We start from the raw sequence: 57,671 nt of genomic DNA, 5'->3' as shown, positions 1-57,671 counted from the left end.
CGGCCCCGAGTGTTGCCCGAGGTTCCGGGCCGCGGGGTCGGGCTCCACATGCGCGGGCCGGAGGTCTCTACATAGCCAGTTCTTCGGGATGGGAACTGAACAGGAACTGAAACTCTCGATGCGAGGGCATTTTGGGGCACACCGGGTCGGACGGGCGACGGACGCCAAGCAGCCGGATAGTGCCCCGTGACCTGGCAAGATGCGAGCGGACGACGGGAATCGAACCCGCACCGCCAGTTTGGAAGACTGGGGCTCTACCATTGAGCTACGTCCGCACAGGTCCGGCTGCTGCATGCACAGCCTGGACCGCGGCACCCAGGGTACCGGGTGCGTGAGGGCGCAACGCGCACCTGTCTCGGCCCCCGGGCCTGGTGGGGTGCGCCGGGATGTGGCGCAGGTTGGTAGCGCGTCCGCTTTGGGAGCGGAAGGTCGTGGGTTCGAATCCCGCCATCCCGACAGAGTTCGACGACCGCGGAGCGGCTCCCACCGCGGCCCGCCTGACGGCGACACACTGACCCCGTGCTGCACCTGCGTATCTCGGTCCCGGCGGACCTCACGAGCGGCGTCGTCGACGTGCTCGAACGAGCACCCGCGGTGAGCAGCCTGGCGGTCTTCGACGGTGCGTCGCGGCGGCCCGTGGGCGACGTCGTGCTGGCCGACATCGCGCGGGAGGCCGCCAACGACGTCCTCGACGAGCTGCTGGAGCTCGGCGTGCAGCGCGAGGGCACGCTGAAGATCGAGCCGGTGGACACGTGGGTGTCGCGGCCGGGGTTCGACGCCGAGCAGCTCGCGCCGGGCAGCAGCGCCGACGCCGTCGTCTGGATCGACGTCACGAGGCGGGCGTACGCCGAGTCGGAGCTGAACTGGACCTACCTGAGCTTCATGTGCTTCGCGACGCTGATCGCCGCGATCGCCATCGTGCTCGACTCGCAGATCCTGGTCATCGGCGCGATGGTCCTCGGGCCGGAGTTCGTGCCGATCGCCGCCCTCGGCATCGCGCTGGTCCGTCGCCGGTTCCACCTGTTCCGGATCGCGCTCTGGACGCTCGTGGTCGGGTTCGTCATCGCGATCCTCTTCACGTGCGTGGCCGCGCTCGCGGCCAAGCAGCTGGAGTGGGTGACGGTCGAGCAGGTCACCGCACCCCGTCCCGACACGGCGTTCATCTACACCCCGGACAAGTGGTCGTTCATCGTGGCGGTCATCGCGGGCGCGGCGGGGGTCCTGTCGCTCACCTCCGCGCGGGTCGGAGGGCTTGCGGGGGTCTTCATCTCGGTGACGACGGTGCCCGCGGCGGGCAACGTCGCGCTCGGCCTGGCGTTCGGCCAGCTGGACGAGGTCCGCGGCAGCGTGCTGCAGCTGGGGCTCAACATCGTGGGCATGGCCATCGCGGGCTGGCTGACGCTGGTGTTCCAGAAGACGGTGTGGAACCGGTTCGCGGAACGGCGCGAGCGCCTGCGGGAGAAGATCCTGCGCAGGAGCTGACGCGGGGGTATGTATCAGGGCGAATCGCCCAGGGTCTTCGTCGGGGAATGCCCCCGTCACCTCTCGGAGAACCCCATGAGCAGGATCCTGTTCGCCCTCACGCCCGTCACCGGCCACGTGCGGCCCGCGCTCCCGCTGGCCCGCGCCCTCGTCGATGAGGGCCACGACGTCGTCGTCTACACGGGTCACAAGTTCGCGCACGCCATCACCGCGACCGGCGCCAAGCACGCACCGATCGTGCAGGGCCGCGACCTGGACGACGCCGACCTCGACGCCTGGTCGCTGGAGCACGGCGCGCCCGCCCCGGGCATCAAGCGGGTGCAGTGGGACGTGCTCCACCACTTCGTCGCCACCGTCCCCGGGTTCCTGGCCGACATCGACAGCCTCGTCGCCGCCGAGCGTCCCGACGTGATCGTCATGGACAACGGGTTCATGGCCGGGGCGATCGCCGCGCGCCGGCACGACCTGCCGTCGGTGCTGTTCTCGGTCTCGCCGCTGGCCATCTCGAGCAAGGACACGGCCCCGTTCGGCATGGGCCTGCAGCCGCCGCGGACCGGTCTCGACGGCCTGCGGTACTCCGTCCTCGACTGGTTCACCCGGAAGGTCGTGTTCCGGGACGTGCAGAAGGCCGCCGAGCGGATCGTCGCCGACGCGGGCCAGCCTGTCCCGGACGGCTTCTTCCTCGACTGGGCCCAGACCGAGGTCACCCGCGTGCTGCACACGTCGGTCCCGTCGTTCGAGTACCCGCGCAGCGACCTGCCTGAGCACGTCGAGCTCGTCGGCCCGTACCTGCCGGCCGGCATCGACCGCTTCGAGCCGCCGGCCTGGTGGGACGACGTCCTGGAGGCGCGGGCGACGGGTGTGCCCGTCGTCGTGGTGACGCAGGGCACCGTCGCGACCGACCCCGAGCGGCTGCTCTGGCCGGCGATCGAGGGTCTCGCCGACGAGGACGTCCTGGTCGTCGCGACCACCGACGCGCTCGACTCGTACCCCGCGAACGTGCGCGCAGCACCGTTCGTGCCGTTCGACCGCCTCCTGCCGCTCGTCGACGTCCTGGTCACCAACGGCGGCTTCGGTGGGGTGCAGCAGGCGCTCGCCGCGGGCGTGCCCGTCGTCGTCGCCGGTCGGACCGAGGACAAGGCCGAGGTCGGTGCACGCGTGGTCTGGTCCGGCGTCGGGCTGGCGCTGCCCACCGACAAGGTCACGGACGGCACGACGTCGCAGGCCGTCCGCGACGGTGTCAGCCGGGTGCTGGACAACCCGTCGTTCGCCCGCCGGGCCGCGGTGCTGGCCCAGGAGTACGCGGAGTACGACGGCATCGCGCGGACCGTCTCGGTCGTCACGGAGGTCGCGGGCAGCGGCCGGTGACGGTGCCCGAGAGGACGTCGTCGGTCCCACAGCCTGCTGGCTTGGGACCGCCGCTTCCCGTGGCGTAAGGTCGAGGGTCGCCAGCGTGCGGTCGTCGGTCCCCTCACCGGGATGCGGGCGACGGCGTGCGGCCCTGAACCAACGGAGATCGCCGGAGTCGCCGGCGCCCGCCCCGATCAGTTGGAGACCATCGAAGTGAAGAGCGCCGTCGAGACCCTGGAGCCCACCAAGGTCAAGCTGACCGTCGAGGTGACGTACGACGAGCTCAAGCCGAGCATCGATCACGCGTACGAGCACATCGCCCAGGACGTCGTCGTCCCCGGCTTCCGCAAGGGCAAGGTGCCGCCGCGCATCATCGACCAGCGCGTCGGTCGCCCCGCCGTCCTCGAGCACGCGATCAACGAGGGCCTGTCCGGCTTCTACGCCGAGGCCGTCCGCGAGAACAAGCTGCGCCCCCTGGGTCAGCCCGAGGTCGAGGTCACCAAGGTCCCCGGCCTCACCGCTGCTCCCGCTGGCGAGGAGGGTGAGCTGCACTTCACCGCCGAGGTCGAGGTCCGCCCCGAGATCACCGTGCCGGCGCTCGACGGCATCGCCGTCACGGTCGACGACGTCGAGGTGTCCGACGAGGACGTCGCCGCCCGTCTCGACGCCCTGCGCGAGCGCTTCGGCACGCTGGTCGGCGTCGACCGCCCGGCCGCCGAGGGCGACTTCGTCGTCATCGACCTGACCGCCACCATCGGCGACGAGCAGGTCGACAACGTCTCCGGCGTCAGCTACCAGATCGGCTCCGGCAACATGCTCGAGGGTCTCGACGAGGCGCTCACGGGCCTCTCGGCGGGCGAGTCGACGACGTTCGAGACGGCACTCGCGGGCGGCGACCACGCCGGTGAGACGGCCCAGGTCAACGTGACCGCCACGACCGTCAAGGAGCGCCAGCTCCCCGACGCCGACGACGACTTCGCGCAGCTGGCCAGCGAGTTCGACACGCTCGAGGAGCTGACGGCGGACCTGCGCACGCAGGCCTCCAGCATCAAGGCGTCGAACCAGGCCGTGCAGGCCCGCGACCTGCTGCTCGAGCAGCTGCTCGCCGCGACCGAGATTCCCGTCCCGGCGGGCGTCGTCGAGACCGAGGTGCACCGTCACCTCGAGGGCGAGGGCCGGCTCGAGGACGACGAGCACCGTGCCGAGGTCGGGGAGCAGGCCACCACGGCGCTGCGCAACCAGATCCTCCTCGACACGCTCGCCGAGCAGCTCGAGATCAAGGTCAGCCAGAACGAGCTGCTCGACTACCTGGTGAACGCGTCGCGCCAGTACGGCATGGACCCGAACACGTTCATCCAGACCATCGACCAGCAGGGCCAGATCCCGACGATGGTCGCCGAGGTCGCGCGCTCCAAGGCGCTCGCCGTCGCGCTGCGTCGCGTCGCCGTCACCGACGGCTCCGGCCAGGCCGTGGACCTGTCCGAGTTCATCGGCTCCGACGCCGAGGACGCCGAGGAGGCAGCCGCCACCTCCGCCACCGCGACGGACGCGGCGACCGACATCGCCGCGTTCGACGTGTACGACGACGAGGTCGAGACGGCCGAGGACACCAAGGCCTGAGCAGTCCGGCAGGGCCCCGCACCGAGACGACCGGTGCGGGGCCCTCCTGCGTCCGCCGTCCCACGACACCCTGAGGAGAGCGATGGCATCGCCGATGCAGCGGCGCGCGCGCGTCCTGCGGAACGTGCGGGGCCTCGCGGTCGGGGTCGTGGCGGCGGGCGTGTTCCTGGCCGTGGGTCTGTTCGCCGCGGTGCCGGGGGAGGTGGCGGACCAGCAGCTCGCCGTGCGGCTCGTCGCGGACGGCCAGCGCCAGGTCGTCGACCGGGCCGAGCTCATCCGCCGCCCGTCCGCGGGGCGTTCGGACTTCGATCCGCGCATCGACGTCGAGGTCGGGTTCGTCGCGGACGGCGCCGAGGTGACGACGCTCCTGATCGGACCGGACCCGCAGCACGTCCCGGACGACGCGGGCCGCTACCCGGCGACCGCGGAGTCCGGTTACGGGGAGCCCCTGGAGATCGCCTACCTGCCGCAGGACCCACGACGGGCGATCGCGGTCCGCGACCTGCAGGTCGTCGCCGATGCGGGCCAGGTCATGGGCACCCGGGTCCTCGCGGTCCTGGGACTCGTCCCCCTGGTCGCCGCCGTCGCGACGTGGTTGCTGCGTGGCCGACCCCCGTGGTGGAACTACTTCCGGAGCGTGGGGTGCGCGCTGTGCCCGCACCTGCGCGACGACCACGACGCCGTGGGGTCCCGTGCGTGCCGGCGTGTGCCGTGCGGGTGCCCCGGGCTCGTGCGCTGACGGGGACGACACCGGCCGACCGCCCTGCTCTGCCGTCAGCGAAAACGCTCGGTGGCGGGACATGGGCGGGTGGGGGTCCGCGTTAGGGTCACTGCATCGCACGGGTCCTCGCACAGGGGACGACCGCGCGGTGCAGGACAGACGTCACCGTCAGACGAGGGAGCCTTCGTGAACGAGCTAGCGCCGATGATGGCCAGGGCCGACAGCCCGGCCTTCGGCCTCAATGACTCCATCTACAACCGGCTGCTGCGTGAGCGCATCATCTGGCTCGGCTCCGAGGTGCGCGACGAGAACGCCAACGCGATCTGCGCGCAGATGATGCTGCTGGCCGCCGAGGACCCGGACAAGGACATCTGGCTGTACATCAACTCGCCCGGTGGTTCGATCACCGCGGGCATGGCGATCTACGACACCATGCAGTACATCCAGCCGGACGTCGCCACGATCGCGATGGGCATGGCCGCGTCGATGGGCCAGTTCCTGCTCTCGTCGGGGGCGAAGGGCAAGCGCTACGCCCTGCCGCACGCCCGCGTCATGATGCACCAGCCCTCGGGCGGCATCGGCGGCACCGCGACGGACGTGCGGATCAATGCCCAGCTGATCCTCCACATGAAGACCGTGCTGGCCGAGCTCACCGCCGCCCAGACCGGCAAGTCCGTCGACCAGATCAACTCGGACGCCGACCGTGACCGCTGGTTCACCGCCCCCGAGGCGCTCGAGTACGGCTTCGTGGACAAGGTCGTGACGAAGGCCGACTCGGTCGCCGGCGGCGGCGGCACGGCCTGACGGCCCCCACTTTTACCTTCTTGAGGAGAAGCTCATGAGCATGGAGTCCCAGTTCATGGCGCGCGCCGGGATGCTGGCGGGGCCGGGTGGCCTCGCGCCGTCCTCGCCCGCCGCCCGGTACGTGCTGCCGCAGTTCGAGGAGCGCACGGCCTACGGCTTCAAGCGCCAGGACCCGTACACCAAGCTGTTCGAGGACCGCATCATCTTCCTCGGCGTGCAGGTGGACGACGCCTCGGCCGACGACGTCATGGCCCAGCTGCTGGTGCTCGAGAGCACCGACCCGGACCGCGACATCGTGCTGTACATCAACTCGCCCGGTGGCTCGTTCACCGCGCTCACGGCGATCTACGACACGATGCAGTACATCAAGCCGCAGATCACGACCGTCTGCCTCGGGCAGGCGGCGTCGGCGGCCGCGGTGCTGCTCGCGGCGGGCTCGCCCGGCAAGCGTCTGGCGCTGCCCAACGCGCGCGTGCTCATCCACCAGCCCGCGATGGAGGGCGGCGGCTACGCGCAGGCGTCCGACATCGAGATCCACGCCAACGAGCTCATCCGCATGCGCGAGTGGCTCGAGCTGACGATCGCCCACCACACCGGGCGAGACATCGAGCTGGTCCGCAAGGACATCGAGCGCGACAAGATCCTCACCGCCCAGCAGGCGCTGGAGTACGGGATCGTCGACCAGGTGCTCGCCAGCCGCAAGGGCGTCGTCGCGACGACCGTGCAGCCGAAGTAGCACTTTCCTCGAGCCGGACCCGTCGCCGCGGGTCCGGCTCGAGCGCGTCCGGCGCGACAAGGCGCGACACGCCCGGTGCAATCGAGAACACGCCGAGACTCGCCGAGCCGTGTGTTCGGCTGACATCCCGGCCCGGGTGGTGTGCAATGGGGGAGGACGCGCACCTTGCGGGGTGACGCACTGACGACGCACCGCCCGTCGGGCGGAGGGCGACACGAGGAAGGGGATCGACGTGGCTCGTATCGGGGACGGGGCCGATCTCCTGAAGTGTTCCTTCTGCGGCAAGTCGCAGAAGCAGGTCAAGAAGCTGATCGCCGGGCCTGGGGTCTACATCTGCGACGAGTGCATCGAACTCTGCAACGAGATCATCGAGGAAGAGCTGGCGGAGGCCACCGAGGTCGGACTGGTCGAGCTGCCGAAGCCGAAGGAGATCTTCGAGTTCCTCGAGCAGTACATCATCGGCCAGGAGTCGGCCAAGCGGGCCCTCGCGGTGGCGGTCTACAACCACTACAAGCGGGTCCAGGCCGGTGAGGCGCGTACCTCCACGACGGACGACCACATCGAGATCGCGAAGTCGAACATCCTGCTGGTCGGCCCCACGGGCACCGGCAAGACGTACCTCGCACAGACGCTCGCCCGCATGCTGAACGTCCCGTTCGCGATCGCCGACGCCACGGCCCTGACCGAGGCCGGCTACGTCGGTGAGGACGTCGAGAACATCCTCCTCAAGCTCATCCAGGCCGCCGACTACGACGTCAAGAAGGCCGAGTCGGGGATCATCTACATCGACGAGATCGACAAGATCGCCCGCAAGAGCGAGAACCCGTCGATCACGCGCGACGTCTCCGGCGAGGGTGTCCAGCAGGCGCTGCTGAAGATCATCGAGGGCACCACCGCCTCGGTCCCGCCGCAGGGCGGCCGCAAGCACCCGCACCAGGAGTTCATCCAGATCGACACGACGAACGTGCTGTTCATCGTGGCCGGTGCGTTCTCCGGGCTGGACGACATCATCGCGGCCCGTGCCCGCAAGCGCGTCGTCGGCTTCGGCGCCCCGTTGCTGGACTCGGTCGACGAGGGCGACCTGTTCGCGGAGGTCCGTCCCGAGGACCTGCAGAAGTACGGCCTGATTCCCGAGTTCATCGGCCGTCTGCCCGTCGTCGCCGCCGTGTCCCGGCTCGACCAGGACGCGCTGGTCCGCATCCTCACCGAGCCCAAGAACGCGCTGGTCAAGCAGTACCAGCGGATGTTCCAGATCGACGGCGTCGAGCTCGAGTTCGACGAGGAGGCCGTGGCCTCCATCGCGGACCAGGCGCTGCTGCGCGGCACCGGTGCCCGTGGGCTGCGCGCCATCATGGAGGAGGTCCTCCAGCAGGTGATGTTCGAGGTGCCCAGCCGCGACGACGTGGGCCGGGTCGTCATCACCCGGGACGTGGTGCTCGAGAACGTCAACCCGACGCTGATCCCGCGGGACAGCGGCGAGGAGAAGCGCACCCCTCGCGAGAAGAGCGCCTGACCGTCGCACGATCACGCCTAGGATCGCGTCCGTGAGCGATCTGCCGACCCCGATCCCCGCCGAGCTTGCCCGCCTGCGCGGGAGCATCGACAACATCGACGCCGCCCTGGTGTACCTGCTGGCGGAGCGGTTCAAGGCCACCCAGCAGGTGGGCGTGCTGAAGGCCACCAGGGGGCTGCCGCCGTCGGACCCGGCCCGCGAGGAGCAGCAGGTTGCCCGGCTGCGCGAGCTCGCGCGCACCGCGGAGCTCGACCCCGTGTTCGCGGAGAAGTTCCTCGCGTTCATCGTCGAAGAGGTCATCCAGCACCACGAGGCCATCGCCCAGGGGCACGCGCAGCGCGACTGAGACGTCCGACCACAAGATGGGGTGGCGCCGCGTGCCGCAGGAGCGGAAGGTAGGTGGGGTCAGCTCCGGCCGGCCGCGGGGGTGAGTGTGCGGCTGCCGGGGATCTCGATCCCGGAGGGATGCCCATGGACCTGCACTGGCTCAAGCCGCTGCTCGGACGGCCGTCGCCGTTCACGACCGTCTACCTGGACGCGACCAGGACCGGCGCCAACGCTGACGCCGAGGCAGCGGACCGCTGGAGGGCCGTCCGGCGCTCTCTGGAGCGTGACGGCGCGTCCGCGGGTGTGCTCGACGACATCGCCGAGCTCGTGTCCGTGCCGACGGGCGTGCGAGGCCCGCACGGCCGGGTCGTCGTGGCGGACGCGCAGGGCGTCGTCGTCGACCGGGTGCTCTCCGAGCCTCCGGCCCAGTCGCACGCGGTGTTCGGACCCGCACCGGCACTCCTCCCGGCGGTGCGTGCAGCCGACGAGACCGTGACGTACCTCCTGGTGGCGGTGGACCGCAACGGCGCGGACCTCACCTGGGCGGCAGGCGGAACCGTGCGGACCGAGGGGGGCCCGGAGACGGAGACCGTCGACGGCGGGCACGACGACGTGCACAAGACGCGCGAGGGTGGCCTGGACCGGCGCAGCCAGACGCGCGCGGAGGACTCCTGGGGCCGCAATGCCGAGGCGGTCGCCGCGGTGCTCGACAAGCGTGTCGCCGAGCGTGGCCCGGACCTGGTGCTGATCACGGGAGACGTGCGCGCAGTCGCGCTCGTGCGGGAGGCCGTCGGGCAGCCCACGCGGGAGCTTCTCGTCGACGTGCCAGGCGGCGGCCGGGGCGAGGGGCTGAAGAAGGGGTCGTTCGAGGGGCACGTGGCCGAGACGCTGGCCGCGTTCCGGAAGCGCCGCAGCGACGCGGTGCTCGACCGGTTCCGGGAGGCGCAGGGACGCGGGGGCGGGGCCGTCACGGCGCTGGAGGACGTGATCGAGGTGCTCCGGCGCGGGCAGGTCGCCGAGCTCGTGCTGCACGTCGACTCCCTGACGTCCGGTCTGGCCGACCGCACGCTGTGGGTCGGTCCGGAGCCGCTCCAGGTGGCGACGAGCGCGGGTGATCTCGCCTCGATCGGCGTGACCGGGGGAGCCGAGGAGATGGATGCCAACGTGGCGCTCGTGCGGGCGGCGCTGGGTCAGGACGCCGGGCTGACGTTCGCCGAGGACGGCACCGTGGACCTCGTCGACGGCATCGGCGCGGTGCTGCGCTGGTCCGACGACTCGACGCCGAGCGAGGCGGTCCCGACCCAGTCGGCGGACCAGGCACGCCTCCGCTCGGTGGTGTAGCAGCCGCTGAAGCCCTGACGTCCGCACTCGAGCGGGTCTGAGCCCTCTTGAGTGCGGACGTTGTGTGTGACGGGGTGGCTGCGTCCACACTCGTGCAGGGTCGGACCCGCCGGAGTGCGGACGTTGCGGGTGGGGTCAGTCGCCTCGGGTGTCCGTGTAGAGCGTGTCGATGTCCGCTGCGAAGTCCTTCAGGACCAGGGCGCGCTTCACCTTCAGGGACGGCGTGAGGTAGCCGTTCGCCTCCGTGAAGTCGGTGGTGAGCACGCGGAGCTTGCGGATCGACTCGGCGCGGGAGACGGCCTCGTTGGCGCGGTCGGCGGCGCGGTCCAGTGCTTCGAGGACCTTCGGGTCGGTCGCGGCCTCGTCGACCGTCATCGACGGTAGACCGTGGTTGGACAGCCAGCCCGGGAGCATCTCCGCATCCAGCGTGACGAGGGCGCCGATGAACGGGCGCTGGTCGCCCACCACGACGACCTGGCTCACCAGTGGGTGTCCCCGCAGGCGGTCCTCGAGCACGGCGGGGGCGACGTTCTTGCCGCCCGCGGTGACGATGATCTCCTTCGTCCGGCCGGTGATCCGCAGGCACCCGTCCTCGTCGATCGTCCCGAGGTCGCCGGTGCGGAACCACCCGTCCACGAGCGCCTCTGCGGTGGCCTCGGGATCGTGCCGGTACCCGCGGAACACGTGTGGGCCGGAGACGAAGATCTGCCCCTCGTCGTCGACCCGGACGGCCGTGCCGGGGTACGCGGGCCCGACGGTGCCGATCGTGGTGGCTCCGGGACGGCTGACGCTCGTGGCCGCGGTGGTCTCGGTGAGGCCGTAGCCCTCGAGCACCTCGACGCCGATGCCGCGGTAGAAGTGCCCGAGCCGCTCACCCAGCGGGGCGCCGCCGGAGATCGCGAACTCGGCCCGCCCGCCCAGCGCCGCCCGGAGCTTGGCATGCACCAGCCTGCCGGCCACGGAGTGCCGGACGCGCAGGGCGGCACCGGGTCCGCCGGTCTCCAGCGATCGGGAGTAGTCCTCGGCGGCCTTGGCTGCCCAGCGGAAGAGCTTGAGCCTGGTCCCCGACCCGGCCTTCTGCTCCGCCGAGTTGTAGACCTTCTCGAAGACCCGGGGCACCGCCAGGATGAATGTCGGCCGGAACGTCCCGAGGTCCGCGAGCAGGTTCTTGGCGTCCGGCGTGTGGCCGAGGACCGCGCCGGAGGGCACGCAGAGCACCTGGATGAACCGCGCGAACACGTGCGCGAGCGGCATGAACAGCAGGGTGCGTGAGTGCGGCATCGCGACAACCTCGCCCAGGCCGGCGACCCCGTTGCGGGTGATGGCCACGAAGTTCCCGTGCGTGAGCTCGACGCCCTTGGGCCGGCCCGTCGTGCCCGACGTGTAGATGACGGTCGCCAGGTCGTCCGCGCGGGCCAGCGCGCTGCGGCGTCGGATCTCCTCGTCGAGGACGCCGGTCCCGGCCTCGACCAGCGTGGCGACCGCGCCCTCGTCGATGACGAGCACCTCGCCCAGGCCCGGGAGGTCGTCGCGGACCTGGGCGACGACGGCGGCGTGCTTGGCCGTCTCCACGACCGCGAGCCGGACGCCGGCGTCGGCCATGATCCAGCGGACCTGCTCGGCCGACGACGTCTCGTAGACCGGCACGCCGAGGGCGCCGGCCGCCCAGCAGGCGAAGTCGAGCAGGGTCCACTCGTAGCGCGTGCGGGACATGATCGCGATGCGGTCGCCCGGCTGGACGCCGCGCGCGACCAGGCCCTTGGCCACCGCGGTGACCTCGGCGTCGAACTCGGCGACGGTCACCGCGGTCCAGGTGCCGTCGACCAGCCGCTCCGCGAACACCCCGGAAGGGTCGCGCCGCAGCCGGTCGGCGAGCATGCCGGGGATGCTGTCGGCGGGGTCCAGCTCCACCAGGGACTCGGACCGTGACTCGCGCACGTCAGGCCTTCGGAGCCGGCGGGACCAGCACGGCGTCGCGTGCCACGCACGTCTCCCCGTCACCGTCCACGAGCGTCAGCGTCCCGGTGACCCGGCCGGCCGCCCGGATGTCGTCGAGCGCCGACTCGACGCCCGGTCGCATGGTGGCGGGCACGACGAGCTCGACCGCGGTGATCTCCGTGCGCAGCGGCAGCTTCGCCTCGGACTTCACCTTGCGCAGCGCAGCGAGCGCCGAGCCCGCTGCCGAGACGACCGCCGGGTCCGCGGACGTGCGCAGCGGCTCGGCGGTGGGCCACGGGGCGCGGTGGACCGAACCCTCGCGCCACCACGACCAGACCTCCTCCGTCGCGAACGGCAGCACCGGGGCGAACAGCCGGAGCAGCACGTCGAGGGCGATGGCCAGGGCTGCGCGGGCGGAGACGGTCTCCGGGGACGGGTCGCCGTAGGCGCGATCCTTGACGAGCTCCAGGTAGTCGTCGCAGAACGTCCAGAAGAACGTCTCGGACAGCTCCAGGGCACGCGTGTGGTCGTACGCGAGCAGTGCTGCTGTCGCCTTGTCGACGACGTCCGCCAGGCCGGCCAGCATCGCGCGGTCGATCTCGGAGGTGACGAGCGCTGGGTCGAGCGACAGCGGCTCGTCGGCGGCACCGAACGAGAGCGCGAACTTCGAGGCGTTGAGCACCTTGATGGCCAGGCGGCGGCCGATCTTCATCTGCCCGATCTCGAAGGCGGCGTCCGTGCCGAGGCGCGCCGAGGCGGCCCAGTACCGGACCGCGTCGGACCCGTGCTCCTCGAGCAGGCCTATCGGGGTGACCACGTTGCCCTTGGACTTCGACATCTTCTTGCGGTCGGGGTCGAGGATCCAGCCGCTGATCGCCGCCGACGACCACGGCAGCGAGCCGTGCTCCAGGTGCGAACGGACCACCGTGGAGAACAGCCAGGTGCGGATGATGTCCTGACCCTGGGGGCGCAGGTCCATGGGGAACACGCGGCTGAACAGGTCGGGGTCCGTGCGCCAGCCGCCGACGATCTGCGGGGTCAGCGAGCTGGTGGCCCACGTGTCCATGATGTCGGGGTCGGCGACGAACCCGCCGGGGACGCCGCGCTGGTCGGCGGTGTAGCCCTCCGGCACGTCGGAGGACGGGTCGATGGGCAGCTGGTCCTCGGTCGGCAGCAGAGGCTTGTCGTGCAGCGGCTCGCCGTCCTGGTCCAGCGGGTACCAGACCGGGAAGGGCACGCCGAAGAAGCGCTGCCGCGACACCAGCCAGTCGCCGTTGAGGCCGCTGACCCAGTTCTCGTACCGGACCTTCATGAAGTCGGGGTTGAACCCCAGCTCCGCGCCGCGGGCCAGCAGCGCGTCGCGCAGGCTCTCGTCGCGACCGCCGTTGCGGATGTACCACTGGCGGCTGGTGACGATCTCGAGGGGCTTGTCGCCCTTCTCGTAGAAGTTCGCCTTGCGCTGGGTGTTCACCGGCTCGCCGTCGAGGTCGCCCGTCTCGCGCAGCCCGGCGACGACGGCCTCGCGTGCCGAGAACGTGGTCTTGCCGGCGAGCTCCTCGTAGCGGGCGCGTGCTTCCTCGGAGCCAAGCCACTCGGGCGTCTCGCGCAGGATGCGGCCGTCGCGGCCCACCACGGACCGCGTCGGCAGCTGGAGCTCGCGCCACCACTGCACGTCGGTGAGGTCGCCGAACGTGCAGCACATCGCGATGCCGGCGCCCTTGTCGGGCTCGGCCAGGGTGTGCGCCAGGACCGGGATCTCGACGTCGAACAGCGGGGAGCGGACCGTCGTGCCGAACAGGTGCTGGTAGCGCTCGTCGTCGGGGTGCGCGATGAGGGCCACGCAGGCAGGCAGCAGCTCGGGGCGCGTCGTCTCGATGTAGACCGGGCCGTCCGCACCGTGGAACGCGACCCTGTGGAAGGCGCCGGGGTAGTCACGCGCCTCGAGCTCGGCCTGGGCGACCGCCGTCTGGAACGTCACGTCCCACAGCCCGGGCGCCTCGGCCTGGTACGCCTCGCCGCGCGCGAGGTTGCGCAGGAACGCCTGCTGCGCGACGGCGCGGGACTCCGCGGAGACCGTCTGGTAGGTCCGCGACCAGTCGACCGAGAGCCCGAGCCGACGCCACAGGGCCTCGAACAGCCGCTCGTCCTCGACCGTCAGGCGCTCGCACAGCTCGACGAAGTTCTTGCGGCTCACCGGCACCTGCGGACCGGACTTGCCCTCGCCGCCCTCGAACGGCGGCGTGAAGTCGGTGTCGTACGGCAGCGACGGGTCGCAGCGCACGCCGTAGTAGTTCTGCACGCGGCGCTCGGTGGGCAGGCCGTTGTCGTCCCAGCCCATCGGGTAGAAGACCTCGCGGCCGCGCATGCGCTGGAACCGGGCGACCACGTCGGTGTGCGTGTAGGAGAACACGTGGCCCACGTGCAGCGACCCGGAGACCGTCGGGGGAGGCGTGTCGATCGAGTAGACCTGCTCGCGGGTGGCCGTGCGGTCGAACGCGTACAGGTCCTGGGCGGTCCACGCGTCGTCCCAGCGGGTCTCGACACCGTCCAGGGAGACCCGGTCCGGTACCTGCCGCGTGCCCGTGGTGGTCAGGGGTGCGTCGGGCGTGTGCGGGGACTCGGAGCTCATGGGTCGACATCTTCCCAGATCGGCGGGCGTCGGGGCTCCGTCGACGATCAGGCGAACACTGCGTGAACGGGGGCGGACATCGCGCGGTCCGGCGTGGCCCGGGTGCAAGGATCGCCAGTCGCCGGGTCGTGAGCGCATGATCGGGGGGAGACGAGCGGACGGGGAGGCTGGCGATGGCGGCCGAGGGGTTCCTCCGGTCCGACCTCGCGCCCGACCCACGCACCCTCGTCGACGTCCTCGAGGCGACCGCCCGCGCGCACCCAGATGCCCCCGCGATCGACGACGGCAGCACCGTCCTGACGTACGGCGAGCTGCTGGTGGCGGTCCGAGCCGCCGCAGCGGGCTTGGCCGGTGCGGGCATCGGACCCGGCGACCGCGTCGGGGTGCGAATCCCGTCGGGGACGGCCGAGCTGTACACCGCGATTCTCGCGGTGCTCGCCGCCGGCGCCGCGTACGTCCCGGTGGACGTGGACGACCCCGACGAGCGCGCGCAGACGGTGTTCCGCGAGGCCGGCGTGGCGCGGGTGCTCACCGAGGGCGACCTGGCCGGGCTGCGACGCGCCGCGGAACCGCGTCGCCCGACGGTCGACGACGACGCCTGGATCATCTTCACGTCGGGCTCCACGGGCGCACCCAAGGGCGTCGCGGTCACGCACCGGTCGGCGGCCGCGTTCGTGGACGCCGAGGCCCGACTCTTCCTCCAGCGGTCACCGCTCGGCCCCGGTGACCGGGTGCTGGCCGGTCTCTCCGTGGCGTTCGACGCGAGCTGCGAGGAGATGTGGCTCGCGTGGGGGCACGGCGCCTGCCTCGTCCCGGCGCCGCGCGCCCTCGTGCGCACCGGCATGGACCTCGGCCCGTGGCTCGTCGCGCAGGGCATCACCGTCATCTCCACCGTGCCGACCCTGGCGGGGCTGTGGCGCGCCGAGGAGCTGGCCGGCGTCCGGTTGCTCATCTTCGGCGGCGAGGCGTGCCCGCCCGAGCTCGTGGCGCGGCTCGTGGGGGACGGGCGGGAGGTCTGGAACACCTACGGACCCACCGAGGCGACCGTCGTCGCGTGCGCGGCGTTGCTGACGGGTGACGGGCCCGTCCGGATCGGGCACGCGCTCGACGGGTGGGACCTCGCGGTCGTCGCGCCCGACGGGTCGCCGGTCGAGGAGGGTGGCCTGGGCGAGCTGATCATCGGCGGCGTCGGCCTCGCGCGGTACCTCGACCCGGCCAAGGACGCCGAGAAGTACGCGCCGGCCGACGGCCTCGGCTGGGAGCGGGCGTACCGCAGCGGCGACCTCGTGCGGTACGAGCCCGAGGGGCTGGTCTTCGTCGGGCGGGCCGACGACCAGGTCAAGGTCGGCGGCCGGCGCATTGAGCTGGGCGAGGTCGACTCCGCGCTGCTCGGGCTCCCCGGCGTCGCGGGAGCTGCGGCCGCGGTCCGGCGGACGCCGGCGGGCACGTCGGTCCTCGTCGGCTACCTCGTGCCCGAGCCCGGGGTCGAGCTGGACCTGGCCGACGCTCGGCACCGCCTCACCGGCACGCTGCCGGCGGCTCTGGTCCCGCTGCTCGCCCCGGTGGACTCCATCCCGACCCGCGGGTCGGGGAAGGTCGACCGCGACGCGCTGCCCTGGCCGCTCGCGCGTCCCGACGAGGAGTCCGCACCCGCGGTCGGACTGACGCCGACCGGCGAGTGGGTGGCGGAACGGTGGACCGCCGCCCTCGGGGTGGCCGTGGCCGGTCCGCGCGACGACTTCTTCGCGTCCGGTGGCGGGAGCCTGGTCGCGGCGCAGCTGGTCAGCGCGCTGCGTGCGAGGTTTCCGACCGTGACCGTCGCCGACGTCTACGAGTACCCGCGGATCGGGGACCTGGCACGTCGACTGGACGAGTTCGAGCCGACGGTCGTGGCCGAGGCGCGCGTGGTCGCGCCCACCCCGCTCCGGGCGCAGGTGATCCAGACCGTGCTGGGGCTCCCGCTCGCTGCCCTCGTCGGGCTGCGGTGGCTGACGTGGCTGCTGGCCGCCGACGCCGTGCTCGTCGCGACGACCGGCGCTCCCTGGGTGCCCGTCGTGCCCGGCGTCTGGTGGTGGGTGGCGCTCGGGTGGCTGGTGCTCATCAGCCCGCTCGGGCGCATGGGGACCACCGTGATCGTCGCCCGGACGCTGCTGCGCGGACTCGTGCCCGGCCGGTACCCGCGCGGCGGGTCCGTGCACCTGCGGCTCTGGTTCACCGAGTCGTGGGCGGCCGCGGCGGGCGCCGAGAACCTGTCGTGCGCGCCCTGGACCCCGCAGTACGCGCGAGCGCTCGGCGCGACCATCGGACGCGACGTCGACCTGCACGCGTTGCCTCCCGTGACCGGGCTGCTGACGCTCGGCAACGGGTGCGCGGTCGAGCCGGAGGTCGACCTGCGCGGGCACTGGCTGGACGGGGACGTGCTGCGGGTGGGGCGCGTGCGGATCGACAAGCGCGCCACTGTCGGGACCCGCAGCACGCTCGCACCCGGCACCCGCGTCGGTGCCTGGGCCGAGGTCGCGCCCGGGTCCGCGGTGCTCGACTCCGTGCCGCCGGGCGAGCTGTGGGTGGGGTCGCCCGCGGTGTTCGACGGGCCGGCGCGGCGGCACTGGCCGCGCGACAAGGCGCCCCGCGGCGGCCGCTGGGTGGCCGCGTACGGCGCGACGGCCGCGGCGCTGGCCGCGCTGCCCGTGGTCGCCGCGGCATGCGGGCTGGTGGTGGTCGGGGTCGGGCTGCGGGACGCGACGACGTGGTCCGAGGCTGCGCTCGACGCGCTGCGGGCGGTCCCGCTCGGGGCGATCACGATGGTCCTCGTGCTCGCCGTGGTCACGCTCGTGTCGGTGCGGCTGCTCGGGCTGGGCTTCCGCGAGGGGTACCACGCGGTGCGCAGCCGGGCGGGCTGGCAGGTCTGGGCGACCTTGCGGCTGATGGACGACGCGCGCACCACGCTGTTCCCGCTCTACTCGAGCACGGCGACCCCGGTGTGGCTGCGGGCGCTCGGGGCGGACATCGGCAAGGACGTGGAGGCGTCGACCGCCCTCATGCTGCCCACCCTCACCACCGTCGGCGACGGGGCGTTCCTCGCCGACGACACCCTCATCGGCTCCTACGAGCTCGGGCACGGCTGGCTGCGCGTCGAGCGCAGCAAGGTGGGCAAGCGCGCGTTCCTGGGCAACTCGGGGATGATCGCGCCCGGCCGCACGGTGCCCAAGCGCGGGCTCGTGGCCGTGCTGTCGGCGACCCCGGAGGACGCTCGGGCGGGTACCAGCTGGCTGGGCTCGCCGCCGGTGCGGCTGCGCCGGGTGGCGGGGGAGTCCGACGACGCCCGCACGTTCGCGCCCCCGACGCGGCTGCGGATGGCCCGCGCGCTCGTCGAGCTCTGCCGGATCGTGCCCGTGATCTGCACGTTCGGGCTCGGCGTGGTGGTGCTCCTGGCCCTGCAGGCCGCGCTCGACGCGTGGGGGCTCGGGACCGCCGCGGCGCTCTCCGCGCTGGTCGTGCTGGCGGCCGCGGCCGCCGCGTGCGTGCTCGCCACGGCGGCGAAGTGGTTGCTCGTCGGCCGGCTCCGACCCGGCGACCACCCGCTGTGGAGCTCGTTCGTCTGGCGCAACGAGCTCGCCGACACGTTCCTCGAGGTGGTCGCCGTCCCGTGGCTGGGACCTGCCACGAACGGCTCGCCGGCGCTGACCGTGTGGCTGCGGACTCTCGGAGCCCGCATCGGCCGCGGGGTCTGGTGCGAGACCTACTGGCTGCCCGAGGCCGACCTGGTGACGCTCGGCGACGCTGCCACCGTGAACCGTGGGTGCGTGCTGCAGACACACTTGTTCCATGATCGGGTCATGAGCATGGACACCGTCGAGCTCGGTCGAGGTGCGAGCCTCGGCCCGCACGGCGTGGTGCTGCCTGCGGCGAGCCTCGACGACGGCGCCCGCGTCGGGCCGGCGTCGCTCGTGCTGCGCGGCGACACCATCCCCGCCGGGTCACGCTGGACGGGCAACCCGGTGTCCCCGGCGTGACGCAGCCGCCCGAGGACCCGTACCTGCCCGGTCGCCCCGACGGTGGCCTCTCGGTGGACCGGTACGAGCTCGAGCTCGACTACCGGGTGGCCACGAACCGGCTCGACGCCCGCGCCGTCGTCCACGCGCGCGCGTCCCGCACCCTGGACCGGTTCGCGCTGTCCCTGCACGGCCTGCGGGTGAGCCAGGTGCTCGTCGGCGGGAAGCGACCCGAGCGGTGGGCGCTCCGCGACGGCCGGCTCACCGTCCGGCTCGGCCGGGAGGTGCTCGCGGGAACCAGCCTGCTCATCGAGGTGCGCTACGGCGGGCAGCCGCGGCCCGTGCGCGGACCGTGGGGCGAGGTCGGCTGGGAGGAGCTGGAGGACGGGCTCATCGTGGCCGGCCAGCCCGACGGTGCGCCCACGTGGTTCCCGTGCCACGACAGTCCCGCGGACAAGGCGGCCTTCTCCGTCGTCGTGACCGCGGAGGCCGGGTACGAGGTGCTCGCCAACGGCCGGCTGGTCTCGCGCACACCCCGGGCCGGGCGGGTCCGGTGGGCCTACGAGCAGGCCGAGCCCATGGCGCCGTACCTCGCCACGCTGCAGATCGGGCGCTACCAGCGCCTGCTGCACGGCACCCAGCTGCTCGTCCCCCCACGGCTGCTGGCAGCGGCCGAGCACGACCTGGGTCGTCAGCCGGACATGATGGCGCTCTTCGAGGAGCGGTTCGGGCCGTACCCCTTCGCCGCCGCGTACACGGTCGTCGTCACCGACGACGAGCTCGAGATCCCGCTGGAGGCCCAGGGACTGTCCGTGTTCGGGGCCAACCACCTGGACGGGCGGCGCGGGTCGGAGCGGCTGGTGGCGCACGAGCTCGCGCACCAGTGGTTCGGCAACAGCCTGACCGTCGGGCAGTGGCGGGACATCTGGTTGCACGAGGGCTTCGCCTGCTACGCCGAGTGGTTGTGGTCGGAGCGGTCCGGCGGCTGGACGGCCCACCGCCTCGCGCGGTCGGCGCGAGCGCGGCTGTCCCTGCTGCCGCAGGACCTCGTCATCGGAGACCCGGGGGCCGCCGCGATGTTCGACGACCGGCTCTACAAGCGCGGCGCGCTCACGCTGCACGCCCTGCGGCTGACCGTGGGGGACGACCTCTTCTTCGACATCCTGCGGACGTGGGCCGCGCGGTACCGACACGGGACCGTCAGCACCGAGCTGTTCGTGGCGTGCGCCTCCGAGGTGGCCGGCACGCCGCTCGCGCTCCTCGTCGAGTCCTGGGTGTACCGGCCCGCGCTGCCCGAGCTCCCGGGATCATCCGGCGTGGTCCCGCGGTTAGGGTGATTCGGGGACGACCTCGCGGAGCACCGCGGACCCCGCGCTCACAGGAGTCAGTAGATGGCACAGGTCACGGCGAACGGCCTCACGGTCGGGTACGCGGCGATGCTCGAGCAGTTCCACCCGACCGAGGCGGTCGAGCTGTCCGTCCACGCGGAGGCCCACGGGTTCTCCGGCGTGATGGCGGCCGACCACTACCAGCCGTGGGTCCCCGCGCAGGGGCAGGCGGCGTTCGTCTGGAACGTGCTGACCGCGCTCGGCGAGCGGACCACCGGTGACATCGGACCCGGCGTCACCGCCCCGACGTTCCGCTGGCACCCCGCGATGGTCGCGCAGGCGTCCGCCACGCTCGCCGCGATGTACCCCGGGCGGCACTGGCTCGGGCTCGGCTCCGGCGAGGCGCTGAACGAGCACATCGTGGCGAACTACTGGCCCGAGGCCCCCGAGCGGATCAACCGCATGTTCGAGGCCATCGAGATCATCAAGAAGCTGTTCACCGCCTCGATCGCCGGCAAGGACGTCAAGCACGCCGGGCAGTTCTACAAGGTCGAGTCCACCCGGCTGTGGACCATGCCCGAGGTCGCTCCCGAGATCCTCGTCGCGACCGCCGGCCCGGTGACCGCCAAGCGCGCGGGCCGCCTGGCCGACGGGCTCATCACCGTCGGCGCGCCGCTGGAGAAGATCTCCGGCCTGTTCGGCAAGTTCGACGAGGGCGCTCGCGAGGCCGGCAAGGACCCCGACGCGATGCCGAAGGTCCTCCAGCTGCACATGTCCTGGGCGGAGACCGACGAGCTCGCGCTCGCGCACGCCATGCACGAGTGGCCCAACGGCGGCATGAAGTTCCCGAAGGCCGACATCCGCTCCCCGTTCGACTTCGAGCAGATGGCCAAGCTGGTGCGCCCCGAGGACTTCGAGGGCCGCATGGTCATCTCCGCGGACCCCGACAAGCACCGCGCCGAGATCCAGAAGTACGTCGACCTCGGCTTCGACCGGATCTACCTGCACAACGTCGGGCGCAACCAGCGCGAGTGGATCGAGACGTTCGGGGCCGACGTGCTGCCCAAGCTGGTGCGATGAGCACCCGTCTGGAGGTCTGGGCGCCCGACGGGCTGCCCGAGATCGCACCCGGCGACGACCTGGTGGAGCTGCTCACCGAGCTGCTCCGCGACGACCCGCTGGTCGACGGTGACGTCCTCGTGCTGACCAGCAAGGTCGTCTCCAAGGCCGAGGGTCGGGTGATCTCCGCCGACGACCGCGAGCAGGCGATCACCGACGAGACCGTCCGCGTCGTCGCGACCCGCGAACACTCGACCGGGATCACACGGATCGTCGAGAACCGGCTCGGGCTCGTCATGGCCGCCGCCGGCGTCGACGCGTCGAACACCCCCGAGGGGACCGTGCTCCTGCTTCCGGTCGACCCGGACGCGTCCGCGCGCTCGTTGCGGGCCGGGCTCTCCGCGGCCTTCGGCGTCCGGATCGGCGTCGTCATCACCGACACCGCCGGGCGGCCGTGGCGGCAGGGCGTCACCGACATCGCGATCGGCGCCGCCGGGCTCGTCGTGCTCGACGACCTGCGCGGTCAGGTCGACACGTTCGGCCGCCCGCTGGTCATGACGCAGGCCGCCGTCGCCGACGAGATCGCGTCCGCCGGCGAGCTGGTCAAGGGCAAGGCCGAGGGGCGTCCGCTCGCCGTCGTCCGCGGTCTCGGCCACCTGGTCACCGACGACGACGGACCCGGGGCGCGGGCGCTCGTCCGGCTCGGCGCCGAGGACATGTTCGCGCAGGGCAGCGCCGAGGCGTACTCACAGGGCTGGAAGGACGCGCTGCGGGACCAATAACGCGTTGCGGTGCGGGGCTGTGGATGACGCAGCCCGCGAGGCGTGCGACCGCGCTAGCGTCGGCGCTCGCCTCGACACGTGCCCGCGGGTCGCCGTGCTGGGGAGGCAGCGACCAGGGAGGACCCACACGTGCAGGAAGACCGTGACGTCGACAGCCCTCGACCCGACAGTCGAGCATTGGGGCGCAGCACGGTGTCCGCGCTCACGGGCCTCGGGCTGATCGCGTACATCGCCTCGCGCATCATTCCGAGCGGCACCGGCGCGATGGTGGTGGGGCTCGTCTCGCTGGTCCCGCTCGGTGCTGCGGTGGTGATCGCGGTCCGGCGCCGACTGGGTGGCGCGATCGTTCCGCCGGTCCTGCTGTTCGTCGGCGTGGCGATCCTCAGTGCTGTGCGGCTCGCCTGAGTCTCTCAGGGGGTCGCAGACGCCTTCGCGGCGGCCTTCGCGGCCTGCTTCGTCGCTCGGACCTCGCTCAGCGACGTCGGGTCGGTCACGTCGGCGATGGAGCGGCGCGCGTCCGGCTCGCCGTACGCGCCGGCAGCCTCGGCCCAGCCCGCCGGCTGGACGCCGCGCTGCTTCCCCAGGAGCGCGAGGAAGATTCTCGCCTTCTGGTCGCCGAATCCCGGCAGGGCTTTGAGGCGCTTCAGCACCGTCTTCCCGTCGGGGTCGCCGTCTGTCCACAGCCGCGTGACGTCGCCGTCGTAGTCCTCCACCACGGCAGCGGCCACGGCCTGGATGCGACCGCCCATCGAGCCGGGGTAGCGGTGGACGGCAGGGGGAGTCGCGCACAGGGCGGCGAACGTCTCCGGGTCGGCCTCCGCGATGCGGTGGACGTCGAGACCGTCCATGCGCGCCGCGATCTTGGCGGGCCCCGCGAAGGCGGACTCCATGGTGACCTGCTGGTCCAGGAGCATGCCGATGAGCAGGGCGAAAGGGTCTTCGGTCAGGAGCTGGTCGGCGGTCGGGTCGCCGGTGAGCCAGAGAGTCATGACGGCATCCTCTCGCGGGTGGGGGAGGATGCGCCCGTGCGATGGGTCGTGGTGGTGCCGGTGAAGCCGGCGGCGGACGGGAAGACGCGGCTGGCCGGGGTGCTGTCCGCGCCGGCTCGGGAGCAGCTGGTCCGGGCGATGGCGCTCGACACGATCGCGGCGGCCATCGACGCGCTGGGGGTGGTCCGCGTGGTCGTGGTGACGGCGGACGTGCCGCTGCGGACTCTGCTGGCAGGAACGGTCGACCTCGTCGACGAGCCCGGCGGTGGGCTGAACGGTGCCGTCCGTGCGGGGATCGAGCGAGCGGCTGGGTACGACGCCGGTGTCGCCGTGCTGCTCGGCGACCTGCCCGCCCTGCGGTCCGACGACCTCACGGACGCCCTGAGCATGGCGAGCGCCCATGAGCGGGCGTTCGTGGCGGACGCCGACGGGACGGGGACGACGCTGCTCGCGGCGCTGCCCGGCGTCACTCTCGATCCGCAGTTCGGGTCGGGGTCCGCGGCGGCGCACGAGCTGGCCGGGCACGTGCGGCTGGCGGTCGTCGCGACGTCGACGGTCCGACGCGACGTCGACGTCCCGGACGACCTCGTCGAGGTCCAGCGGCTCGGCGTGGGTCCTGCGACCCGCGCCGTGCTCTAGCGTCGACGCGTGCGCCTCTTCCGTTGCCCTCGCTGCGGGAACGTGGCATTCATCGAGTCCCTGTCGTGCGCGGGCTGCGGCCTGGAGCTCGGCCTGCACCCGCCGACGCTGACGATGCGTGCCGCACCCGCGCAGGGCACCGACGTCGACGGCGCGTGGTGGTTCCCGTGCGCCAACCGGCTCTGGGAGTGCAACTGGCTCGCGGCGGCCGACTCCGGCTCCGGGCAGTGCATCTCCTGCCGGCTCACCCGCACGCGACCGAGCAACGACGACACGCTCGCGCTCGAGAAGCTCGCGACCGCGTCGGGCGACAAGCGCCGGCTGCTGGTCCAGCTCGCCGACCTCGGGCTGCCGATCACCCCCTGGTACGACCGGAAGGGCGGGCTCGGGTTCGACCTGCTCTCGTCGCGGTCGAACGGCGCGCGCGTCACCATCGGGCACGCCAACGGGATCGTCACGATCGACCTGGCGGAGTCCCTCGACGCGCACCGTGAGGCGCTGCGGATCAGTCTCGGTGAGCCGTACCGGACGATGCTGGGCCACTTCCGGCACGAGGTCGGGCACTACTACGAGTGGATCCTCGTCGAGCAGACGGGCTGGATCGACGAGTGCCGGACGATCTTCGGCGACGAGCGCGCGTCGTACCGGGACGCGATCTCCCGGCACTACAAGACGGGTGCGCCGCGGGACTGGTCGGAGAGCTTCATCTCCGAGTACGCGACGATGCACCCGTGGGAGGACTTCGCCGAGTGCTTCGCGCACTACCTGCACCTGACGAGCACGCTGCAGACCGCGGCCGGTGGACAGATGAGCATCCGGGTCGAGGGCGTGCCGCAGGTCGCCGACGGTGAGGTGAGCCCGCGGCCCAGCTACGCCGACGCGACGATGAACCAGATCCTCGCCGACTGGCTGCCGGTCTCCACGTTCCTCAACCGCGTCAACCGGGCGATGGGCAAGAGCGACCTCTACCCGTTCACGATCGCGGAGCCCGTCGCCCGCAAGCTGGACTTCGTGCACCGCGTGGTGACCGCGTCCCGCGTCGAGCAGCCGCTCGGCTAAGGGAGGCGACCCACCAGGGCGAGCGCGTCGGCGGCGATGCGGGCGGTGGTCGGGACGTCGGTCATGAGGGTCGGCGCGGCGGTTGCCAGCCAGCCCTCGGACCGCAGCGCGTCGGCGGCGTCGGCGTCGCGGTCGTCGACGAGCCACGCGTCCAGCACCCCGTCGGGCCGCCGGCCGTAGTGCCGCGCCACGGCGACCGCGCTGGTCTCGACGCCGATCGCGGTCAGGCACGCGTCGGCCATGCCGCGCACGGGCGCGCCACCGATCACCGGGCTGATGCCGACCACCGGGGCGGCCGTCGTGCGCAGGGCGTCGCGGACGCCGGGGATCGCGAGGATCGTCCCGACGGAGACGACGGGGTTGGACGGCGGGACGACCACCACGTCGGCCTCGGCGATCGCCGCGAGCACGCCGGGTGCGGGCGTGGCCGTCGCGAGGTTCGTCTGCACGAACCGCGCCGCGGGGAGCGCCGCGCGGTGCAGGACCCACCACTCCTCGAAGTGCAGGTCGCGACCGTCGGTGGTGACGACGTGCGTCTCGACCTCGTCGTCGGTCATCGGCAGCAGCGTCACGCCCGGGGACCAGCGTTCGGCGAGGCGGGCGGTGACCTGCGACAACGGCAGCCCGTCGCGCAGCAGCGCGGTCCGGGCCAGGTGCGTCGCCAGGTCCAGGTCGCCGAGCGTGAACCATTCCCAGCCGAGGCCGTACGCGGCGAGGTCGTCGCTGGTCCGTCGGCTCTCGTCGCGACGGCCCCAGCCCTGCTCCTCGTGCACCGCGCCGCCGAGGGTGTACATGAGGGTGTCGAGATCCGGGCAGACGCGGACGCCGTGCAGCCACATGTCGTCGCCGGTGTTCGCGATCACCGTGACGTAGGAACGTTCGCCGACCAGGCTCAGCAGGCCGCGGGTGAAGCGCGCGCCGCCGACGCCGCCGGACAGGACGGTGATCTTCATTCGGACCTCGTCGGCTCGTGGAACGCGATGACCGGTCGGCCGGTGCGGGGGTGCTCGAGAATGTCGGCCTCGACGCCGTAGACCGCGCGCAGGAGGGCCGGCGTCAGGACCTCGCGCGGGTGGCCCGCCGCGGCGAGGTGTCCGTCGGCGAGGACCAGGACGTGCTCGCAGAACGCGGCCGCGAGGTTGAGGTCGTGCAGGGCCGCGACCGTCGTCGTGCCCAGGTCCCGCACGAACGCCAGCAGGCTCAGCTGCGCGCTGACGTCGAGGTGGTTGGTGGGTTCGTCGAGCAGCAGGAGCTCGGGTTCCTGGGCGAGCGCCCGGGCGATCTGCACGCGTTGCCGCTCCCCGCCGGACAGCGAGGACCACGGGCGGTCGGCCAGGTGGTCCGCCTGCGCGCTGACCAGTGCGCGGTCGACCGCGGCGTCGTCCGGGTCGGTGCCCCACAGGCTCCGGTACGGGATCCGGCCGAGCGACACGACCTCGCGGACCGTCAGCGGCACGGTGCTCGTCGACTCCTGCTCGAGCAGGGCGATCTGGCGCGCACGCGTCCGGCGCGAGAGCTCGTGCACAGGCGTCTCGTGGATGAGCACCGCACCCTTCTCCGGCGGGAGGAGCCCGGCGACCAGGCGCAGCAACGTCGTCTTGCCGGCACCGTTCGGGCCCAGCAGCCCGGTCAGGTGACCGGCCGGGGGAGTCGCGTCGATGCCGTCCACCACCCAACGCCCACCGAGGCGGGTGCCGACGCCGTCGAGGGTCAGGTCCATGCCGACCCCTTCCCGCGGCGCAGCAGGAACGCGAAGACGGGGACGCCGATGAGCGCGGTGACGATGCCGACGGGCAGCTCGCGCGGGTCGAACACCGTCCGGGCGAGCGTGTCCGCCCAGATCAGGAAGACCGCGCCGCTCAGCGCCGCGACGGGCAGGAGGCGACGGTGCGCGGGACCGGTCAGCGACGACACCGCGTGCGGGAGGATCAGGCCGACGAACCCGATCGCACCGCTGACCGCGACCATCGCGCCCGTGAGCAGCGCGACGACCGTCATCAGGGTCCAGCGCGTGCGGTCCACGTCGATGCCGAGCGCCGCCGCCGAGGTGTCCCCGAACGCGAACGCGTCCAGCCGCGTCGCGCTCAGCAGCAGGACCGTGCCCACCGCGACCACCGCGATGCCGGCGATCGCGACGGACGCCCACGTCGCACCCGCCAGCGAGCCGAGCAGCCAGTTGAGGATCTCCCGGTAGGAGTCGCCCGTGGAGCTCCAGAAGATGACGAAGCTGGTCCCGGCTGCGGCCATCTGAGACACGGCGAGACCGGCGAGGACGGTGCGTCCCGGCGACAGGGTGCTCCCGGAGCGCGCGAGGGCCAGGGTCGCGACGAGGGCCAGCAGCGCACCGGCGAACGCCGCGACCGGTAGCAGCAGGCTGACGCCGACCACGAGCACCGCGACCGCGCCGAGCGACGCACCCGACGAGAGGCCCAGCAGGTACGGGTCGGCCAGCGGGTTCCGGGTCAGGCTCTGCATCACCGCACCGGCGAGCGCGAGCCCGGCACCCACCGCCGCGGCCGTCAGCACGCGGGGGAGACGCAGGTCCCACACGATCGCGTCGTGCAGGCGCGGGACGCCCTCGACCGGCAGGCCGAGGTGCCCCGCGATGCTGCGCGCGACCTCCGCGACCCCGAGGTCGGCCGGACCGATGGTGACCGTGACCAGCACCGTCACGACGAGCGCCGCCAGCCCCGCGAGGACCAGCAGCGTCAGAGGCGTGCGGCCTCTCACCCCAGCTCGGTCAGCTGGTCGGCCAGGGACGCGACCGCGTCCGCGTTCCGGACTCCGGCCTCGCCGGCTGCGAACGGCACGAGGAGGTACCGCTTCTCCCGCACCGCCGTGAGCTGGCTCGTCGCCGGGTTGGCCTCCAGCAGCGCGATCTTCTTGTCGGCGGTGTTCCAGGTGGCGTCGACGAGCACGATCACGTCCGGGTCCGCGGCCACGACCTGCTCCCAGCCGGCCGACGTCCAGGTGTCGTGCACGTCCGCGAAGATGTTGGTGAGCCCCGCCGCGTCCATGATCATCTGCGGCGCGCCGATGCCCGCCCCGACGTACGGGGTGTCCGTCCCGGAGCTGTACCAGAGCGCGGTCGTCTCGGTGGCCGGCTTCTCGACGCCCTCCAGCGTGGCCTCCTGCGTCGCGATCAGCTCGTCGGCCCGCTCGGGGACCCCGAAGATCGCGGCGACCTCGCGGATCTCGTCGGCGACCTCGTCGAACGTCAGCGGGTCGGGCATGTAGCCCGCCTCCTTGCACGCTGCGGGGGACACGTACGTCGTGATCCCGAGGTTCTGCAGGGCCGCGCGGTCGCCCGCACCGTCGGCCGAGAAGTTGGACTCCCAGCCGCCGTACACGAAGTCCGGCTCCAGCCCGAGCAGCGCCTCCTGGCCGGGCACCTTGTCCGAGACGACCGGGACTGCGTCGTAGGCAGTCTCGTACTCCTGCGGGACCGGGCCGTCCGCGAACGCCGTGCCGATCAGCACGTCCTGCAGCCCCAGCGCCAGGAGCATCTCCGTGGCGGTCGACTTGATGGTGACGACCTTCGTCGGCGGCGCGGTGACCGTGACCTCGGTGCCGCAGTTGTCGAGGGTGACGGGGGTGAACGCGGCGCTCGTCGTAGCGGTCGGGGAGGCCTGAGGGGTGCTCCCGGTGGAGCAGGCCGACAACGTGAGTGCGACGGCGGCAAGGACGAGGACGGGACGGATCCTGGGCATCGGGATGAGGGCTCCGGGGCGGTTGCGGGGCGCGCGAGCACGTCGCTCGCACGCGGGGGTGGGGTGCACGTCGCACCTCCGGAGGGCCGCCCAGGACCGGGCGGCACGACCCGACCACAGCTGGTCAGGTTCCGGGCACAGAGTAGGCCTGGGGGGTGGCGTGTCGGCAAGTGGGCAGCAGCGAGACGGTGCTCACCTCCGCGCAGGTCAGAGTGCTGCGCGGATCGCCTCCGCGTGGCTGTCGAGCTCCGCGCGGGCCGGGTTGGAGCCCCACCGCGCGCTGATCCGGAAGCCGTCGCCCGGGGTGCGGGGGAAGACGTGCAGGTGCGAGTGGAAGACCTCCTGGAACGCAGCCTCGCCGTCGGCGTAGAAGAGGTTGACGCCATCGCTCGGCAGCGGCGACCGCCGCAGCGCGGCGGCGACAGCCCGGGCGACGGCGAACATCTCGGCGGCGACGTCGTCGTCCAGGTCCGCCAGGGTGGGCAGGTGCGCCTTCGGCACGACGAGGACGTGCCCGGCGGTCACCGGGTCGATGTCCATGAACGCCAGGACCGTCGCCGACTCGTGCACGACCGAGGCGTCCAGCTCGCGCGTGATGATCCGGCAGAAGGGGCAGTCCACGGTCGTCATCCGCCGATGATGGCAGCGGACGCCGCTCGTGGCCCGGCGTGGTCGCGTAGGCCTTGCTGTGGTGGGCAGCCCTGGACTAGCATCGAACACATGTTCGAGGATGGCTGCGCGGTGATCCGGGGCTCGGGGAGGTCCCGGATCGCCGTTCACGCCTGTCCTGACCGGCGCGTCCCGTCGTCAGAGCGCCGCCGGTGGCCGACCGTCATCGACCGCCCGGCGCCACGAGCCCGGACTCGTAGGCGAGCACGACCAGCTGGCCCCGGTCGCGAGCGTGGAGCTTCGTCATGGCCCGGTTCACATGGGTCTTGGCGGTCATCGGGGTGATCACCATCCGCGCTGCGATCTCGTCGTTGGTCAGTCCTTGCGCGACCAGGGCCACGGCTTCGCGCTCGCGCGCGGTCAGGTCGCGCAGCGCCGCGCCGCCGGTCGGGTGGGGTGGTCGGGCGACGTACCGGTCGATCAGCCTGCGCGTGATCGACGGTGCCAGGAGGGCGTCGCCGCGTGCCGCGACGCGGACGGCGTGCAGCAGGTCCTCGGGGACGATGTCCTTGACCAGGAACCCGGCCGCACCGGCGCGGAGCGCCTCGAAGACGTACTCGTCGAGCCCGTAGTTGGTGAGGATGACGACGTGCACCCCGGCGAGGTCCGGGTCGAGGGCGATGCGCCGCGTCGCCTCGATGCCGTCGACGACCGGCATCTGGATGTCGATCAGCGCGACGTCGGGCCGGAGCTCACCCGCGAGCGCGACGCCGTGCTCCCCGTCGGCCGCCTCGCCGACCACGGTGATGTCGTCCTCCAGGTCGAGGAGCGCGCGGAACCCGCTGCGCAGGAGCGGCTGGTCGTCGACCAGCAGGACCCGGATCACGGGGTGCCGTCCACGGGGAGGTCGGCCCGGACGGTGAACCCTCCCTCGCTGCGGGCCCGCGCACGCAGGCGACCGCCGAGCGCGCTGACGCGTTCCTGCATCCCGAGCAGGCCCACCCCGGGCACAGGGACGCTGCCGGGGGCCGCCCGGCCGTCGTCGTCGACCTGGACCGAGAGCAGGTCGGGGCGGCAGTCGATGGTCACCGTCGCGGTCGTGGCGCCGGCGTGCCGGGCGACGTTGGTGAGCGACTCCTGGACGATCCGGTACACGGTCCGGCCCACCGCAGCCGGCACGTCGCGTCCTTCACCGCTCATCGTCAGCGTCGCGTCCAGCCCGATCGAGCGGGCACCCTGCACGAGCTCGGGGACGCGGTCGAGCCCACGTGCCGGGGTCAGGTCGTCGTCCCGCAGCGCCGTCAGCGTCGCGCGCAGCTCCCGGGTGGCCTCGCGGCCGGCCTCCTGGATGGCCAGCAGGGCCTCCGGAACCTGTTCCCCGCGCCTGCGAGCGACGTGGACGGCCACCTCCGACTGCACCTTGATGATCGAGATCTGGTGCGTGAGCGAGTCGTGCAGCTCCCGCGCGAGGTGCAGCCGCTCCTCGTCGGCACGGCGTCGCGCGACCTCCTCCCGGGTGCGCTCCGCCTCGAAGGCTCGGCGCTCCGCCTGCCGCAGCGCCTCGCCGGCGGCCGCCGCCGCGATCAGCCACGCGAGCTCGAGAGCGTCCCGGGCGTGCCCGAACGCAGCCCCCGCATCGCTCCCGGAGAGGAGTGCCACCACGGGGAGTGCGGCCAGCATCGCCGCGCTCGCGATCACGGTCGCGGTGCGGTGCCCGGCCCGCATCGCGACGAACACCGCGAACAGGAAGGCCACCGCAGGGACGTCGTAGCCGACGGCCTGGTAGCCCACGGCGCACAGCCCCGTGACCGTCAGGACGGCGACCGGGGCGCGGCGACCGGCGGCGAGCGCCAGCCCGCCGGACGCCAGCAGCGCGAGACCGAGCACGTCGCGGCCGCCGGACGGTCGGTCGCCCGACAGCCCGGCGAGCACGAGCGCCGCAGCCACCCCGATGGCGATCACCGCGTCTCTGACGGGCGCGGGCACGTGCAACCGCCCTGAGCTCATACGGGCACCGTAGACCGGTGCTCCGCCGACCGGATCCTGCTCGGGGACGACGGCCTCCTACCGCGGACGCGGTACCCCGTCGCGCTCCTGCGACGTGCGCGGCAGCGCACAGTGCCCGCGTCCGGGGGACGACCGGCGGGCCGACCGGCGAGAGGCTGCAGAGGACATCCGACGACCAAGGAGAAGGACCATGCGAACACCTCCAGCCCTGACGTCGGTCCGGCGAGTGCTTGCCGCAGCCGGACCGGTCGTCGTCGCCACCTACGTGCTCGCCGCACCGGCGGCGGCGTACGACGACGTCCACGCCGCAGGCGGCAGCCCGTCCGGTCTGACGGCCGGGCGCATCGGTCCCACGATCGTCGCCGTCCTCGCGCTGGCCGGCGTGGTTCTCGGCGTGCTCGCTCTCCGGCGCAGGGCGGGCCGGTCGGGCGCGCTCGGGGCCGTGGCGCTCGGACTGGTCGGCGCGGTGCTCGGGGTGGTGTTCGCCGCGACCGCCGACGGGGGCCTGGGCACGGGGAACGGGCTCGGTGGAGCCGTCGTGGCCGCGGTGCTCGGGGCGCTCGCGGTCGTCCTCGGTGGGCTCGCCCTGGCGCGGTTCCGGCGTACGCCCGCCGCTCCGTCCCGTGGCGGGGCGCGGCCCTCCGTCGCCGTCGACGACCGGTAGTCGACGACCTCCCGGCTCGCGCTCACTCCGCCGCGGCGAGGGCCAGCGCCCGGGCGACGTCCTCGACCTCGGAGCCGACGAGTCCGACGGTGACCCGGACGTGCGCGCGCTGCGTCGGGTCGGCCGGTCCGCCCGCGGCGTCGGTGCTCTCGTTCGACGAGGTCGTCCCGCCGTCGGCGGAGAACGGGGTGCCCGGGGCCACGCGGATGCCGGCGGCCTCGAGGCGGACCAGGGCGGTGCGCTCGTCGTGCACCGGGAGCCAGACGTTGATGCCGTCCCCGGGGTCGATGGCGATGCCGTGGCCGGCCAGGGCGTCCCGCAGGGCTCGGCGGCGCGCGTGGTAGACGCGGCGGGCGTGGGCGACGGCCTCGATGGCGCTGCTGTCGGTGAGGAGGTCGACGAGGACGTGCTGGAGCAGGCGGCTGGTCCAGCCGGGGCCCAGCATGCGGCGGGCGACCAGCCCGTCGAGCACCGAGGCGGGTCCGCCGACGGCCGCGATGCGCAGGTCGGGTCCGTGGGACTTGGAGTAGGACCGGACGTGCACGACGCGGTCGGGCAGGAGGGGCCCGAGGGTGACGTCGCGGGCGGACGCGATCTCGCCGGAGTGGTCGTCCTCGACGACGAGGGCGTCGTGCCGGCGGAGGACGGCGGCGAGCTCGCGGGCGCGGGTGGAGGTCATGCTCACGCCGGTCGGGTTGTGGGCGCGCGGCTGCAGGACGACGACACCCGCCCCGGCGTCGAGCGCCCGCTCGAGCGCGTCGGGCCGCATGCCGTGCCGGTCGAGCGTCACGGGGACGCGTTCGAGCCCGAGCTGGTCCAGCAGGTCGAACAGCGGCGGGAAGCCGGGGTCCTCGACGGCGACCCGTGACCCGTACCCGGCGACGCGTTCCAGGGTGCGGCTGATGGCGTCCAGCGCTCCGTCGACGACGGTGATGCGCTGCGGCGCGAACGGCCACGAGTCGCGCAGGAGCACCTCGAGGGCGGGCACGACGGGGGCGGTGACGTAGGCGCCGGTGTCGGCGGCGGGCCGCTGGAGGGCGACGCGGGACAGGGCGGGACCGATCAGGGGCAGCAGCTCGGGGTCGGGGGTACCGGTCGACAGGTCGAGCCGCGCGGGCGCCCCGCCGGCGAGGTCGCGGTAGCGGGGCGGCAGCCAGCTGGCGGGCGGGGGAAGCACGACGGTGCCGGCACGGCCGCGGGAGATCACGATGCCCACGGCCGAGAGCGCCTGCCAGGCGCCGCTGACGGTCGCGGGGCTGACGCCGAGGTCCGCGGCGAGGTGGCGGACGGTCGGGAGCCGGTCCCCGGGGCGCAGGTCACCGCCCCGGACGAGGCGCGCCACGGTCGCCGCGATGCCGCGAGGGCTGCGGTCGTCGACGTGGGAAGCGAGGTCCATGCGGGTCAGGATGCACGCCCCGGACGCGCCCGCGGAGGGCCGCCCGGAGACGGTGCAGATGTTTACGTGGACGGCGCCGATGTTCGCGTCCGGGTACCCACCAGTAACAGCGCAGAAATGTTCAACCCGGACAGTCACATTCCAGGCTACGGTGCCAAGAACGGGCACTCAGGCGCCGCGTAGGGGCTCCGAGGCCGGTCGAGACAGAGATGCGGAGGAGCCCTATGACCGTCGTACGCGTCGCGTTCACCCAGGCCACCTGGACGGGCGACAAGGAGTCGATGATCGCGCTCCACGAGGCGTGGACCCGCGAGGCCGCCTCGCAGGGTGCGCAGATCATCGCGTTCCAGGAGCTGTTCTACGGCCCGTACTTCGGGATCACGCAGGACACCGCCTACTACGACTACGCGGAGTCCGTGCCGGGGCCGACGACGGAGCGGTTCGCGGCGCTGGCCAAGGAGCTCGGCATCGTCATGGTGCTCCCCGTGTACGAGGAGGAGCAGCCCGGCGTCCTCTACAACACGGCCGCGGTGATCGACGCCGACGGCAGCTACCTCGGCAAGTACCGCAAGCACCACATCCCGAACCTGCCCAAGTTCTGGGAGAAGTTCTACTTCCGTCCGGGCAACCTCGGGTACCCGGTGTTCGAGACGGCCGTCGGCACGATCGGCGTGAACATCTGCTACGACCGGCACTTCCCGGAGGGGTGGCGGGTACTGGCCCTCAACGGGGCGCAGATCGTGTTCAACCCGAACGCCACGGCCCCGGGCATCTCGAACAAGCTCTGGGAGATCGAGCAGCCGGCCGCGGCGGTGGCCAACGGCTACTTCGTCGTCGCGAACAACCGCGTGGGGCTCGAGGACAACGAGTACGGCGACGAGGCAGTCAACTTCTACGGCTCGTCGTACGCGGTCGGCCCGGACGGCAACTACGTCGGCGAGGTCGGCTCCTCCAGCGAGAACCAGCTGATCATCCGCGACCTGGACCTCGACCAGATCCGCGTCGTGCGCGAGCGGTGGCAGTTCTTCCGGGATCGCCGGCCGGACGCCTACGGCCCGATCGTGGCTCCGTGAGCCAGGAGGTCCAGTCATGACGACCCTCATCAGCGGCGGCACCCTGGTCAGCGCGACCGGGCGGACGGCCGCCGACGTGCTCATCGACGGCGAGACCATCGCCGCGGTGCTCGCACCCGGTTCGACGCTGCTGGGCCACGACCTCGCGGCGAGCGTCGACCAGGTCATCGACGCAGGCGGCAAGTACGTGATCCCCGGCGGCATCGACGCGCACACCCACATGGAGCTGCCGTTCGGCGGCACCAACGCGTCCGACACGTTCGAGACCGGCACCCGTGCCGCGGCCTGGGGTGGGACGACGACGATCATCGACTTCGCCGTGCAGCGCACGGGCGAGCGCGTCATGGACGGGCTCGGCGCCTGGCACGACAAGGCCGCCGGGAACTGCGCGATCGACTACGGCTTCCACCAGATCGTCGGCGGCGTCGACGAGGACTCCCTCAAGGCGATGGAGGGGCTCGTCGCCGAGGGCGTGACCAGCTACAAGCTGTTCATGGCCTACCCGGGGGTCTTCTACTCGGACGACGCGCAGATCCTGCGAGCCATGCAGAAGGCCGCCGACCTCGGGCTGCTCACGATGATGCACGCCGAGAACGGCCCGGCGATCGACGTGCTCGCCGCGCAGCTCGTCGCGCAGGGCAAGACCGACCCGTACTACCACGGCATCGCGCGCGCCTGGCAGCTCGAAGAGGAGGCCACGCACCGGGCGATCATGCTGGCCGACGTCACGAACGCACCGCTCTACGTGGTGCACGTGAGCGCGAAGCAGGCCGTCGCGCAGCTGGCGTGGGCCCGGGACAACGGCAAGAACGTGTTCGGCGAGACGTGTCCGCAGTACCTGTACCTCAGCCTCGAGGAACAGCTCGGGGCGCCGGGCTTCGAGGGCGCCAAGTGGGTCTGCTCCACGCCGCTGCGCTCGCGGGCCGAAGGGCACCAGGACCACATGTGGCAGGCGCTGCGGACCAACGACCTGCAGATGGTGTCCACCGACCACTGCCCGTTCTGCATGAAGGGCCAGAAGGACCTCGGCGTCGGCGACTTCCGGGCCATCCCCAACGGGATCGGGTCGATCGAGCACCGGATGGACCTCATGTACCAGGGGGTCGTGACCGGGCGCATCACACTGGAGCGCTGGGTGGAGCTCACGTCGACGACGCCCGCGCGGATGTTCGGGCTGTACGGGAAGAAGGGCGTCATCGCTCCCGGGGCCGACGCCGACGTCGTCATCTACGACCCGGCCGGGCACACCTCGATCGGCGTGGACAAGACGCACCACATGAACATGGACCACTCGGCGTGGGAGGGCTACGAGATCGACGGGCACGTCGACGTCGTCCTCTCGCGGGGGGCGGTCGTGGTGGACGAGACCGGCTACCGCGGGCGCGCCGGGCACGGGAAGTACGTGCCGCGCGGCCTGTCCCAGTACCTCCTGTAGAAGGGCTCACCACATGGACTTCGGTGTCGTGCTGCAGACGAACCCGCCCGCCTCGCGCACCGTCGAGCTGGCCCGCCTGGCGGAGACCCACGGGTTCAGCCATGTGTGGACGTTCGACTCGCACCTGCTCTGGCAGGAGCCGTTCGTCATCTACTCGGCGATCCTCGCGGCCACCCGCAAGGTGATGGTCGGGCCCATGGTGACCAACCCGGCCACGCGCGACTGGTCGGTGATCGCCTCGCTGTTCGCCACGCTCAACGAGATGTACGGCAACCGGACCATCTGCGGGATCGGGCGTGGCGACTCGGCGGTGCGGACGCTGCACGGCAAGCCGTCCAACCTGGCGACCCTGCGGCAGTCGATCGAGGTGATCCGCGAGCTGGCCAACGACCGGCCCGCCTACCTGCACGGAGCCGAGGTGCGGTTCCCGTGGTCGAAGGGGTCGGCGCTCGACATCTGGGTGGCCGCGTACGGCCCGCTGGCGCTCAAGCTCACGGGAGAGGTGGGCGACGGGTTCATCCTGCAGCTCGCCGACCCCGACATCGCGGCCTGGACCATCAAGGTGGTGCGTGACGCCGCCGAGCAGGCGGGCCGGGACCCCGACGCGATCCAGTTCTGCATCGCGGCCCCGATGTACATCGGCGAGGACTCGCCCGACAGCAGAGCGCACATGCGTGAACAATGCCGCTGGTTCGGGGGCATGGTCGGCAACCACGTGGCCGACATCGTCGCCCGGTACGGCGCGGACTCGTCGGTGCCGAAGGCCCTGACCGACTACATCACCGGCCGGCAGGGCTACGACTACAACCAGCACGGCCGCGCCGGGAACACCCACGCCGCGTTCGTGCCGGACGAGATCGTCGAGCGGTTCTGCCTGCTGGGCAGCGCGCAGGAGCACGTCGAGAAGCTCGAGGCCCTGCGCGACCTCGGCGTCACCCAGTTCGCCGGCTACCTCCAGCACGACAACAAGGAGGAGACGATGCGCGTCTACGGCGAGCACGTCATCCCCGCGCTCGCGACGCCGGTCGTGGCCACCGCATGACCGATCTGGCCACCACGCTCGCGCCGGAGCGCACCGCGCCGGTACCCGTCCGCCCGCGCGAGCGCTCGACGGCGGGCCGTCGGATCCTCGTCGGGGTGCTCGCGGTCCTCCTGCTCGCCGCGCTGTGGGAGCTGGTCAAGGTCGTCGTCCCGGACGCGGGCGGGCACATCGGGGAAGCGAGCGTGCTGCCGCGGACCGACGACCTGGCGATGCCCCACGTGTGGGACGTCGTCGACCGGGTGCTCCAGCCCGAGACGTCGGCCACCGGCTCGCCGACGGTGCTGAGCGCGATGCTCGCGGCGTGCTGGTTCACGCTGCGGGTCGCGCTCGCGGGCTGGCTGGTGGGGTCGATCGGCGGGCTGCTGCTCGCCGCGCTCATGCAGCGCTGGCAGCTGGCGGAGTCCGCGCTGGTGCCGTGGGTGGTGCTCAGCCAGACGGTGCCGCTCATCGCGCTCGCGCCGCTGGTCGTCGGCTGGGGTGGGCGCATCCACATCGGGACGTTCGAGTGGCAGCGGTGGATGTCGGTCGCGCTCATCGCGAGCTACCTGGCGTTCTTCCCCGTGACCATCGGCGCGCTGCGGGGGTTCCAGTCGCCCCCCGCCGCGCAGGTGGAGCTGTTCCGCGCGCAGGCGGCCAGCTGGAACCGCACGATGCTGTCGCTGCGGCTGCCCGCGAGCGTCCCGTACCTGCTGCCCGCGCTGCGGCTCGGGGCGGCGACCGCGGTGGTCGGCGCGATCGTCGCCGAGGTGTCGACCGGCACGAAGGGTGGCATCGGCCGCCTGATCATCAGCTACGCCCAGTCCGCGAGCGGCGACCCCGCCAAACCGTGGGCTGCGATCGCCGCGGCGGCCCTGCTCGGGCTGGTCGCCGCCGGTTTGGTGTCCCTGCTCGGGCTCGGCCTGGGCCGCTACCGCTATGCGGAGGTCAGATGACGAACGCCGTGGAAGCCCGTGGCGTCGGGAAGGTCTTCTCCTCGCGTTCGGGGGAGGTCGTCGCCCTCGACGGCATCGACCTGAGCGTCGCCGACGGCGAGTTCGTCTCGCTCATCGGCCCCTCCGGCTGCGGCAAGTCGACGCTCCTGCGCCTGATCGCCGACCTCGACACCCCGACGACCGGCGAGCTCACGGTGTTCGGCAAGACCCCGCAGCAGGCACGCGAGGCGCAGGACTACGGCATCGCGTTCCAGCAGGCCGGGCTGCTCCCGTGGCGCACGGTGACGGCGAACGTGGAGCTGCCGCTGGAGCTGCACGGCATCGGCAAGGCCGAGCGCGGCGTGCGAGCCAAGGAGCTGTTGTCGCTGGTCGGGCTCGACGACTTCGCCGGCCACTTCCCCCACCAGCTGTCCGGCGGCATGCAGCAGCGCGTCGCGATCGCGCGGTCGCTCGCGGAGCGGCCCAGCCTGCTGCTCATGGACGAGCCGTTCGGGGCGCTCGACGAGATGACCCGGGAACGGATGCAGACCGAGCTGGTGCGGATCTGTGCGGAGAGCGGGGCGGCGGTCGTGTTCGTCACGCACTCGATCCCCGAGGCGGTGTTCCTGTCGCAGCGGGTGGTCGTGATGTCGCCGCGGCCGGGGCGGATCAGCGCCGTGGTGCCCATCACGCTCGGCGACGCACGCGGGGAGGGGCTGCGGGAGGACGCCTCGTTCTTCGCGGCCGTCACCGCGGTTCGCGAGGCTCTGCACGGCACGCCCGTCACCGCGCGCGGGGCGGACCTGCGATGACCGCCGCCGCCGTCCGCCGCTGGGTCGCCCCCGTCCTGCTCGGGGTCGTCGCGCTGCTGCTCTGGCAGGCGTTCGTCGTGGGTGCAGGCATCAAGCCGTACCTGCTGCCGAGCCCGACGGCGATCGTCGAGCAGCTCGTGCTCGTGCTGCCGCTGGTGTGGTCCGCCGCGTTGGCCACGGGCATGAACGTGCTGGTCGGGCTCGTGGTCGGCAGCGTGGTGGCCGTCGGCGCCGCGATCGTCGCCGCGCGCAGCCGGATGGCCGACACGCTCCTGTCGCCGACCGCGGCGGCCCTGTCGGTCATGCCGATCGTCGCGCTCGCGCCCGCGCTGAACACGATGTTCGGCACGACGTCGACCACCCCGCGGCGGCTCGTCGTGTCGGTCGTCGTCTTCGCGCCGGTGTTCGTCAACATGCTCCGCGGGCTTCGGCAGGTGCAGCCGGTGCACCGCGACCTGCTCAAGGCCTACGCCGCGACCCCTCGCCAGATCACGCGCACGGTGACGATCCCCGGCGCGCTGCCCTACCTGTTCACCGGCCTGCGGATCGCGTCGTCGACCGCCGTGATCGCGGCGATCGTCGCGGAGTACTTCGGCGGGCTGCAGAACGGCCTCGGGTCGCGCATCACGTCCGCCGCGTCGAACAGCGCGTACGCCCGGGCGTGGGCCTTCGTCCTCGGCGCGATCCTGCTCGGACTCGTGTTCTACCTCGCGACCCTCGCGCTCGAGAACGCCGTCGCGAGGCGCCAAGGGGGCTAGACGTCCGCCTGCCACCGCAGCCAGTCGGCCGATATCCGCACAGCACAGCCAACGAGAGGGATGACGATGAGACTCACCAGGCGTACTGCGTGGGGCGCGGCCGCGGTCGGCGTCACCGCCGCGCTCGTCCTGTCGGGGTGCAGCTCCGACGACGGCGGTTCCGACGAGCCCGCGGCCAGCGACTCGGCCGACGGCGGCGAGCTGACCCCCGTCAAGCTCCAGCTCCAGTGGTTCACGCAGGCCCAGTTCGCCGGCTACTACGCGGCCGTGGACCAGGGCTACTACGAGGACGAGGGCCTCGACGTCGAGATCGTCGAGGGCGGCACCGACATCGTGCCGCAGTCGGTCCTGGCCGACGGCTCGGTCGACTACGCGATCGCGTGGGTGCCCAAGGCGCTGGCGTCGCGCGAGCAGGGCGCGGGCATCACCGACGTCGCCCAGATCTTCCAGAAGTCCGGCACGCTGCAGGTCTCGTTCGCGGACAAGGGCATCTCGACCGCGGCCGACCTCGAGGGCAAGACCGTGGGCAACTGGGGCTACGGCAACGAGTTCGAGCTGTTCGCCGGCATGACCGAAGCCGGCCTCGACCCGGCGACCGACGTCACCCTGGTCCAGCAGCAGTTCGACATGAACGCGTTCCTCGCGGGCGACATCGACGCGGCGCAGGCCATGACCTACAACGAGTACGCGCAGCTGCTCGAGGCCGAGAACCCGGACACGGGCGAGCTCTACACGGCCGACGACTTCACGGCGATCAACTGGAACGACGAGGGCACGGCCATGCTCCAGGACGCCATCTGGGCCAACTCGGAGAAGCTCGCGTCCGACGAGGAGTACCAGGAGACGACCGTCAAGTTCATCAAGGCGAGCCTCAAGGGCTGGATCTACGCGCGGGACAACCCGGAGGAGGCCCGGGACATCGTCGTGGCCCAGGGCTCGCAGCTGGGCAACAGCCACCAGCTGTGGCAGACCAACGAGATCAACAAGCTGATCTGGCCGTCGCCGGACGGCATCGGCATGATCGACGAGGCCGCGTGGACGCAGACCGTCGACGTGGCCCTCACCACGAAGAACGACCAGGGGGCCACGGTCATCACGGCCGAGCCCGACGCCGAGGCGTACACCAACGAGTACGTCGAGAAGGCGCTGGCGGAGCTGAAGGACGAGGGCGTCGACGTGTCCGGCGAGGACTTCGAGCCCATCGAGGTCACACTCGAGGCCGGCGGCAACTGAGCACCCCGCGCGCGGGCGTCGAACGGCGCCCGCGCGCGGTCCCGCACCACCGAAGGAGAGGCACCATGACCACCGACGACGACGCGACCGCGCTGCGTCTCGACCGCGACCACGTCTTCCACTCGTGGTCCGCGCAGGCTCATCTGAACCCGCTGGTCATCGCGGGCGGGCTGGGGTCGACCGTGTGGGACCACGCGGGTCGTCGGTACCTGGACTTCTCCAGCCAGCTGGTGAACACCAACATCGGCCACCAGCACCCCCGCGTCGTGGCGGCGATCCAGGAGCAGGCCGCGACGCTCACGACGGTCGCGCCCGCGACGGCGAACCTCACACGCGGCCGCGCGGCCGAGCGGGTGCTCAGCCACGCCCCCGACGGGTTCACCAGCGTCTTCTTCACCAACGGCGGGGCCGACGCCAACGAGAACGCGATCCGGATGGCCCGGCTGCACACCGGTCGCGACAAGGTCGTGTCGGCGTACCGCTCGTACCACGGCAACACCGGCGCGGCCGTGGTGGCGACGGGGGACTGGCGGCGTGTGCCCAACGAGTACGCCCGCGCGCACGTGCACCACTTCGGCCCGTACCTGTACCGCTCGGAGTTCTGGGCGACCACGCCCGAGCAGGAGTCCGAGCGCGCGCTGCACCACCTGGAGCGCGTGATCCAGGCCGAGGGCCCGACGTCGGTCGCGGCCATCCTGCTGGAGACCATCCCCGGCACCGCCGGCGTGCTCGTCCCGCCGCCCGGGTACCTCGCCGGGGTCCGCGCGATCGCCGACCGGTACGGCATCCTGCTCATCCTCGACGAGGTCATGGCCGGTTTCGGCCGGACCGGGCAGTGGTTCGCGTTCGACTCGTTTGACGTCGTCCCGGACCTCATCACGTTCGCCAAGGGAGTCAACTCCGGGTACGTGCCCGCGGGCGGCGTGATCCTCAGCGAGCCGATCGCGAAGACGTTCGACGACCGCGTGTTCCCCGGCGGGCTGACCTACTCGGGGCACCCGCTGGCCATGGGCTCGATCGTCGCCGCGCTCGACGCGATGGCCGACGAGGGGATCGTCGAGAACGCCGCAGCGATCGGCCGGGACGTGCTCGGGCCGGGGCTCGCGGAGCTCGCCGCGACGAACCCGCTGGTCGGCGAGGTGCGGGGGCTCGGGGTGTTCTGGGCCGTGGAGCTGGTCAAGGACCAGGCGACGCGCGAGCCCGTCGACGCCGCGCTGATGGGCCGCATCAAGACCGGCGCGCTGGCCCGCGGGCTGCTCCCGTTCCTCGCCGACAACCGGGTGCACGTCGTGCCGCCCTGCGTCGTCACGCCCGACGAGGCCGCGACCGGTCTCGGACTGCTGACCGAGGTCCTCGCCGAGGTCGCCTAGCCTGTCTCGCTGTTCACCACCACGTTCTTGGGAGTTCCGCATGAGCACGAGCACGCCCCGACGCGCCCTGGTGACGGGCGCGTCCTCCGGGATCGGCGCCGCCACGGTCCGACGACTGCGCGCGGAAGGCTGGGACGTCGTCGCGACCGCCCGCCGCGCGGACCGCCTGGCCGCGCTGGCCGAGGAGACGGGCGCGACCACCGTCGTCGCGGACGTGACGGACGACGCCGACGTGGCGCGGCTCGCGGAGCAGGTGGCCGACGGCGGCCCGCTCGACGCGCTGGTCAACAACGCGGGCGGCGCCTTCGGGCTCGACCCCGTGGAGTCCGCGGACCTGGACCACTGGCGCCAGATGTACGAGCTCAACGTGATCGGCACGCTGCGGGTCACGCAGGCGCTGCTGCCGCAGCTGCGCGCAGGCGACGGCGGCGACATCGTCGTCGTCACCTCGACCGCGGCGCACGGCACGTACGAGGGTGGCGCCGGCTACGTCGGCGCCAAGCACGCCGAGAGGATGCTCGCGACGACGCTGCGCTGGGAGATCCTCGGCGAGCCGATCCGCATCATCGAGATCGCGCCGGGGGCCGTCGCCACCGAGGAGTTCTCGATGGTCCGGTTCGACGGAGACAGCGAGCGGGCCGCGGCCGTGTACGCCGGGTACGAGCCGCTGGTCGCGGACGACATCGCCGACGCCATCGCGTGGTCGCTCAGCCGCCCGGCGCACGTCAACATCGACCTCCTGGTGGTCCGGCCGCGCGCGCAGGCGAGCAACAACCGGATCGTGCGGACCGACCCCTGAGATCGACGGGGCAACTGTCGGAGGGCGTACGTAGGGTGGAGGCGTGCCTTCTGCTCCACCCGCACGACCCACCCAACCCGAGTCCACCACCCGGGTGCTCCTGCGCCTCCGGCAGTGGGCGCGGCCGGCTCTCCCGCGCATCGCGCTCGGAGGGCTGACCGCCCTCGGGGCGAGCCTGCTCGCGCTGGCGGTGCCGCAGGTGCTGCGCGTGATCGTCAACGGTCCGCTGCTGTCCGAGGGGTCGCAGCGGGGCGTCATCCTCGGTGCGCTCGTCGTCCTGGCGCTCGGCGTGCTCGAGGCGTTCTTCGTCTGGTGCCGCCGCGCGCTGATCCTCACGCCGGGCACCACGGTCGAGCGGGACATGCGCACCGACCTGTTCCGGCACCTGCTCGACCTGCCCGTGGAGTTCCACGACCGCTGGTCGGGGGGCCAGCTGCTGTCGCGGATCATGTCGGACCTGGGCACCATCCGCCGCTGGACCGTGTTCGGGCTGGTGATGCTGGCGGTCAGCGCGACGACCGTCCTCGTGGGCGTGACCCTGATGCTCGCGACCAGCTGGGTGCTCGGTCTGGTGTACCTGGCGGGCGCGGTACCGATGATCTGGCTCGGGTTCCGGTTCCGCGAGGACTACAAGGTGATCGCCCGGCAGGCCCGCGACCAGGCGGGGGACCTCGCGACGACCGTCGAGGAGTCGGTGCACGGCATCCGCGTGCTGAAGGCCTTCGGTCGCGGGGACGACGCGCTGGACGACTTCGTGCGGCAGGCTGACGCGCTGCGCTCGGTGGAGGTGCACAAGGCGCGGACGCAGTCCCGGGTGTCGTTCGCCCTGAGCGCCATCCCGGAGACGATCCTCGCGGTGTCCCTCGGGATCGGGGTCGTGCTCACCTCGCGCGGGGAGCTGAGCGTCGGCGCGCTGGTCGCGTTCTTCGCCACCGCGGCCGTGGTCAACAGCCCGGTGGAGCGCCTCGGCATGCTGCTCGCGATGACGCTCGACGCCAAGGCCGCGACCGACCGGTACCTGCAGGTCATGGACACGGGGTCCGCCGTGCGCGACCCCGCGGAGCCGGCGGCTCTGCCCGTCGCGGACCCGGCCGGATCGCGGGTGGAGCTGTCCGGCGTCCACTTCGCGCACCCGCGCAGCGCTGCGGCGGACGGGACGTCGCGAGGCGGCGCGGACATCCTCGCGGGGATCGACCTGGTGCTGGAGCCGGGGGAGACGATGGCGCTCGTCGGGCTCACGGGCAGCGGCAAGACGACCCTGCTCCAGCTGGTGCCACGCCTCTACGACGTGACCGCGGGGAGCGTGCGGATCGACGGCGTGGACGTCCGCGACCTGCGCCGTGCCGACCTGCGTGCAGCCGTGTCGATCGCGTTCGAGGACCCCATCCTGTTCTCGGCGTCGGTGCGGGAGAACGTCCTGCTGGGCACGGACCTGACCGGGCAGGCCGCCGACGACCTGGTGGCCGAGGCCCTCGACGTCGCCCGGGGAGGGTTCGCGTACCGGCTCCCCGACGGGCTCGACACGATCATCGGCGAGGAGGGGCTCAGTCTCTCGGGCGGTCAGCGGCAGCGGATCGCCCTGGCCCGCGCGATCGCCGTGCGCCCGCGGGTGCTGCTGCTCGACGACCCGCTCTCGGCGCTCGACGTCACCACCGAGGCGGCGGTCACCGGTCGCCTGCGCGAGATGCTCACCGGCACCACCACGCTCGTCGTCGCGCACCGGCCGTCGACGGTCGCGCTGGCCGACCGGGTCGCGGTGCTCGAGGACGGCAGGATCACGGGCGTCGGCCGGCACGCCGACCTGCTGTCCACGCACCCGCACTACCGGTACGTGCTCACGGCGCTGTCGGCGCTGGACGACGCCGACGGCGCGGACGACGCCGAGGCCGACGAGCTCGCGGAGGTCCGACCGTGACCGCCACGGCGACCTCGGCGACCTCCGAGAGCTTCGAGGAGCAGAGCACCACCGCCGAGTCCCGCCTCATCCGGCGGCGCTCGCTCAGTCTGCTCCGGTCCCTGCTGCGGCCGGTCGCCGGCGCGGCATGGGCGACCGCGGCCCTGGTGGTCGGCGCACAGCTCGCTGCCGTCGCCGGTCCAGCGCTCGTGGCCTTCGGCATCGACCAGGCGCTCCCCGCGCTCACGGACGGCGACGCCGGACCGATCACGCTGGCCACCGCCGCGTACCTCGCGGCGGCGCTGCTCGGCGGGCTGCTGACCGCCGCGACCGTCCGGGCGTCGGCCCGGGTGAGCCAGACGATGCTGCTCGACCTGCGCCGCCGGGTGTTCCGGCACACGCAGCGGCTCAGCCTGGAGTTCCACGAGAGCTACACGTCGGGCCGGATCATCTCGCGGCAGACCTCCGACGTCGACGCCCTGCGCGAGCTCCTGGACGGCGGTGTCACCACGCTCGCCTCGGGCGTTCTGGCCATGGTGTTCACCGCGGTGTCCCTGGTGCTGCTCGACTGGCGCAGCGGGCTCGTGCTGCTCATCGCGGTCGTGCCCGGCGTCATCCTGACCCGGTGGTTCCAGGTGCGCTCGCGCGTCCAGTACCGCAAGCAGCGCACGGCGGCCGCCCGGCTCATCGTGCGGTTCGTGGAGACCATGACCGGCATCCGCGCGGTGCAGGCGTTCCGCCGGGAGCCTGCGGTCCGCGAGGTCTACGGGGACCTGGCGGAGGACTACCGGAACACCAACGCCACGTCGATCCGGCTCAACGGCGTCTTCGACACCGGTCTGACCCTGATCGGGAACGTCACGGTGGCGGCGGTCCTGCTGGTCGGCGGTCTGCGGGCGCTCGACGGCGGGATCGAGGTCGGCGTCCTGGTCGCGGCGGTGCTCTACGCGCGGCGCTTCTTCAGCCCGCTCCAGCAGATCGGCATGTTCTACAACTCCTTCCAGTCCGCCACGGCGGCCCTCGAGAAGCTCGCGTCGCTGCTCGCCGAGGAGCCCACGGTGCCCGAGCCGGAGCGCCCCAAGCGGCTCGCCGACGCCCGCGGCGACGTCCGGTTCGACGGCGTGGAGTTCGGCTACGGCACCGGTCCGACGGTCCTGCCGCACGTCGACCTGCACATCCCGGCGGGGCAGTCGATCGCCCTCGTCGGCGAGACGGGTGCCGGCAAGTCGACGATCGCCAAGCTGCTCGCCCGGTTCTACGACGTCCGCGAGGGCTCCGTCCGCCTCGACGGGCTCGACCTGCGCGAGATCGACCCGGTCGACCTGCGGCGGGCCGTCGTGATGGTGACCCAGGAGGCGTACCTGTTCTCCGGCTCCCTGGGGGCGAACATCGCGCTCGGCAAGCCGGAGGCCACCCCCGAGGAGATCGAGGCGGCCGCGCGCGCCGTTGGCGTGCACGACCTCATCGCGGCGATGCCCGACGGGTACGACACCGAGGCCGACAAGCGCGGCGTGCGGCTCTCGGCCGGCCAGCGCCAGCTGGTGTCGTTCGCGCGGGCGTTCCTGGCGGACCCGGTGCTGCTGATCCTCGACGAGGCGACCAGCTCGCTGGACGTGCCGGGGGAGGCGCTCGTGCAGCTCGGGCTGCAGACGCTGCTCGCGGACCGCACGTCGGTCGTCATCGCGCACCGGCTGTCCACGGTCATGGGGTCGGACCGCGTGCTGGTCATCGAGGACGGCCGCATCGTCGAGGACGGCTCACCGGTCGAGCTGGTGGCCGCCGGGGGCCGGTTCGCGGAGCTGCACGCCGACTGGCAGCGCTCGCTGCGCCGCACGACGTGACCCGCCGGATCAGCCCCCGAGCGTGACCCGGAAGATCCGCTCGTTGCTGTTGTTCGGGACGCTGTCCTTGTCCCCGGTCGTCGTCGTGGTCAGCCACAGCCCGCCGCCCGGCGCGGGCTCGACGGTCCGCAACCGGCCGTAGGTCCCGCTGAAGAAGGTCTGGACGTTGGTCAGCGAGTTCCCGCTGATGACCGCGCGGTACATGCGGGCGCCGCGCGCGCATGCCACGTAGAGCGCGTCGCGCACGATCGCGATGCCGGAGCACGACCCCTCGGACGTCGGGTAGGTCCGCTTGGGGGCGATGAACCCCGCGGTCCCGCACGTGCCGGAGGTGCCCTCGCACGCGGGCCAGCCGTAGTTGCCGCCCTTGACGATGAGGTTGGTCTCGTCCATCACGGAGTTGCCGAACTCCTGCTCCCAGAGCCGCCCCTGCGAGTCGAACGCGAGGCCCTGCGGGTTGCGGTGGCCGTAGCTCCACACGTAGTTGCCGAACGGGTTGTCCGACGGGACGGTGCCGTCGGGGTTGAGCCGCAGGATCTTGCCGGCGAGGTTCGACGTGTTCTGCGCGTTGTCGCCGTTCTGGGCGTCGCCGGTGGCGGCGTACAGCTTGCCGTCGGGGCCGAACCGGAGGCGGCCGCCGTCGTGGAACTTGTTGCGGAGGATCCCGCTGAGCAGCACCTGCTCGGTGCTGGTGACCAGCACGTTGTTCACCAGCTTGATCCGCACGATCCGGTTGTCCGTGGGGGAGGTGTGCATCAGGTACACCCACTGGTCGCTTGCGAACGTGGGCGAGAGCGCGAGGCCGAGCAGCCCGCCCTCGCCGTCGGTGCTCTGCACGTTGGGCACGGTGCCGACGTTCGTCTTCGCGCCGGTGGCCGGGTCGAGCCGGATCACGTCGTGCGCGTCCCGCCGGGCGTACAGGATCGAGCCGTCCGGCAGGGTGTCGAGGCCCCACGGGATGTCCGTCTCGGTGCCCACCTGGGTCACCCCGCAGACCGCGGTCCCGCAGGCCGCGCCCGTGGTGACGGACCTCGCCGCGCTCGCGGCCGACGTGTTCCCCTGGGCGTCCCGCGCGACGATCGAGTACGAGTACGTCGTAGCCGCCGCGAGGCCGCTGTCGATGAACGTCGTGGCCGGCGGCGTGCCGGTCACGGTGCCGACGGCGGTGCCGCCGCGCCGGATCTCGTAGGTGCGGACCCCGACGTTGTCGGTCGAGGCAGCCCAGCTCAGGGTGACGGTCGTCCCGGATACCGTCGCGGTCGGCGTGCCCGGTGCGGTGGGCGCCTGCGTGTCCGCCTGGCACTGCGGGACGGTGATCGTCACGGTGCTGCTCGCCTGCGACACGTTGCCGGCCGCGTCGCGGGCGTTCACGTAGAGCCCCCAGACCGCGCCGGCGACGACGGGGAGGCTGGTCGAGAGCGTGCTCCCGCTGACCGACGTCATGAGCTGGCCGTCGTGATAGATGTCGTAGAAGGCGACGCCGACCGCGTCCGTCGCGGCGTTCCAGGCGAACGTGACGGAGCTGCAGGTCAGGTTGCTGACGCGCGGGTTGCCGGGGACGGTCGGCGCGGTGGTGTCGGCGGTGCGCAGCGAGGTGGTCCAGCTCTGGTTCGTCTGGCCGTTGCAGGTCCACATCCCGACCGTGGTGCCGTTCGCGGTGCCGCGTCCGGTGACGTCGAGGCAGAGCCCGGACTGCACACCGACGATCGTGCCGTTGGTCTGCAGCCGCCACTTCTGGTTCGAGCCGCCGTTGCACGGGTAGATCTGCACGACCGCGGGTGCGGTGGTGTCGTTGCCGGCGACGTCCAGGCAGGTCGCGGCGTCGTAGACCTGCAGCTCGCCGTTCGTCGTGAGTGTCCACGCCTGGTTGGCGGCGCCGGTGCAGTCACGGATCGCCACCCCGGTCTTCGCGGTCCGTGCCCCGCCGTTGACGTCGAGGCACTTGCCCGACCCGACTCCCGTGATGGGGGCGGGCCCCGCGACGACCGCGGCCGGAGCCGGTCCTGCGAGGGTGACGACGAGCACGAGGGCGGTGATGACCGCCGCCGGGATCCGAAGGGGGTTCCATCGCATGATGTGCTCCTGCCGCGCCGTCGGGGGGAGGTGCTGGGCGACGGTCCAGTCATCGCCGGGTGTCACTCTGTCGTACACCGGCGCAACACGCACGCGGGGAGGCCCCGAGAGGCCTCCCCGCGTGAGTCTTCCTACAGGTTCCGGGCGGCGTACTCGTGCAGCGCGTCCCGCACGAACGTCGCACCGGCGACCCCGCCGTAGTTCGCGGCGAACCGCTCGTCGGCGACGTACATGTCGGCCAGGCCGAGCACGTACTCCTTCACCGGCTGCGTGCCCTGCCCGGGCGTGCCCGGGATGCCGCCGAGCCACGCGACGTGCCGCCGCGCGAGCTCCTGGGCCTCGTCGGACACCGGGTCGGTGCCGGCGGCGGCCGCCTCGCCCCACGCGGTGGCGAGCCGGGCCGTCGAGGCCTTCCACTCGGCGCGCTCGTCGTCGCTCATCCCACGCCACCAGGCGTCGGACGACGCGTACGCGTCCGCGCCCCAGCGCTGCTCGACCTCGTCCTTGTACTGGGTGTGGTCGAACCCGTCGAACATGTTCTCGGCCACGAGTGGCCCTCCGTTCTCCCGTGCGGTGATCGTTCGTTCGACCGAGGCGGCCTGCCGCTCCAGTCGTCGCTGCTCGCTGCGCAGCCAGTCGAGGTGGTGACGCAGGGCGGCGGTCTCGTCCTGCTCGCGCTCCAGCACCCGCCGGATGTCGGGCAGACCGAGCCCGAGCCCGCGGAGCAGCAGGATCCGCTGCAGCCGCACCAGCGCGCGGTCGTCGTACCAGCGGTACCCGTTGTCGCCGACGCGGCTGGGCTCGAGCAGCCCGATCGCGTCGTAGTGCCGCAAGGTGCGGCTGGTGGTGCCCGTCAGCCGGGCCACCTCCTGGATCGAGGCCTCCATGCGTCCCTCCTCTCGTTCCTGATCCACGGTAGGAGTTGACGCAACGTCAAGGTCAAGCGCGCGGTGCGATCGTGTCGCCAAGACGTGCCAGGACCGTGCGCCGCAGCTCGTCCACCGTGCCGACGATGACCACCGCACCCGCGGCCGCGAGCTCGCCGGGAGCCGCGTACCCCCAGGTCACCCCGACGCAGTCGAGACCGTTCTCGCGGGCGCCGTGCACGTCGTGCTCCCGGTCCCCGACCATCAGCGCGGACGTCGCCGGCTCCGGCTCGGCGGCCAGCGCCCGGGCGATCACGTCCGCCTTCGTGCCGGACTCGTCGAGCGGCGCCCCGAACACTCCGTCGAGGAGCGGGGTGAGTCCGCGGTCCGCGCAGATCGGCACGGCGAACGGCTCCGGCTTGGACGTCGCGACGACCAGCCGGCACCCCGCGGCGCGCAGGTCGGCGAGCAGCTCGGGGACGCCGTCGTAGACGGTCGCGTCGTACATCCCCGTCACACCGAAGTCCTCGCGGTACGCCGTGATGACCTCGTCGACGCGGTCCTCGGGGACGCCGTGCGCCCGCATGCTGTCGCCGATCGGCGGCCCGACGAACGCGCGAAGCTCGGCGGTCGTCGGGATGGGCAGGCCGCAGCGGCGGAACGCCACGCTGATGGATGCGGTGATGCCGGAGATGGAGTCGAGGAGCGTGCCGTCGAGGTCGAGGAGGACGAGGGGTGAGGTCACGCCCTCGATCCTCTCCCACCGCCGTAGGGTGTGCGGTCGTGAGCTGGGTCGAGGTCCTGGGGTTCGTCAGCGGCGCCGCGTGCGTCTGGCTGGCGACCCGGCAGAACGTCTGGAACTTTCCCGTCGGCATCGCGAACAACCTGCTGTTCCTCTGGTTGTTCGCGGACGCCGGCCTCTACGCGAACGCGGGGCTCCAGGTCGTCTTCGCCGGCCTCGCCGTGCTCGGCTGGGTGTGGTGGGTGCGCGGTGGGGCGGATCGCCGGCCTCTCGTGGTCACCCGGACGCCGCGGTGGGTCTGGCCCGCGGGCGCGGCCGTGCTCGCCCTGGCCACCGTCGGGCTGACCGTGCTGCTGTCCGCGACCGCGGGTTCGGCGGCACCGTTCTGGGACGCGCTGACCACGTCGTCCAGCCTCGTCGCGCAGGTCATGCTGGGCCGCAAGTGGCTGGGGAGCTGGGCCGTGTGGATCGGCACCGACGTCGTCCTCGTCGGCCTGTACGCCAGCCAGGGCCTGGTCCTGACCGCCGTCCTGTACGCCGGCTTCATCGGGTTGTGCCTGCTGGGATGGCGCGACTGGCGGCGTGCTCTGGTCCCCGGTGCCGACCCTGCGCAGGTGGCGGTGCCGGTATGACGCACGGCCTCGTCATCGGCAAGTTCTACCCGCCGCACGCCGGCCACCTCGCACTCGTCCGGGCCGCGCTGGCCCGCTGCGAGCGGGTCACGGTCCTGGTGCTCGGCTCGTCGCAGGAGAGCCTCCCCGCGGAGCTGCGTGCGCGATGGCTGCGCGAGGAGCTCCCCGGCGCCCACGTGGTCGCTGGACTCGACGACGAGCCCGTCGACTACGCGAGCGAGACCGCGTGGCGGGCGCACACCGCGATCATCGAGAACCTGCTCGACGCCCAGGTGGACGCCCTGTACAGCTCCGACGACTACGGCGAGGAGCTCGCCCGCCGCCTCGGTGCACGCTGGGTGCAGGTCGATCCGACCCGGAGCGGGACGCCGGTCAGCGCGCGGGCCGTCCGGGCCGACCCGGGTGCGTACTGGTGGGCGTTGCCGACGGCGGTGCGCGCGTGGTTCGTGCGTCGGGTCGTCGTGATCGGCGCCGAGTCGACGGGCACGACGACGCTCGCCGAGGCCCTGACGGCTCAGCTCGGGCTGCCGACCGTCGCGGAGTTCGGGCGCGAGTGGTCGCAGGTCCGGCCCGGCGGCTTCGCGGCGCCGTGGCACCCCGCGGAGTTCGACCTCATCGCCCGCGAGCAGGCGCGACTCGAGGACGACGCCGCCGCCCGCACCCCGGTCCCGCTGCTCGTCTGCGACACCGACGTCCTGGCGACCGCCGTCTGGCACGAGCGTTACGTCGGCCGCCCGTCGCCGTCGGTCGAGGCGCTCGCGGCAGCCCGCGTCCCCGACCTCTACCTCCTTACCGGTGACGAGATCCCCTTCGTGCAGGACGGACTGCGCGACGGCGAGCACCTCCGGCACGCGATGCAGGACCGGTTCCGGGAGGTGCTCGCGGCGCAGGACGCCCCCTGGGTCGAGCTGCGCGGCACGCCCGACGACAGGCTCGCGGAGGCGCTCGCTCTGGTCGAGCCGCTCGGCAGGCGGCCACGGTGGCTCGCCGAGCCGATGGAACAGCGCCACGAGGTGGTCCCCGACCTGGTCGCGGCCCTGTCTCTGCCAGACTCGGGCGCGTGACGACGCACCCCGACGAGACGTTCGCGCAGGTCTCCGCAGCCCCGACGCGGGCGGGCACGGGACCGGCGCGCACCCGCCTGGAGCTCGACGTCGACCAGCTCTTCGCCGGCGCCGAGGCCCCGACCGGGAGCGCCGGGCCCGCGCTCGACGAGAAGCTGCGCCAGGCGTACTTCTGGATGGTCAACCACGGCATCATCAGCCCGCACTACGACGTCGAGTTCCACGACCCCGACCGCCCGCGCACCCGGTTCCGGCTCGGTGACTCCAAGGCCGAGGTGGACCTGCCCACCGACCAGTCGTACTCGTCCTTCGTCCTGCTCCCGCTGCTCACGTTCGCCGTACGCGGTCGCTGCCTGCTGGTCGGGGGACCGGGTCGCGGCAAGACCGCGAGCGCCGTGCTCATGGGAGTCCTCGCGGGCTACCCGGTGCGCGAGGTCCGGCGGGCCATGCAGCACGGCCACCCGCAGCTCACGGTCCAGGACATGTTCGGCACGCCTCTGCCCAGCGACCTGGTCGCCGCGAAGAGCCTCGCGGACATCGACGTCGCCTGGCGGTCGTGGCTGGGCCGTCGCGTGAAGATCGTCGACGAGTACAACCGCATCCCGACGCGCACCCAGTCGGCGCTCCTGACCGTGCTCGCGGACGGGTACGTCGAGGTCTTCGACCAGGTCTACGAGACGGGCGCCGCCGCCTGGTACCTCACCGCGAACGACGACGCCGGCGGCGGGACGTTCCAGGTCGTCGACGCGCTCCGGGACCGCATCGACGTCGTCGTGAAGGCCCTCTCGTTCAACTCCCGCTTCGTCGGCGAGCTGGTGGACCGGGCCGAGCGCCGGCTGCGGCCGGAGGAGCACGTCCCGCCGGCGGTGGTGTTCGACGCGGACGAGCACGACCGGTTGCACCGCGAGGTCGTCGCCGTGCCCGTGCCGCAGCACGTGCGGCGCCGGCTGGAGTACTTCGCGTCGCAGCTCGAGCTCGCGGAGCGCGGGGCCATCCAGCTCGAGTACCGCACCAAGGACACCGTCCGGCTCGCGGGGGAGGACCCGCACCGGATCCTGGCGCAGGACACCGGCCGTGACCTGCGGGCGGACATCGGCGCGCAGACGCTCAACGGGCTGTCCGTGCGCGCCCTGCAGTCCCTCGTCCTGTACGCGAAGGCGATGGCCTACTTCCGCGGCCAGCCCGAGGTCGGGCTCGATGACCTGCGGGCCGTGCTGCCGTTCGTCCTGCACGACAAGCTGCAGCCGGACCTCGCGTCGCCGTCGTTCGAGGACCCGGCCCGCGAGGCGATGCGGATCGACCGCGTCTCGTGGCTGCGAGACCTGTTCGACAGCGCGTGCGTGCTCTACGACGCCGAGGGGCTGGACACCGACGACCCCGTCGGCGCGGTCCTCGCCGAGCTCCACGCCGGGCTCGACGGCCTGCCGGAGGCGGAGGTGCGTCGCCGCCTAGCCCACATCGAAGGAATCCTCGCGGGCTGGCAGGACACCACCAAGCTGCACGGCAGCCTGTACGAGGACGCGCTCGCCCTGAAGTACGCCCACCAGCGGTACTCCGGCTACCTCGCGTGGCTGCGCTGGAGCGGCGCGTGACGACGGTGCTCGACCGGGCGACCGCGTACGGCCGTTTCCTGGTGCTGGACCGCGCGTTCGTCGACGACGTGCTCCGCGAGGCCGCCGCGCGCTGCGGCGACCCGGAGTCCGTGCGTGCCTCTGCCGTCGACGTCGCGGCCGTCGCCGACGGGCTGGCCGAGGGCGGCGAGCTCGACCCGCAGGTCGGTCGCGCGCTGCTGACGGCGGCGACCGACCTCGCCGCACGCGGCCGGTGGCGAGCGGGCGCCGCGGAGCGGGCGGCGCTGCTGGAGGTCGTGCCGCGCGCGGTCGCGCTCGTCCGGGCACGGCCCGACGTGGTCGTGCCGCTCCTGGTGGCGTCCGCGCCCACGGTGCAGCGCAGCGCCGACCGCATCGTCCTCGCCGACCTGCTCGCCGCCATGCCGCCCACCCAGGACGTCGACCACCTACGGGCGACGGTGCTCGTCGCGACGTGGCGCGCGGGCGCCGTCCGGTTCCGCTCGGCCGCGCTGGCTGCCGCCGCCCGGTTGCCGGCACCGCTGGCCGTCGCAGCCCTCGGACTGGCCCCGGGGACCTCGCCGCAGGCGGTGCTCGACGCGCACACCGCGGACCCGTGGTGGTGGCCCGGACGCGCGCAGACCACCGGGGTGCTGCGCCGCATCGGCGGCTTCCGCGGGTTCGGCGGTCCGTGGCTCGCCGTCCCGCGGGTCTCGTCCGGTGCCCTCTGGGGCTGCCACGTGCGGGCCGACGGCGAGTGCTGGGCCGTGCTGGCCGACCTGCACGGGAGCGCCGTCGTGCGGCTCGACTCGACCGACGTGCAGGAGCGCGCCGCCGCACCGCACCTGCCCGTCCCGTGGGACGACGAGGTCACCGGGTGGTCCGCCGCGGGCGGCGACCCGCGCGTGGTCGTCGTGAGCCGCCGGCACTCCTACTGGGTCGACGTGGTCAGGGTCGCGTCGTGACGGTCGAGGCCCTGGAGGACGTCGAGCGGCGCTGGCGCGCGACGTGGCCGCGCGCGCTCGCCACCTGGGGCCGCACGTCACGCCTGCACGCGCCCGTGCTGCACACCGACCCCTGTGGCATGCCGTCGTGGGCGTGGTACTCCCTCGACGACGTCGAGGTCCACGTCGACCTGACCGTCGTCCAGGAGCGGCACATCGAGGACCACGCGCTCGCGGTCCTCGCGCACGAGATCGGCCACCACCTGCTCGCGCCGGTGGACTGGGCGTCGCAGGTGCGCATCGCCGCGCGCGTCCGGGTCGGGCTCGTCGACCTCGACCACCTGGTCGGCCTCGTCGCCAACCTGTGGTGCGACCTGCTCATCAACGACCGCCTGCAGCGGCAGCTCGGGGTGGACCGCGCGGCGCTGTCCGCGGCGGTCGGTCCGCCCGACCCGGACAACGCGCTCATGCTCCTCGTGTCCCGCACGAACGAGATCCTCTGGGGTCTGGAGCGCGGCACCCTGATCGGCGACCAGGCCGCACCGGACGACCAGGCGCAGCTCTGCGCCCGGCTGGTGCGGGCCTACGCCCGTGACCCGGTCGGCGGTGCCGCCGGCTTCGCGACGCTCGTGCGCACCACGATCCCCGTCGAGCAGCTGCGCGCCCAGGAGCCGGGGACCGTCGTCGCGTGCGGCGGCCCGACGGGCGGCGACGGGTCTCTGCCGTTCGGCGTCGCCACGGACCCGACGCTCGGGGCGCCGGCCCTGCACCCGTCGCGGGACCCGCGCGTCGTCGGCGTCGTCGAGACGTCCCCGGACGCGGAGCAGGAGGCCCCCTCGGCGCCGGCGGGCGGTGGGAACTCGCTGGCACCGGGTGCGCTGCACGCGGTGCTGCAGGCGCTCGGCTCGCCGACCACCGCCGAGGACGTCGCCATCGCCTGGTACCGGGCACAGGCCGCTCGGCACCTCGTGCCGTTCCCCACCCGTCCGATGCCCCGGCGAGCGGAGGAGCTGCTGGCGGGGCTGGAGCCGTGGGAGGTCGGTGACGACCTGTCCACCGTCGACTGGACGGGCACGGTGACCGCGTCGCCGGTCGTGGTGCCGGGGATGACGACCGTGCGCCGGGCGTACCTGGACGACCCCGAGGAGTCGGTCGAGGCCCGGCCCGTCGACCTCGACCTGTACCTCGACTCGTCGGGCTCCATGCCCGACCCGCGACGGGCCCGAGCGCCCATCGCGCTGGCCGGTGCGATCCTCGCCCTCTCGGCGCTGCGCGCCGGTGCCCGGGTGCAGGCCACGACCTGGAGCGGCCCGAACCAGGTGGCGGGGACGGACGGGTTCACGCGGGACGCCGACGCGGTCCTGCGGGCGGTCGTCGCGTACTTCGGCCAGGGCACCGCGTTCCCGCTCGACCTGCTGCGCCGCACCCACCTCGGTGACCCCGCGAGCGGCGCCCCGCCCGCCCGGCGCGGTCCGACGCACATCGCCGTCATCTCGGACGACGGCGTCGAGACGATGTTCTGGGGACACGGGAGACGCAACGACCCGACGGCCGGGGAGGCGCTGCGCGCGGCGGACGGTGGCGGCACCCTGGTGCTCCAGGTGCCCGCGGACTGGGCCGCACGCTTCGAGTCCCGTGCGGACGGCTACGCCGTGCACAGCGTGGTGACCGAGGACGACCTGCTGACCTTCGTGCGCCGCATGGCCGCGAGCACCTGGGGAGGTGACCGTGGACCGTCGACCCGATGACCTGGAGCCCGCGCGTGCCGGGCAGAGCGACGGACCGGCGCTCGCCGCCCTCGTGCACCGCCTGACTCTCGCCCCGCCCGACCTGTTCGAACCGTTCGTGAGCGCGTCCGCCCTCGTCGCGGACGTGGCGGTGTCGCTCGACGGCACGGTCCTCGACCGGCCGACCCTGCGCGCCCTCGACGCCGACCTCCAGGCGCCGGCCGACCGCGCCTCGCGCCGGGCCCTCGTCGGCCTGGTCTGCTGGCTCGTCGTCGACCCGGCGGTGCACGGCACCCCCGGGGTCCGCGCCGCGGCCGCGGGCGCCGGCGGTCTCTCGGGCTGGTTCCTGCGCGTCGTCGAGGGGGTGCAGCGCGTCCTGGCCGGCCAGCGGCCCGAGCGGGAGTGGGTGCAGGCCGACGACGCCCGCGAGGAGCTCGCCCGGGCGTTCTGCCGGCTCGGCGGGGTGCTGCCCGCGGGCGAGCGTGCCGAGACGGCCGACGATCGCTGGCTCGCGGTCAGCTCGGCGTACCAGCGCAAGGTCGTGCAGGCGATGGCCGTCGAGGCCGCGCGCGCGGAGGAGCTCGCCAAGGCCCTGGCCGAGCAGAGGGCGAAGGAGGCGGCGGCGCAGTATGCGAACTACTGAGGGAGCCGTCCCGGACCCGGCGCTGGGCGAGTACGCGGCCATGGGCGCGATCGCGCTGAGCGACGCGGAGCGGTGGCCGACGCTCGACGCCGCCGGGCTGGCCGGCGTCGACGCGTGGCGTAGCCGCCTCGACGCACCCGTCTGGGTGCACGCGACGGGGGACCGCCTCGACAGCGCCGACCTGGCCGCTCTCGAGCACACGCGCACCCGGCTGGCGGAGCCCACCGAGCCGACCTGGGTGGCCGAGCTCGTCGCCCGCGTCCACGCGACCGTGCCGCGCTGGCGGCGAGCCGCTCGCGAGGGCCGCAGCGGCCCGACCACCCCCCTGCGGGACCTGCCGACGACGAGCCGCGCGGACCTCGCGGACGCGGCGGCGCACGTGCCGGTGGACGTGCCGCTGGACCGGGTGCTCGAGGGCAGCAGCTCGGGCCACACGGGTGCAGCGCTGAACGTTCCCCTGCACCCGGTGTCGGTGGCCGCGGACCTGGTCCTGCTCCAGCACCTGGTGGCCGCCACGGGTGCCGTGTGGCGGCCGGACCCCGACCGGCTCGGCCTGGTCAACCTGGTTGACCAGCGGGCGTCGTTCACCTACGTCTCGGCGATGACGGCCTTCGGTCGCGCGGCAGGGCAGCCCGCGCCCGTGATGGCGCGCCTGAACCTGGAGCGCTCGGCGTGGCGGGCGGACGGCGACCGCGAGCGGTACCTGGCCGCCGCCGATCCGCAGGTCATCAGCACGTCGACCCTCCCGCTGCTGCGGCTGCTCGACCTGGTGCGCGACGGGCTGGACCTGCACCCGGTGGCGGTGGTCAACGGCGCGACGGACCTGCCGCCGGCCGTGCGCGACGCCGTGACCGCCACGTGGGGCTGCCCCGTGGTCGACCTGTACGGGCTGCGCGAGACGGGACCGATCGCCGCGTCGACCGACGGGGACGGGCACGTCGTCGTGCCGCGCCGGGTGTGGGTCGAGGTGCTCGACGAGCAGGGCGCGTCCGTGCCGGACGGGCAGCGCGGCGAGGTCGTGGTCACCGTCGACGAGAACCCGTACCTCCCGCTCCTGCGGTACCGCACGGGGGACACCGCTGCGCTCGTCCGCGACCACCGCGGCACGGTGCTCATCGGCCTGGAGGGCCGCGCGCCGGTGCGCTTCCGCGCGGCCGACGGGTCGTGGCACTCGTCGATCGATGCGACCCAGCTGCTCCAGGCCTACGGCCTGGCCGGCTGGGAGCTCGTCCAGGATGCCGACGGCTCCGTCCGGCTGACTGCGCTGCCGCTCGTGGGTGTGCCGGTCGACCCGGCCGCCGCGGGCGAGGCCATCGGCCGCTGGCTGATGCGGCCCGTCCAGGTCGACGTGGTGACCGACCCGTCGGCGCTCGGCCCGGGCAAGCCACGCCGCTTCCGCTGCGACGCACAGGAGGACTCATGACGGACGCGCCGCGCGTGCGGGTCAACCAGGTCGGCTACCCACCCGACGGACCCAAGGCGGCCACGCTCGTGACCGACGCGACGGCGAGCGTGCCGTGGCGGCTCGTGCGAGCCGAGGTCGTGGTGG

At 72.8% G+C, this 57,671-nt stretch carries 50 protein-coding genes and 2 tRNA genes (1 of these 52 cut by a window edge); 37 read left to right on the top strand and 15 right to left on the bottom strand.

Annotation, left to right across the window (positions count from 1 at the left end):
• Positions 1 to 204: 204 nt before the first annotated feature.
• Positions 205 to 275, bottom strand: a tRNA-Gly gene (locus ASD16_RS20730).
• Between the two features lie 107 nt (positions 276 to 382).
• Between ASD16_RS20730 and ASD16_RS20725 the strand changes: the two genes are divergently transcribed.
• The 10 genes from ASD16_RS20725 (at position 383) to ASD16_RS20680 (ending at position 9,894) form a co-directional block, all read left to right on the top strand.
• Positions 383 to 456: transfer RNA gene (locus ASD16_RS20725), tRNA-Pro, on the top strand.
• A 63-nt stretch (positions 457 to 519) separates the two neighbouring features.
• A complete protein-coding gene (locus ASD16_RS20720) occupies positions 520 to 1,482 on the top strand; it encodes a DUF389 domain-containing protein (RefSeq protein ID WP_055922450.1) in 963 nt (320 codons plus the stop codon).
• Between the two features lie 75 nt (positions 1,483 to 1,557).
• On the top strand, positions 1,558 to 2,850 hold the full coding sequence (locus tag ASD16_RS20715; protein WP_055922447.1) for a glycosyltransferase: 1,293 nt from the start codon (positions 1,558 to 1,560) through the stop codon (positions 2,848 to 2,850).
• Between the two features lie 195 nt (positions 2,851 to 3,045).
• Complete coding sequence (gene tig / locus ASD16_RS20710; protein ID WP_055922444.1) at positions 3,046 to 4,452, top strand: trigger factor; 1,407 nt, start codon at positions 3,046 to 3,048, stop codon at positions 4,450 to 4,452.
• A gap of 82 nt (positions 4,453 to 4,534) precedes the next feature.
• Positions 4,535 to 5,191 (top strand): hypothetical protein, encoded by a 657-nt coding sequence (locus ASD16_RS20705; protein ID WP_055922441.1) that lies wholly within the window; start codon positions 4,535 to 4,537, stop codon positions 5,189 to 5,191.
• A 186-nt stretch (positions 5,192 to 5,377) separates the two neighbouring features.
• Positions 5,378 to 5,977 (top strand): ATP-dependent Clp protease proteolytic subunit, encoded by a 600-nt coding sequence (locus ASD16_RS20700; protein ID WP_146926507.1) that lies wholly within the window; start codon positions 5,378 to 5,380, stop codon positions 5,975 to 5,977.
• 34 nt (positions 5,978 to 6,011) lie between these two features.
• The gene (locus ASD16_RS20695; RefSeq protein ID WP_055922435.1) at positions 6,012 to 6,713 is read left to right on the top strand and encodes an ATP-dependent Clp protease proteolytic subunit; all 702 of its coding nucleotides are present in this window, start codon (positions 6,012 to 6,014) and stop codon (positions 6,711 to 6,713) included.
• A 232-nt stretch (positions 6,714 to 6,945) separates the two neighbouring features.
• Positions 6,946 to 8,226: an ATP-dependent Clp protease ATP-binding subunit ClpX gene (gene clpX / locus ASD16_RS20690; protein ID WP_055922432.1), complete on the top strand. Its 1,281-nt coding sequence runs from the start codon at positions 6,946 to 6,948 to the stop codon at positions 8,224 to 8,226.
• A gap of 31 nt (positions 8,227 to 8,257) precedes the next feature.
• Positions 8,258 to 8,572, top strand: coding sequence for a chorismate mutase (locus ASD16_RS20685; RefSeq protein ID WP_082571034.1), 315 nt, complete (start codon positions 8,258 to 8,260; stop codon positions 8,570 to 8,572).
• A gap of 125 nt (positions 8,573 to 8,697) precedes the next feature.
• Positions 8,698 to 9,894, top strand: a complete 1,197-nt coding sequence (locus ASD16_RS20680) for a hypothetical protein (protein WP_055922426.1) — start codon at positions 8,698 to 8,700, stop codon at positions 9,892 to 9,894.
• A gap of 135 nt (positions 9,895 to 10,029) precedes the next feature.
• On the opposite strand, the gene ASD16_RS20675 is transcribed toward ASD16_RS20680, so the two are convergent.
• Together ASD16_RS20675 and valS are read right to left on the bottom strand one after the other, a co-directional pair.
• A complete protein-coding gene (locus ASD16_RS20675) occupies positions 10,030 to 11,832 on the bottom strand; it encodes a long-chain fatty acid--CoA ligase (protein WP_055922423.1) in 1,803 nt (600 codons plus the stop codon).
• Position 11,833: 1 nt separating this feature from the next.
• Entirely contained in the window at positions 11,834 to 14,461 is a 2,628-nt protein-coding gene (gene valS, locus ASD16_RS20670) for a valine--tRNA ligase (protein WP_055922422.1), read from the bottom strand.
• A gap of 173 nt (positions 14,462 to 14,634) precedes the next feature.
• Between valS and ASD16_RS20665 the strand changes: the two genes are divergently transcribed.
• The 5 genes from ASD16_RS20665 (at position 14,635) to ASD16_RS20645 (ending at position 22,027) form a co-directional block, all read left to right on the top strand.
• On the top strand, positions 14,635 to 18,474 hold the full coding sequence (locus ASD16_RS20665; protein ID WP_055922419.1) for a Pls/PosA family non-ribosomal peptide synthetase: 3,840 nt from the start codon (positions 14,635 to 14,637) through the stop codon (positions 18,472 to 18,474).
• Complete coding sequence (locus ASD16_RS20660) at positions 18,471 to 19,790, top strand: M1 family metallopeptidase (protein ID WP_157454052.1); 1,320 nt, start codon at positions 18,471 to 18,473, stop codon at positions 19,788 to 19,790. The genes ASD16_RS20665 and ASD16_RS20660 overlap by 4 nt, the downstream gene beginning before the upstream one ends.
• A 54-nt stretch (positions 19,791 to 19,844) precedes the next feature.
• Positions 19,845 to 20,861, top strand: a complete 1,017-nt coding sequence (locus ASD16_RS20655; protein ID WP_055922413.1) for a TIGR03557 family F420-dependent LLM class oxidoreductase — start codon at positions 19,845 to 19,847, stop codon at positions 20,859 to 20,861.
• Positions 20,858 to 21,622 (top strand): coenzyme F420-0:L-glutamate ligase, encoded by a 765-nt coding sequence (locus tag ASD16_RS20650; protein ID WP_055922410.1) that lies wholly within the window; start codon positions 20,858 to 20,860, stop codon positions 21,620 to 21,622. Before ASD16_RS20655 ends, ASD16_RS20650 begins: the two co-directional genes overlap by 4 nt.
• A 177-nt stretch (positions 21,623 to 21,799) precedes the next feature.
• A complete protein-coding gene (locus ASD16_RS20645) occupies positions 21,800 to 22,027 on the top strand; it encodes a hypothetical protein (RefSeq protein ID WP_157454051.1) in 228 nt (75 codons plus the stop codon).
• A gap of 5 nt (positions 22,028 to 22,032) precedes the next feature.
• Here ASD16_RS20645 and ASD16_RS20640 read toward each other — a convergent pair whose 3' ends face one another.
• Positions 22,033 to 22,611, bottom strand: a complete 579-nt coding sequence (locus ASD16_RS20640; RefSeq protein ID WP_055922575.1) for an HhH-GPD-type base excision DNA repair protein — start codon at positions 22,609 to 22,611, stop codon at positions 22,033 to 22,035.
• Between the two features lie 36 nt (positions 22,612 to 22,647).
• Between ASD16_RS20640 and cofC the strand changes: the two genes are divergently transcribed.
• Both cofC and ASD16_RS20630 read left to right on the top strand, forming a co-directional pair.
• Positions 22,648 to 23,250, top strand: coding sequence for a 2-phospho-L-lactate guanylyltransferase (cofC, locus tag ASD16_RS20635; RefSeq protein ID WP_082571033.1), 603 nt, complete (start codon positions 22,648 to 22,650; stop codon positions 23,248 to 23,250).
• Between the two features lie 9 nt (positions 23,251 to 23,259).
• Positions 23,260 to 24,309, top strand: a complete 1,050-nt coding sequence (locus ASD16_RS20630; RefSeq protein WP_082571032.1) for a putative zinc-binding metallopeptidase — start codon at positions 23,260 to 23,262, stop codon at positions 24,307 to 24,309.
• Here ASD16_RS20630 and cofD read toward each other — a convergent pair.
• The 7 genes from cofD to ASD16_RS20595 all read right to left on the bottom strand — a co-directional run bounded on the left by cofD (position 24,306) and on the right by ASD16_RS20595 (position 30,635).
• Positions 24,306 to 25,262, bottom strand: a complete 957-nt coding sequence (cofD, locus tag ASD16_RS20625; RefSeq protein WP_055922405.1) for a 2-phospho-L-lactate transferase — start codon at positions 25,260 to 25,262, stop codon at positions 24,306 to 24,308. The two genes, ASD16_RS20630 and cofD, sit on opposite strands and share 4 nt — an antisense overlap.
• Entirely contained in the window at positions 25,259 to 26,029 is a 771-nt protein-coding gene (locus ASD16_RS20620; RefSeq protein ID WP_055922402.1) for a putative F420-0 ABC transporter ATP-binding protein, read from the bottom strand. Before ASD16_RS20620 ends, cofD begins: the two co-directional genes overlap by 4 nt.
• Entirely contained in the window at positions 26,020 to 27,039 is a 1,020-nt protein-coding gene (locus ASD16_RS20615) for a putative F420-0 ABC transporter permease subunit (RefSeq protein ID WP_200943021.1), read from the bottom strand. Before ASD16_RS20615 ends, ASD16_RS20620 begins: the two co-directional genes overlap by 10 nt.
• Entirely contained in the window at positions 27,036 to 28,019 is a 984-nt protein-coding gene (locus ASD16_RS20610) for a putative F420-0 ABC transporter substrate-binding protein (protein ID WP_055922398.1), read from the bottom strand. Before ASD16_RS20610 ends, ASD16_RS20615 begins: the two co-directional genes overlap by 4 nt.
• 207 nt (positions 28,020 to 28,226) lie before the next feature.
• Entirely contained in the window at positions 28,227 to 28,649 is a 423-nt protein-coding gene (locus tag ASD16_RS20605) for an HIT family protein (protein WP_055922395.1), read from the bottom strand.
• 202 nt (positions 28,650 to 28,851) lie between these two features.
• On the bottom strand, positions 28,852 to 29,514 hold the full coding sequence (locus ASD16_RS20600; protein ID WP_055922392.1) for a response regulator transcription factor: 663 nt from the start codon (positions 29,512 to 29,514) through the stop codon (positions 28,852 to 28,854).
• On the bottom strand, positions 29,511 to 30,635 hold the full coding sequence (locus ASD16_RS20595; RefSeq protein ID WP_055922388.1) for a sensor histidine kinase: 1,125 nt from the start codon (positions 30,633 to 30,635) through the stop codon (positions 29,511 to 29,513). Before ASD16_RS20595 ends, ASD16_RS20600 begins: the two co-directional genes overlap by 4 nt.
• A 190-nt stretch (positions 30,636 to 30,825) precedes the next feature.
• Between ASD16_RS20595 and ASD16_RS20590 the strand changes: the two genes are divergently transcribed.
• Complete coding sequence (locus ASD16_RS20590) at positions 30,826 to 31,299, top strand: DUF6223 family protein (RefSeq protein ID WP_055922385.1); 474 nt, start codon at positions 30,826 to 30,828, stop codon at positions 31,297 to 31,299.
• Between the two features lie 22 nt (positions 31,300 to 31,321).
• On the opposite strand, the gene ASD16_RS20585 is transcribed toward ASD16_RS20590, so the two are convergent.
• Entirely contained in the window at positions 31,322 to 32,695 is a 1,374-nt protein-coding gene (locus ASD16_RS20585; RefSeq protein WP_055922382.1) for a PLP-dependent aminotransferase family protein, read from the bottom strand.
• Positions 32,696 to 32,919: 224 nt separating this feature from the next.
• Between ASD16_RS20585 and ASD16_RS20580 the strand changes: the two genes are divergently transcribed.
• From ASD16_RS20580 to ASD16_RS20530, 11 genes are all read left to right on the top strand, one after another.
• Positions 32,920 to 33,768: a nitrilase-related carbon-nitrogen hydrolase gene (locus tag ASD16_RS20580; RefSeq protein WP_055922380.1), complete on the top strand. Its 849-nt coding sequence runs from the start codon at positions 32,920 to 32,922 to the stop codon at positions 33,766 to 33,768.
• A gap of 16 nt (positions 33,769 to 33,784) precedes the next feature.
• Positions 33,785 to 35,203 (top strand): dihydropyrimidinase, encoded by a 1,419-nt coding sequence (hydA, locus tag ASD16_RS20575; protein ID WP_055922378.1) that lies wholly within the window; start codon positions 33,785 to 33,787, stop codon positions 35,201 to 35,203.
• A gap of 13 nt (positions 35,204 to 35,216) precedes the next feature.
• Positions 35,217 to 36,245, top strand: a complete 1,029-nt coding sequence (locus ASD16_RS20570; RefSeq protein WP_055922375.1) for a TIGR03842 family LLM class F420-dependent oxidoreductase — start codon at positions 35,217 to 35,219, stop codon at positions 36,243 to 36,245.
• On the top strand, positions 36,242 to 37,177 hold the full coding sequence (locus ASD16_RS20565; RefSeq protein ID WP_082571030.1) for an ABC transporter permease: 936 nt from the start codon (positions 36,242 to 36,244) through the stop codon (positions 37,175 to 37,177). The genes ASD16_RS20570 and ASD16_RS20565 overlap by 4 nt, the downstream gene beginning before the upstream one ends.
• On the top strand, positions 37,174 to 37,968 hold the full coding sequence (locus ASD16_RS20560; RefSeq protein WP_055922372.1) for an ABC transporter ATP-binding protein: 795 nt from the start codon (positions 37,174 to 37,176) through the stop codon (positions 37,966 to 37,968). The genes ASD16_RS20565 and ASD16_RS20560 overlap by 4 nt, the downstream gene beginning before the upstream one ends.
• On the top strand, positions 37,965 to 38,726 hold the full coding sequence (locus ASD16_RS20555; protein ID WP_055922369.1) for an ABC transporter permease: 762 nt from the start codon (positions 37,965 to 37,967) through the stop codon (positions 38,724 to 38,726). Before ASD16_RS20560 ends, ASD16_RS20555 begins: the two co-directional genes overlap by 4 nt.
• Positions 38,727 to 38,792: 66 nt before the next feature.
• Positions 38,793 to 39,959, top strand: a complete 1,167-nt coding sequence (locus ASD16_RS20550) for an ABC transporter substrate-binding protein (RefSeq protein WP_055922560.1) — start codon at positions 38,793 to 38,795, stop codon at positions 39,957 to 39,959.
• Positions 39,960 to 40,024: 65 nt separating this feature from the next.
• A complete protein-coding gene (locus ASD16_RS20545; RefSeq protein WP_055922366.1) occupies positions 40,025 to 41,329 on the top strand; it encodes an aspartate aminotransferase family protein in 1,305 nt (434 codons plus the stop codon).
• Between the two features lie 40 nt (positions 41,330 to 41,369).
• Positions 41,370 to 42,128 carry an SDR family oxidoreductase gene (locus ASD16_RS20540; RefSeq protein WP_055922364.1) on the top strand — a complete coding sequence of 253 codons (759 nt, stop codon included), beginning with the start codon at positions 41,370 to 41,372 and terminating at the stop codon, positions 42,126 to 42,128.
• A 43-nt stretch (positions 42,129 to 42,171) separates the two neighbouring features.
• Entirely contained in the window at positions 42,172 to 44,043 is a 1,872-nt protein-coding gene (locus ASD16_RS20535; protein ID WP_055922362.1) for an ABC transporter ATP-binding protein, read from the top strand.
• Positions 44,040 to 45,863 (top strand): ABC transporter ATP-binding protein, encoded by a 1,824-nt coding sequence (locus ASD16_RS20530; protein ID WP_055922360.1) that lies wholly within the window; start codon positions 44,040 to 44,042, stop codon positions 45,861 to 45,863. Before ASD16_RS20535 ends, ASD16_RS20530 begins: the two co-directional genes overlap by 4 nt.
• A 9-nt stretch (positions 45,864 to 45,872) precedes the next feature.
• On the opposite strand, the gene ASD16_RS20525 is transcribed toward ASD16_RS20530, so the two are convergent.
• From ASD16_RS20525 to ASD16_RS20515, 3 genes are all read right to left on the bottom strand, one after another.
• Entirely contained in the window at positions 45,873 to 47,936 is a 2,064-nt protein-coding gene (locus ASD16_RS20525) for a PQQ-dependent sugar dehydrogenase (RefSeq protein ID WP_055922557.1), read from the bottom strand.
• 131 nt (positions 47,937 to 48,067) lie between these two features.
• Positions 48,068 to 48,823, bottom strand: coding sequence for a MerR family transcriptional regulator (locus ASD16_RS20520; protein WP_055922357.1), 756 nt, complete (start codon positions 48,821 to 48,823; stop codon positions 48,068 to 48,070).
• A 52-nt stretch (positions 48,824 to 48,875) separates the two neighbouring features.
• Positions 48,876 to 49,547 (bottom strand): HAD hydrolase-like protein, encoded by a 672-nt coding sequence (locus tag ASD16_RS20515; protein WP_055922354.1) that lies wholly within the window; start codon positions 49,545 to 49,547, stop codon positions 48,876 to 48,878.
• A 38-nt stretch (positions 49,548 to 49,585) separates the two neighbouring features.
• On the opposite strand from ASD16_RS20515, the gene pnuC reads away from it, so the two are divergent.
• The 8 genes in view from pnuC to ASD16_RS20475 are tightly spaced (each overlapping or abutting the next) and all read left to right on the top strand, a layout consistent with a single transcriptional unit that may run on beyond the window.
• On the top strand, positions 49,586 to 50,176 hold the full coding sequence (gene pnuC, locus ASD16_RS20510) for a nicotinamide riboside transporter PnuC (RefSeq protein ID WP_055922353.1): 591 nt from the start codon (positions 49,586 to 49,588) through the stop codon (positions 50,174 to 50,176).
• Positions 50,173 to 51,240, top strand: coding sequence for an AAA family ATPase (locus ASD16_RS20505; protein WP_055922350.1), 1,068 nt, complete (start codon positions 50,173 to 50,175; stop codon positions 51,238 to 51,240). Before pnuC ends, ASD16_RS20505 begins: the two co-directional genes overlap by 4 nt.
• A complete protein-coding gene (locus ASD16_RS20500) occupies positions 51,237 to 52,832 on the top strand; it encodes an AAA family ATPase (protein ID WP_055922347.1) in 1,596 nt (531 codons plus the stop codon). Before ASD16_RS20505 ends, ASD16_RS20500 begins: the two co-directional genes overlap by 4 nt.
• The gene (locus ASD16_RS20495; protein WP_157454050.1) at positions 52,829 to 53,773 is read left to right on the top strand and encodes a hypothetical protein; all 945 of its coding nucleotides are present in this window, start codon (positions 52,829 to 52,831) and stop codon (positions 53,771 to 53,773) included. Before ASD16_RS20500 ends, ASD16_RS20495 begins: the two co-directional genes overlap by 4 nt.
• Positions 53,770 to 55,500: a hypothetical protein gene (locus ASD16_RS20490; RefSeq protein ID WP_055922341.1), complete on the top strand. Its 1,731-nt coding sequence runs from the start codon at positions 53,770 to 53,772 to the stop codon at positions 55,498 to 55,500. Before ASD16_RS20495 ends, ASD16_RS20490 begins: the two co-directional genes overlap by 4 nt.
• A complete protein-coding gene (locus ASD16_RS20485) occupies positions 55,481 to 56,122 on the top strand; it encodes a hypothetical protein (RefSeq protein ID WP_055922337.1) in 642 nt (213 codons plus the stop codon). The genes ASD16_RS20490 and ASD16_RS20485 overlap by 20 nt, the downstream gene beginning before the upstream one ends.
• Positions 56,109 to 57,545, top strand: coding sequence for an AMP-binding protein (locus tag ASD16_RS20480; protein ID WP_082571029.1), 1,437 nt, complete (start codon positions 56,109 to 56,111; stop codon positions 57,543 to 57,545). The genes ASD16_RS20485 and ASD16_RS20480 overlap by 14 nt, the downstream gene beginning before the upstream one ends.
• Positions 57,542 to 57,671, top strand: the beginning of a protein-coding gene (locus ASD16_RS20475) for a glycoside hydrolase family 9 protein (protein ID WP_055922336.1). 1,616 nt of this gene lie beyond the right edge of the window; the window shows 130 of its 1,746 coding nt (coding positions 1-130); its start codon is at positions 57,542 to 57,544; its stop codon lies beyond the right edge, outside the window. The genes ASD16_RS20480 and ASD16_RS20475 overlap by 4 nt, the downstream gene beginning before the upstream one ends.

It is taken from the genome of Cellulomonas sp. Root485, assembly GCF_001426705.1.
Lineage (GTDB): Bacteria > Actinomycetota > Actinomycetes > Actinomycetales > Cellulomonadaceae > Cellulomonas.
This window is presented reverse-complemented; position numbering and strand designations above follow the sequence as displayed.

Bases quoted from the DNA above. Each gene is read 5' to 3' on its own strand.
- ASD16_RS20695 (WP_055922435.1), top strand. From the start codon at position 6,012: ATGAGCATGGAGTCCCAGTTCATGGCGCGCGCCGGGATGCTGGCGGGG.
- ASD16_RS20605 (WP_055922395.1), bottom strand. From the start codon at position 28,649: ATGACGACCGTGGACTGCCCCTTCTGCCGGATCATCACGCGCGAGCTG.
- ASD16_RS20590 (WP_055922385.1), top strand. From the start codon at position 30,826: ATGCGAACACCTCCAGCCCTGACGTCGGTCCGGCGAGTGCTTGCCGCA.
- ASD16_RS20595 (WP_055922388.1), bottom strand. From the start codon at position 30,635: ATGAGCTCAGGGCGGTTGCACGTGCCCGCGCCCGTCAGAGACGCGGTG.
- ASD16_RS20665 (WP_055922419.1), top strand. From the start codon at position 14,635: ATGGCGGCCGAGGGGTTCCTCCGGTCCGACCTCGCGCCCGACCCACGC.
- ASD16_RS20650 (WP_055922410.1), top strand. From the start codon at position 20,858: ATGAGCACCCGTCTGGAGGTCTGGGCGCCCGACGGGCTGCCCGAGATC.
- ASD16_RS20520 (WP_055922357.1), bottom strand. From the start codon at position 48,823: ATGGAGGCCTCGATCCAGGAGGTGGCCCGGCTGACGGGCACCACCAGC.
- ASD16_RS20700 (WP_146926507.1), top strand. From the start codon at position 5,378: ATGATGGCCAGGGCCGACAGCCCGGCCTTCGGCCTCAATGACTCCATC.
- ASD16_RS20480 (WP_082571029.1), top strand. From the start codon at position 56,109: ATGCGAACTACTGAGGGAGCCGTCCCGGACCCGGCGCTGGGCGAGTAC.
- ASD16_RS20545 (WP_055922366.1), top strand. From the start codon at position 40,025: ATGACCACCGACGACGACGCGACCGCGCTGCGTCTCGACCGCGACCAC.
- valS (WP_055922422.1), bottom strand. From the start codon at position 14,461: ATGAGCTCCGAGTCCCCGCACACGCCCGACGCACCCCTGACCACCACG.
- cofD (WP_055922405.1), bottom strand. From the start codon at position 25,262: ATGAAGATCACCGTCCTGTCCGGCGGCGTCGGCGGCGCGCGCTTCACC.
- ASD16_RS20640 (WP_055922575.1), bottom strand. From the start codon at position 22,611: ATGACTCTCTGGCTCACCGGCGACCCGACCGCCGACCAGCTCCTGACC.
- ASD16_RS20580 (WP_055922380.1), top strand. From the start codon at position 32,920: ATGACCGTCGTACGCGTCGCGTTCACCCAGGCCACCTGGACGGGCGAC.
- ASD16_RS20585 (WP_055922382.1), bottom strand. From the start codon at position 32,695: ATGGACCTCGCTTCCCACGTCGACGACCGCAGCCCTCGCGGCATCGCG.
- ASD16_RS20610 (WP_055922398.1), bottom strand. From the start codon at position 28,019: ATGCCCAGGATCCGTCCCGTCCTCGTCCTTGCCGCCGTCGCACTCACG.
- ASD16_RS20715 (WP_055922447.1), top strand. From the start codon at position 1,558: ATGAGCAGGATCCTGTTCGCCCTCACGCCCGTCACCGGCCACGTGCGG.
- ASD16_RS20655 (WP_055922413.1), top strand. From the start codon at position 19,845: ATGGCACAGGTCACGGCGAACGGCCTCACGGTCGGGTACGCGGCGATG.
- ASD16_RS20505 (WP_055922350.1), top strand. From the start codon at position 50,173: ATGACGCACGGCCTCGTCATCGGCAAGTTCTACCCGCCGCACGCCGGC.
- ASD16_RS20705 (WP_055922441.1), top strand. From the start codon at position 4,535: ATGGCATCGCCGATGCAGCGGCGCGCGCGCGTCCTGCGGAACGTGCGG.
- ASD16_RS20540 (WP_055922364.1), top strand. From the start codon at position 41,370: ATGAGCACGAGCACGCCCCGACGCGCCCTGGTGACGGGCGCGTCCTCC.
- hydA (WP_055922378.1), top strand. From the start codon at position 33,785: ATGACGACCCTCATCAGCGGCGGCACCCTGGTCAGCGCGACCGGGCGG.
- ASD16_RS20565 (WP_082571030.1), top strand. From the start codon at position 36,242: ATGACCGATCTGGCCACCACGCTCGCGCCGGAGCGCACCGCGCCGGTA.
- ASD16_RS20555 (WP_055922369.1), top strand. From the start codon at position 37,965: ATGACCGCCGCCGCCGTCCGCCGCTGGGTCGCCCCCGTCCTGCTCGGG.
- ASD16_RS20570 (WP_055922375.1), top strand. From the start codon at position 35,217: ATGGACTTCGGTGTCGTGCTGCAGACGAACCCGCCCGCCTCGCGCACC.
- ASD16_RS20620 (WP_055922402.1), bottom strand. From the start codon at position 26,029: ATGGACCTGACCCTCGACGGCGTCGGCACCCGCCTCGGTGGGCGTTGG.
- ASD16_RS20525 (WP_055922557.1), bottom strand. From the start codon at position 47,936: ATGCGATGGAACCCCCTTCGGATCCCGGCGGCGGTCATCACCGCCCTC.
- ASD16_RS20550 (WP_055922560.1), top strand. From the start codon at position 38,793: ATGAGACTCACCAGGCGTACTGCGTGGGGCGCGGCCGCGGTCGGCGTC.
- ASD16_RS20680 (WP_055922426.1), top strand. From the start codon at position 8,698: ATGGACCTGCACTGGCTCAAGCCGCTGCTCGGACGGCCGTCGCCGTTC.
- ASD16_RS20560 (WP_055922372.1), top strand. From the start codon at position 37,174: ATGACGAACGCCGTGGAAGCCCGTGGCGTCGGGAAGGTCTTCTCCTCG.